The organism is Bordetella trematum (genome assembly GCF_900078335.1).
Classification (GTDB): domain Bacteria; phylum Pseudomonadota; class Gammaproteobacteria; order Burkholderiales; family Burkholderiaceae_B; genus Bordetella; species Bordetella trematum.
Genome location: NZ_FKBR01000023.1, coordinates 56,320 through 111,807 on the forward strand (window position 1 = coordinate 56,320; position 55,488 = coordinate 111,807).

At 66.8% G+C, this 55,488-nt stretch carries 51 protein-coding genes, 1 tRNA gene and 1 pseudogene (2 of these 53 cut by a window edge); 30 read left to right on the forward strand and 23 right to left on the reverse strand.

Annotation, left to right across the window (positions count from 1 at the left end; genetic code table 11):
• A protein-coding gene (locus A7V84_RS11850; protein ID WP_025517286.1) for an arginine/lysine/ornithine decarboxylase crosses the window boundary here: on the reverse strand, positions 1 to 249 show its beginning. It extends 2,013 nt beyond the left edge of the window; the window shows 249 of its 2,262 coding nt (coding positions 1-249); its start codon is at positions 247 to 249; its stop codon lies off the left edge, out of view.
• A 200-nt stretch (positions 250 to 449) separates the two neighbouring features.
• Positions 450 to 1,745, reverse strand: coding sequence for a MocR-like B6 salvage transcription factor PtsJ (ptsJ, locus tag A7V84_RS11855; RefSeq protein WP_033534035.1), 1,296 nt, complete (start codon positions 1,743 to 1,745; stop codon positions 450 to 452).
• 220 nt (positions 1,746 to 1,965) lie between these two features.
• Here ptsJ and A7V84_RS11860 point away from each other — a divergent pair.
• The 5 genes from A7V84_RS11860 (at position 1,966) to A7V84_RS11880 (ending at position 6,274) form a co-directional block, all read left to right on the forward strand.
• Positions 1,966 to 2,039 (forward strand) — tRNA-Cys (locus A7V84_RS11860).
• Positions 2,040 to 2,286: 247 nt separating this feature from the next.
• Entirely contained in the window at positions 2,287 to 3,561 is a 1,275-nt protein-coding gene (gene glyA, locus A7V84_RS11865) for a serine hydroxymethyltransferase (RefSeq protein ID WP_025517283.1), read from the forward strand.
• A gap of 182 nt (positions 3,562 to 3,743) precedes the next feature.
• A complete protein-coding gene (locus tag A7V84_RS11870; RefSeq protein ID WP_033534036.1) occupies positions 3,744 to 4,589 on the forward strand; it encodes a class I SAM-dependent methyltransferase in 846 nt (281 codons plus the stop codon).
• A gap of 30 nt (positions 4,590 to 4,619) precedes the next feature.
• Positions 4,620 to 5,438, forward strand: coding sequence for an AraC family transcriptional regulator (locus A7V84_RS11875; protein ID WP_063492139.1), 819 nt, complete (start codon positions 4,620 to 4,622; stop codon positions 5,436 to 5,438).
• Between the two features lie 230 nt (positions 5,439 to 5,668).
• Positions 5,669 to 6,274, forward strand: a complete 606-nt coding sequence (locus A7V84_RS11880) for a LysE family translocator (RefSeq protein ID WP_063492140.1) — start codon at positions 5,669 to 5,671, stop codon at positions 6,272 to 6,274.
• A gap of 3 nt (positions 6,275 to 6,277) precedes the next feature.
• Here the strand turns inward: A7V84_RS11880 and A7V84_RS11885 are convergent, their stop codons facing one another.
• The 4 genes from A7V84_RS11885 to A7V84_RS11900 all read right to left on the reverse strand — a co-directional run bounded on the left by A7V84_RS11885 (position 6,278) and on the right by A7V84_RS11900 (position 9,192).
• Entirely contained in the window at positions 6,278 to 7,054 is a 777-nt protein-coding gene (locus A7V84_RS11885) for a DNA alkylation repair protein (RefSeq protein ID WP_063492141.1), read from the reverse strand.
• The gene (locus tag A7V84_RS11890; RefSeq protein WP_025517275.1) at positions 7,051 to 7,536 is read right to left on the reverse strand and encodes a MarR family winged helix-turn-helix transcriptional regulator; all 486 of its coding nucleotides are present in this window, start codon (positions 7,534 to 7,536) and stop codon (positions 7,051 to 7,053) included. The genes A7V84_RS11885 and A7V84_RS11890 overlap by 4 nt, the downstream gene beginning before the upstream one ends.
• Before the next feature lie 94 nt (positions 7,537 to 7,630).
• Positions 7,631 to 8,398, reverse strand: a complete 768-nt coding sequence (locus A7V84_RS11895) for a tyrosine-protein phosphatase (RefSeq protein WP_025517273.1) — start codon at positions 8,396 to 8,398, stop codon at positions 7,631 to 7,633.
• A gap of 149 nt (positions 8,399 to 8,547) precedes the next feature.
• Positions 8,548 to 9,192: a TetR/AcrR family transcriptional regulator C-terminal domain-containing protein gene (locus tag A7V84_RS11900; RefSeq protein ID WP_063492142.1), complete on the reverse strand. Its 645-nt coding sequence runs from the start codon at positions 9,190 to 9,192 to the stop codon at positions 8,548 to 8,550.
• Between the two features lie 79 nt (positions 9,193 to 9,271).
• On the opposite strand from A7V84_RS11900, the gene A7V84_RS11905 reads away from it, so the two are divergent.
• Genes A7V84_RS11905 through A7V84_RS11915 form a run of 3 tightly spaced genes read left to right on the forward strand, consistent with a single transcriptional unit; the run spans position 9,272 to position 13,345 of the window.
• Positions 9,272 to 10,723, forward strand: a complete 1,452-nt coding sequence (locus A7V84_RS11905; protein WP_063492143.1) for an efflux transporter outer membrane subunit — start codon at positions 9,272 to 9,274, stop codon at positions 10,721 to 10,723.
• Positions 10,713 to 11,822, forward strand: coding sequence for an HlyD family secretion protein (locus tag A7V84_RS11910; protein ID WP_082833016.1), 1,110 nt, complete (start codon positions 10,713 to 10,715; stop codon positions 11,820 to 11,822). Before A7V84_RS11905 ends, A7V84_RS11910 begins: the two co-directional genes overlap by 11 nt.
• On the forward strand, positions 11,819 to 13,345 hold the full coding sequence (locus A7V84_RS11915) for an MFS transporter (protein ID WP_063492144.1): 1,527 nt from the start codon (positions 11,819 to 11,821) through the stop codon (positions 13,343 to 13,345). The genes A7V84_RS11910 and A7V84_RS11915 overlap by 4 nt, the downstream gene beginning before the upstream one ends.
• Positions 13,346 to 13,361: 16 nt before the next feature.
• On the opposite strand, the gene A7V84_RS11920 is transcribed toward A7V84_RS11915, so the two are convergent.
• From A7V84_RS11920 to A7V84_RS11935, 4 genes and pseudogenes are all read right to left on the reverse strand, one after another.
• Positions 13,362 to 14,480: a TRAP transporter substrate-binding protein gene (locus A7V84_RS11920; RefSeq protein ID WP_025517265.1), complete on the reverse strand. Its 1,119-nt coding sequence runs from the start codon at positions 14,478 to 14,480 to the stop codon at positions 13,362 to 13,364.
• Between the two features lie 35 nt (positions 14,481 to 14,515).
• Positions 14,516 to 15,874, reverse strand: a pseudogene (locus A7V84_RS11925) (TRAP transporter large permease).
• Positions 15,871 to 16,389, reverse strand: a complete 519-nt coding sequence (locus A7V84_RS11930; RefSeq protein ID WP_025517261.1) for a TRAP transporter small permease subunit — start codon at positions 16,387 to 16,389, stop codon at positions 15,871 to 15,873. Before A7V84_RS11930 ends, A7V84_RS11925 begins: the two are co-directional and overlap by 4 nt.
• Before the next feature lie 58 nt (positions 16,390 to 16,447).
• A complete protein-coding gene (locus A7V84_RS11935; protein WP_025517259.1) occupies positions 16,448 to 16,933 on the reverse strand; it encodes a cupin domain-containing protein in 486 nt (161 codons plus the stop codon).
• Positions 16,934 to 17,096: 163 nt separating this feature from the next.
• On the opposite strand from A7V84_RS11935, the gene A7V84_RS11940 reads away from it, so the two are divergent.
• Positions 17,097 to 17,750 (forward strand): GntR family transcriptional regulator, encoded by a 654-nt coding sequence (locus A7V84_RS11940; RefSeq protein WP_231940015.1) that lies wholly within the window; start codon positions 17,097 to 17,099, stop codon positions 17,748 to 17,750.
• A 13-nt stretch (positions 17,751 to 17,763) separates the two neighbouring features.
• Positions 17,764 to 18,666 (forward strand): LysR family transcriptional regulator, encoded by a 903-nt coding sequence (locus A7V84_RS11945; protein WP_033534042.1) that lies wholly within the window; start codon positions 17,764 to 17,766, stop codon positions 18,664 to 18,666.
• On the opposite strand, the gene A7V84_RS11950 is transcribed toward A7V84_RS11945, so the two are convergent.
• The 3 genes from A7V84_RS11950 to pdxR form a co-directional block, all read right to left on the reverse strand.
• Positions 18,663 to 19,622, reverse strand: coding sequence for a Bug family tripartite tricarboxylate transporter substrate binding protein (locus A7V84_RS11950; RefSeq protein WP_033534043.1), 960 nt, complete (start codon positions 19,620 to 19,622; stop codon positions 18,663 to 18,665). The two genes, A7V84_RS11945 and A7V84_RS11950, sit on opposite strands and share 4 nt — an antisense overlap.
• Positions 19,619 to 20,500, reverse strand: coding sequence for a dihydrodipicolinate synthase family protein (locus tag A7V84_RS11955; RefSeq protein ID WP_025517253.1), 882 nt, complete (start codon positions 20,498 to 20,500; stop codon positions 19,619 to 19,621). The genes A7V84_RS11950 and A7V84_RS11955 overlap by 4 nt, the downstream gene beginning before the upstream one ends.
• 100 nt (positions 20,501 to 20,600) lie before the next feature.
• A complete protein-coding gene (gene pdxR / locus A7V84_RS11960) occupies positions 20,601 to 22,073 on the reverse strand; it encodes a MocR-like pyridoxine biosynthesis transcription factor PdxR (protein ID WP_063492145.1) in 1,473 nt (490 codons plus the stop codon).
• Between the two features lie 112 nt (positions 22,074 to 22,185).
• Here pdxR and A7V84_RS11965 point away from each other — a divergent pair, with 112 nt between their 5' ends.
• The gene (locus tag A7V84_RS11965) at positions 22,186 to 23,451 is read left to right on the forward strand and encodes a benzoate/H(+) symporter BenE family transporter (protein WP_025517251.1); all 1,266 of its coding nucleotides are present in this window, start codon (positions 22,186 to 22,188) and stop codon (positions 23,449 to 23,451) included.
• A gap of 21 nt (positions 23,452 to 23,472) precedes the next feature.
• Here the strand turns inward: A7V84_RS11965 and A7V84_RS11970 are convergent, their stop codons facing one another.
• Positions 23,473 to 23,997: a GNAT family N-acetyltransferase gene (locus tag A7V84_RS11970; RefSeq protein WP_025517249.1), complete on the reverse strand. Its 525-nt coding sequence runs from the start codon at positions 23,995 to 23,997 to the stop codon at positions 23,473 to 23,475.
• Positions 23,998 to 24,361: 364 nt separating this feature from the next.
• Here A7V84_RS11970 and A7V84_RS11975 point away from each other — a divergent pair, with 364 nt between their 5' ends.
• The 7 genes from A7V84_RS11975 (at position 24,362) to A7V84_RS12005 (ending at position 31,684) form a co-directional block, all read left to right on the forward strand.
• Positions 24,362 to 25,552, forward strand: coding sequence for a CaiB/BaiF CoA transferase family protein (locus A7V84_RS11975; RefSeq protein WP_063492146.1), 1,191 nt, complete (start codon positions 24,362 to 24,364; stop codon positions 25,550 to 25,552).
• Between the two features lie 23 nt (positions 25,553 to 25,575).
• Entirely contained in the window at positions 25,576 to 26,775 is a 1,200-nt protein-coding gene (acdA, locus tag A7V84_RS11980; protein WP_063492147.1) for a 3-sulfinopropanoyl-CoA desulfinase, read from the forward strand.
• A 150-nt stretch (positions 26,776 to 26,925) separates the two neighbouring features.
• Complete coding sequence (locus A7V84_RS11985; RefSeq protein ID WP_063492148.1) at positions 26,926 to 27,507, forward strand: cysteine dioxygenase family protein; 582 nt, start codon at positions 26,926 to 26,928, stop codon at positions 27,505 to 27,507.
• Between the two features lie 99 nt (positions 27,508 to 27,606).
• Positions 27,607 to 28,419, forward strand: coding sequence for a CoA transferase subunit A (locus tag A7V84_RS11990; protein ID WP_231886733.1), 813 nt, complete (start codon positions 27,607 to 27,609; stop codon positions 28,417 to 28,419).
• Positions 28,416 to 29,174 (forward strand): CoA-transferase, encoded by a 759-nt coding sequence (locus A7V84_RS11995; protein WP_025517242.1) that lies wholly within the window; start codon positions 28,416 to 28,418, stop codon positions 29,172 to 29,174. Before A7V84_RS11990 ends, A7V84_RS11995 begins: the two co-directional genes overlap by 4 nt.
• A complete protein-coding gene (locus tag A7V84_RS12000) occupies positions 29,164 to 30,354 on the forward strand; it encodes a CaiB/BaiF CoA transferase family protein (RefSeq protein WP_025517241.1) in 1,191 nt (396 codons plus the stop codon). The genes A7V84_RS11995 and A7V84_RS12000 overlap by 11 nt, the downstream gene beginning before the upstream one ends.
• A 352-nt stretch (positions 30,355 to 30,706) precedes the next feature.
• Complete coding sequence (locus A7V84_RS12005) at positions 30,707 to 31,684, forward strand: Bug family tripartite tricarboxylate transporter substrate binding protein (protein WP_025517239.1); 978 nt, start codon at positions 30,707 to 30,709, stop codon at positions 31,682 to 31,684.
• A gap of 97 nt (positions 31,685 to 31,781) precedes the next feature.
• Here A7V84_RS12005 and A7V84_RS12010 read toward each other — a convergent pair whose 3' ends face one another.
• Entirely contained in the window at positions 31,782 to 32,687 is a 906-nt protein-coding gene (locus tag A7V84_RS12010; RefSeq protein WP_051348300.1) for a LysR family transcriptional regulator, read from the reverse strand.
• 113 nt (positions 32,688 to 32,800) lie between these two features.
• Here A7V84_RS12010 and A7V84_RS12015 point away from each other — a divergent pair, with 113 nt between their 5' ends.
• Positions 32,801 to 33,211 (forward strand): fosfomycin resistance glutathione transferase, encoded by a 411-nt coding sequence (locus A7V84_RS12015; protein ID WP_063492149.1) that lies wholly within the window; start codon positions 32,801 to 32,803, stop codon positions 33,209 to 33,211.
• Positions 33,212 to 33,290: 79 nt separating this feature from the next.
• Here the strand turns inward: A7V84_RS12015 and thiD are convergent, their stop codons facing one another.
• Positions 33,291 to 34,088, reverse strand: coding sequence for a bifunctional hydroxymethylpyrimidine kinase/phosphomethylpyrimidine kinase (gene thiD, locus A7V84_RS12020; protein ID WP_033534048.1), 798 nt, complete (start codon positions 34,086 to 34,088; stop codon positions 33,291 to 33,293).
• Positions 34,089 to 34,468: 380 nt separating this feature from the next.
• On the opposite strand from thiD, the gene A7V84_RS12025 reads away from it, so the two are divergent.
• Entirely contained in the window at positions 34,469 to 35,113 is a 645-nt protein-coding gene (locus A7V84_RS12025) for a GrpB family protein (protein WP_063492150.1), read from the forward strand.
• Positions 35,114 to 35,248: 135 nt separating this feature from the next.
• Here the strand turns inward: A7V84_RS12025 and A7V84_RS12030 are convergent, their stop codons facing one another.
• Positions 35,249 to 35,875, reverse strand: a complete 627-nt coding sequence (locus A7V84_RS12030; RefSeq protein WP_033534049.1) for a TetR/AcrR family transcriptional regulator — start codon at positions 35,873 to 35,875, stop codon at positions 35,249 to 35,251.
• 76 nt (positions 35,876 to 35,951) lie between these two features.
• Entirely contained in the window at positions 35,952 to 36,893 is a 942-nt protein-coding gene (locus A7V84_RS12035; RefSeq protein ID WP_063492151.1) for a LysR family transcriptional regulator, read from the reverse strand.
• 101 nt (positions 36,894 to 36,994) lie between these two features.
• Between A7V84_RS12035 and A7V84_RS12040 the strand changes: the two genes are divergently transcribed.
• On the forward strand, positions 36,995 to 38,194 hold the full coding sequence (locus A7V84_RS12040) for an MFS transporter (RefSeq protein ID WP_063492152.1): 1,200 nt from the start codon (positions 36,995 to 36,997) through the stop codon (positions 38,192 to 38,194).
• Here the strand turns inward: A7V84_RS12040 and A7V84_RS12045 are convergent.
• From A7V84_RS12045 to A7V84_RS12065, 5 genes are all read right to left on the reverse strand, one after another.
• Positions 38,179 to 38,634, reverse strand: coding sequence for a GNAT family N-acetyltransferase (locus A7V84_RS12045; protein ID WP_063492153.1), 456 nt, complete (start codon positions 38,632 to 38,634; stop codon positions 38,179 to 38,181). The two genes, A7V84_RS12040 and A7V84_RS12045, sit on opposite strands and share 16 nt — an antisense overlap.
• A 66-nt stretch (positions 38,635 to 38,700) precedes the next feature.
• Positions 38,701 to 39,648, reverse strand: coding sequence for an alpha/beta fold hydrolase (locus A7V84_RS12050; protein ID WP_082833072.1), 948 nt, complete (start codon positions 39,646 to 39,648; stop codon positions 38,701 to 38,703).
• 94 nt (positions 39,649 to 39,742) lie between these two features.
• A complete protein-coding gene (locus tag A7V84_RS12055; protein ID WP_025517223.1) occupies positions 39,743 to 40,513 on the reverse strand; it encodes an APH(3')-II family aminoglycoside O-phosphotransferase in 771 nt (256 codons plus the stop codon).
• 60 nt (positions 40,514 to 40,573) lie between these two features.
• Positions 40,574 to 41,275, reverse strand: a complete 702-nt coding sequence (locus tag A7V84_RS12060) for a DUF421 domain-containing protein (protein WP_063492154.1) — start codon at positions 41,273 to 41,275, stop codon at positions 40,574 to 40,576.
• 230 nt (positions 41,276 to 41,505) lie between these two features.
• Positions 41,506 to 42,417 (reverse strand): LysR family transcriptional regulator, encoded by a 912-nt coding sequence (locus tag A7V84_RS12065; protein WP_063492155.1) that lies wholly within the window; start codon positions 42,415 to 42,417, stop codon positions 41,506 to 41,508.
• Positions 42,418 to 42,532: 115 nt separating this feature from the next.
• Here A7V84_RS12065 and A7V84_RS12070 point away from each other — a divergent pair, with 115 nt between their 5' ends.
• The 9 genes from A7V84_RS12070 to A7V84_RS21155 all read left to right on the forward strand — a co-directional run.
• Positions 42,533 to 43,306: a class I SAM-dependent methyltransferase gene (locus tag A7V84_RS12070; RefSeq protein WP_197479195.1), complete on the forward strand. Its 774-nt coding sequence runs from the start codon at positions 42,533 to 42,535 to the stop codon at positions 43,304 to 43,306.
• A 189-nt stretch (positions 43,307 to 43,495) separates the two neighbouring features.
• Complete coding sequence (locus A7V84_RS21150; RefSeq protein ID WP_156507182.1) at positions 43,496 to 43,660, forward strand: hypothetical protein; 165 nt, start codon at positions 43,496 to 43,498, stop codon at positions 43,658 to 43,660.
• A 67-nt stretch (positions 43,661 to 43,727) separates the two neighbouring features.
• Complete coding sequence (locus A7V84_RS12075) at positions 43,728 to 44,963, forward strand: MFS transporter (RefSeq protein WP_063492157.1); 1,236 nt, start codon at positions 43,728 to 43,730, stop codon at positions 44,961 to 44,963.
• A 339-nt stretch (positions 44,964 to 45,302) separates the two neighbouring features.
• A complete protein-coding gene (locus tag A7V84_RS12080; protein ID WP_025517216.1) occupies positions 45,303 to 45,980 on the forward strand; it encodes a LuxR C-terminal-related transcriptional regulator in 678 nt (225 codons plus the stop codon).
• Positions 45,977 to 47,812 (forward strand): sensor histidine kinase, encoded by a 1,836-nt coding sequence (locus A7V84_RS12085; RefSeq protein ID WP_063940001.1) that lies wholly within the window; start codon positions 45,977 to 45,979, stop codon positions 47,810 to 47,812. Before A7V84_RS12080 ends, A7V84_RS12085 begins: the two co-directional genes overlap by 4 nt.
• Positions 47,813 to 47,987: 175 nt before the next feature.
• The gene (locus A7V84_RS12090) at positions 47,988 to 48,749 is read left to right on the forward strand and encodes a SapC family protein (protein WP_025517214.1); all 762 of its coding nucleotides are present in this window, start codon (positions 47,988 to 47,990) and stop codon (positions 48,747 to 48,749) included.
• A gap of 11 nt (positions 48,750 to 48,760) precedes the next feature.
• Positions 48,761 to 49,609 carry a hypothetical protein gene (locus tag A7V84_RS12095; protein ID WP_025517213.1) on the forward strand — a complete coding sequence of 283 codons (849 nt, stop codon included), beginning with the start codon at positions 48,761 to 48,763 and terminating at the stop codon, positions 49,607 to 49,609.
• A complete protein-coding gene (locus A7V84_RS12100) occupies positions 49,602 to 51,212 on the forward strand; it encodes a TolC family outer membrane protein (protein ID WP_063492158.1) in 1,611 nt (536 codons plus the stop codon). Before A7V84_RS12095 ends, A7V84_RS12100 begins: the two co-directional genes overlap by 8 nt.
• Positions 51,213 to 51,311: 99 nt before the next feature.
• The coding region annotated (locus A7V84_RS21155; RefSeq protein ID WP_204246497.1) for a DUF4347 domain-containing protein crosses the window boundary (this coding region is incomplete at its 3' end): on the forward strand, positions 51,312 to 55,488 show 4,177 of its 27,342 nt. The annotated region continues 23,165 nt past the right edge of the window.

A 55,488-nucleotide genomic window follows, 5' to 3' on the forward strand; every position in this document is an offset into this window, starting at 1 on the left:
GCGTATGTTCTGCAGGGCAGGGGCGCTGTCGCCGTCGGCGGTGAATTCCTCGTCGTCGATCGACAGGATGAAGGTGCTGGCCCGGCTTTGCTGTTGGGCGAACTGGCTCAGGTCGTGGTAGCTGGTGGCGCCCAGGACGTCAAAGCCTTCAGCCCGGATCGCTTCAGCGAGAGCTCGGATGCCCAGGCCGGAAGTGTTCTCGGAGCGGAAATCCTCATCGATGATGACGATAGGAAAATGAAATTTCATGCCAGTAGAAAAATCCAGGGAAAGTCAGGCGGGCAGCGGCGCTGCGGCGGCGGGACAGGGCGCTGGCTGGAAAGACGTGCCGATATGCGCTGAAATTTGTCCTCGATCATTATTGTATATGTCATAGGACAAAATTCCATGACAAAAAAACGCCGCCGGCGCAGAGGGTGCGGGGGCGGCGCGAGGAGATGATGCCTGCGTCAGGCCAGGCTGCGCCTCAGATCCAGCGCCAGCCGCTCGCACTGGGCCGGTTCGATGGTCGAGAGAGTCAGGCGCAGCCCGCGCACGGGCTCCTGGACCGAAAAGGCTTCGCCATGGCGCACCAGCCAACCGTGGCGCGCCAACGACAGGGCAACGGCCTGGTCATCGCCGGCTAACGGTACCCACAGGTTCAGGCCGTCGCCGTCGGCGACGCAGGCAATGCCTTGCGCCAGCAATGCGGCTTCGAGCGTCTGGCGGCGCCGGGCGTAGTCCGCCCGGCCCTGGGCGAGCAAGGCCTGGCTTTGCGGCTGGGTGAGCGATATTTCGACGACATCCTGCAGCAGATGGCTCACCCAGCTGGTGCCGCTGGCCAGGCGCAACCTGAGCTGCCGCGAGGTGGCCGGGTCGCTCGCGATGGCGGCGACGCGGATGTCCGGCCCCAGGGCCTTGGTGAGCGAGCGCACCAGCGCCCAGCGTTGCGCGGCGCGCGGCAGCACCGAGTAATAGGGCTTGCTGGAAAGCAGGGAAAAGTGGTCGTCGACGATGACCAGCACATTGGGGTGACGGGCCAGCAGGCGCATCAGTGCGCGGGCGCGCTTCTCGCTCAGGCAGGTGCCGGTCGGGTTGTGCGCGCGCGGCGTGATGATGACAGCCTGGACACCCTTGGCCAGTACGGCCTCCAGCCCTTCGGCGGACATGCCGTGCTCGTCGACCGGCACGCCCACCGGTTGCAGGCCCAGCGTGCGCAAGGTGTTGATGCTGCTCAGGAAGCAGGGGTTCTCGACGGCGATCCGGTCGCCGGCCACCAGGTAGGCGCTGAGCAGGCGTTCGATGGCGTCGACCGCGCCGTGGGCCAGGTCGATCTCGAAACCGGCCGGGCAGTCGGGGGCGAACCAGCCCTGCAGGTAGGTGTGCAGCCCGGGATTGAGCGTGGGCTCGCCGTAAAGGCGCGGGACATAGGGTCGCACCCGCAGCGCCGCATTGGGGTCGGGCAGCCAGGCGGGATTGGGATTGCCGCTGGCCAGGTCGGTCAGCGGGGAGTCGGGCAGGGCGCCTTCCTGTTCGCCGGGTTGGCATTGATCGCGGATCAACGTGCCCAGGCGGCCCTGGGTGACGGCGATGCCTGCCGTCACCAGGCGACGGTAGGCCGCCGCGACGGTATTGCGGTTGACCCCGAGCTCGACGGCCAGATCACGTACCGGAGGCAGCGAGGCGCCGGCAGGCAATTGTTGAGACTGCGCCAGGCCGCGCACGCAGTCGAAGATCTCCGCTGCGGTCTTGCCATGAATTTTCATATTGTCCTAGGCCAGTGGGTGAAATCGGATGAGCCAGTTGGGCCGCGAGCGCCCCAGACCCTTACAGCCCGGATTCTGCCACAGGCGGTTTTCGGGTGGGCAGTGTGGTTGACGCTGTTCCAGCACGGTTATTGCAGCACAAAGACCACATAGGGGTTGTTTTTTATTTAATATGCCAATAGAATTATTGTCATAGGTCAAACACAGATGTGACCTACATGGCGCGGTGGCAGAGTGGCTATGCGTCGGATTGCAAATCCGTTCAGGTTGGTTCGATTCCAGCCCGCGCCTCCATGAAGATTGTGCTGTTTGCCCTGGGCGAGTGTTGGCAGCCGAACCGGATTCGGCCCGCGCCGGGGGGCAATGGCTGTGGCAAGGCCATGGCATGCCTGCCTGTGCGGGGCTGCCGGCCCTGAGGTCGGTCTTCGCCGCGGCGGAGTTGTCGGCGTTGGGCCAACCCCGGCGGGCCTGGGGCCGCGCCGGGTATCGATGTTGCGGTTGCATGCCGCCCCGCTTTCTCTCACTGCAGGAAATCTCTCCCATGTATGACGCCACTGTTTCCCTCGCGGATGCCGATCCGCAATTGGCTGCGGCGTTGCGCGCAGAAGCGCAACGTCAGGAAGATCACGTCGAGCTGATCGCCTCCGAAAACTACGCCAGCCCCCAGGTCATGGCGGTGCAGGACTCGGTCTTTACCAATAAGTATGCCGAGGGCTATCCAGGCCGGCGTTATTACAGTGGTTGCGAGCACGTGGACGTTGCCGAGCAACTGGCCATCGAACGCGCACGCGAGCTTTTTGATTGCGACTACGCCAATGTCCAGCCGCATGCCGGCGCCCAGGCCAATATGGCCGTCTTTCTGGCGCTTACGGAACCGGGCGATACGGTCATGGGGATGAACCTGGCGCAGGGCGGGCACCTGACCCATGGCAACCCGGCCAACTTTTCGGGACGCCTGTATCGCATCATTCCGTATGGCCTGGACCCGGCCAGCGGCCATATCGACTATGACGAGATGGAGCGCATCGCGTTGCAGGCACGTCCGAAACTGCTGATCGGCGGTTTCTCGGCCTACTCGCGTTACAAGGACTGGGCCCGCATGCGTCAGATCGCCGACAAGGCAGGCGCGCTGTTCTGGGTCGACATGGCACACGTGGCCGGCCTGGTGGCCGCCGGCGAGTATCCCGACCCCCTGCCGCACGCGCACGTGGTGACCACGACCACGCACAAGACCTTGCGCGGGCCGCGCGGCGGGCTGATCCTGGCCAAGGGTCAGGACGAGGCGTTCTACAAGAAACTCGATTCTGCCGTGTTCCCGGGCGTGCAGGGCGGGCCTTTGATGCACCAGATCGCAGCCAAGGCGATTGCCTTTCGCGAAGCGCTGCAGCCGGAGTTCAAGACCTACCAGAGGCAGGTCGTGACCAATGCGCGCGCAATGGCCGCCGTGATCCAGCAACGCGGCTATCGCATTGTTTCCGGCGGCACCGACAACCACCTGATGTTGATTGACCTGTCTGCGCAACCGTATACGGGCAAGGAGGCGGACGCGGCCCTGGCGGATGCCTACATCACGGCCAACAAGAACAGCGTGCCGAACGATCCGCGTTCGCCTTTCGTGACTTCGGGGCTGCGCATCGGCACGCCGGCCGTCACCACGCGGGGTTTTGGCGTGTCCGAATGCGAGCAGCTGGCGGGCTGGTTGTGCGATGTGCTGGACGCCCTGGGCAGCGCCGATGCGCAGCGCCAGGGCGCCGTGCGCGATCAGGTGCGCGAGCAGGTGGTGGCCCTTTGCCGCCGGCATCCGGTATACGGCTAAAACGGCCTGGCGCCGGTCCGGCGCCAGGGCAGGCGCCGGACCGGCGTTTCGTGACCGGGCGTCCGCCCTGTGCCTGTTGCGCCGCTGAAGCGTCGAGTGTGGATTTGTCCTGTGGCAGAATCAGCATTGGCCTCTGACGTCAGTAGGTGTCGGTCGGGGCCTTTTGCTCGGGAGTGCTGCACATGCGTGAAGATCTGCACCAGGCCAATCGCCGGTCATGGAACGCCGCTACGGTGGCGCACAACAGTCACAAAGGCGATCAGGCTGCTTTTTTCCTCGCGGGCGGCAGCACCCTGTTTCCGGAGGAGCGTCAGTTGTTGGGTGATGTCGCGGGCCGGGACCTGTTGCATCTGCAGTGCAACGCCGGCCAGGACAGTTTGAGCCTGGCGCAGTTGGGCGCACGGGTCACCGGCGTGGACATTTCCGACGAAGCCATCGCGTTTGCGCAGCAGCTCTCGCGCGACAGCGGCGTGGCCGCGAGGTTTGAACGTGCCGACCTGTACGCCTGGTTCGAGCGCGCTCAGGCGCAGGGCCGGCAGTTCGATCTGGTGTTCGCTTCGTATGGCACGATTTGTTGGCTGTCCGACCTGGACGGATGGGCGCGCGGCATTGCGCAGGTGCTGCGGCCGGGCGGGCGCTTCGTATTCGTCGAGTATCACCCGGCGGGCCTGATTTTCGACCAGCAATGGCAGCCCCGCTACGATTATTTCAACCGCGAGCCGCTGGCTGAAGGCGGCGTCGGGGACTACGTGGCCGAGACCCACGGCGATCTCGCGCTCGATGGTTATGAAACGGGCGTGAGGGATTTCGTGAACCCGCATCCTTCCTATGAGTTCACCTGGGGCCTGGGGCAGGTGGTCGGCGCGTTGCTTGCCGCCGGCCTGACGCTGGAACATCTGGAGGAATATCCCTATGCCAATGGCTGGCGTGCCTTCGACCGCATGCAGGTACTGGAGGGCCGGCGTTTCGCGCCGCCCGAAGACATGCCTGGCGTGCCGCTCATGTATGCCCTGGCAGCACGCAGCTAGCGCGCCCCGTCCGGGCGCGCCGCTCTGAGCATGGCCTCCACGGACCTGCGGCTCCATGCCTGTGCCTTGCCCGGGGTGGAGGCGGCCAGCGCGGATACCGCCTTTGCCTTCGCCCGCCATACCCATGACCAGTTCGGCGTGGGGGTGATCGATCGTGGCGCCCAGCGTTCAGCCAGCGGCCGGGGGCGGGTCGAGGCCGGTCCCGGTTGCGTGATCACGGTCAACCCGGGCGAAGTGCATGACGGCGCCCCCCTGGATGGGGCGCCTCGTGCCTGGCGCATGCTGTATATCGATCCGGCGGTGGTGGCAGGGCTGGCCGCTGAACTGGCCCCGCAACAGCCGGGCAATGCCCTGGAGTTTCCCGAACCGGTGCTGCACGATGCGCGTGCGGCAAGCGGTTTCGATAGCGCCTTCAGGGCCTTGACCTCCGCGGGCGCGTCGGAAGGATTGGCGCAGGAGCAAGGGCTTTGGCTGCTGCTGGGCAGCCTTCTGGGCGGGTCTGAGCCCCTGTCCGGGGCGATTCCTGCGGCCTTGCGCCATGCCCGCCAGTGCCTGGACGATTGCCCGCAGGCTCCGCTTACCCTGACCGAGTTGGCCGAGCTGGCCGGTCTGAGCCGGTATCACTTTCTGCGCGTCTTCAGTCGCGCCACGGGCCTGACGCCCCATGCCTATCTATTGCAGCGCCGGATCCAGCGGGCGCGCCGTCTGATCCGCGAGGGCCGCAGTTTGAGCCAGGCGGCGCAGGACAGCGGCTTCTCCGATCAAAGTCATATGACCCGTGTCTTCGTGCGCAGCTTCGGTGTGACACCGGGCGCCTATGCCCGTGCCATGGGGCGTCGCGAACGCTAGGGCCATTTCTGCCGGGGAATGGTGCAGGTTGCCCGTTGCGCGTTGCCCGTTGCACTGCGCCGGTTGCACTGTGCCCGTTGCACTGCGCCCGTTGCACGCCGCCAGTTGCACTGCGCCAGCAATTTCTTTCAAGACTGGGTGGGGGGGGGAGCCGACACTGGTGCTTTTCCGATGGAAAACGGGGGAGCGATGCGCGGGCTGGGGAAGGTGGCGGTGGGCGGGGTGGCGCGATGACCGGGGCGTTCTGGGTGGCCAGTCTGGTGGTGGTGGTTTCGCCGGGTGCGGGGTCTTTGCTGACGTTGGCCGCCGGCCTGGGGCAGGGGCGGCGTGCAGCGGTGGTGTGCGCTTTCGGCTGCACCTTGGGAACCCTGCCGCATGCCCTGGCGGCGACCACGGGGGCGGCGGCTGTGCTGGCGGCGAGTCCGCGCGCATACGAAGGACTGTTGCTGGCCGGCGCGGCCTATTTCTTCTATCTGGCCTGGGCCATCCTGCGTCAGCGCGGGATGCTCGACCTCACGGGCCGGGTGCAGCCCGGATGGCAGGTCTTGTTGCAGGCGATCGGCCTGAATCTGTTGAATCCCAAGTTGTCTTTGTTCTTCCTGGCTTTTCTGCCCCAGTTCGTGCGCCCCGACGGGCCGGGATGGCTGGCACAGATGCTGCAGCTGTCGCTGGCCTTCATGGGGCTGACCTTCGTGGTCTTCGTGGGCTACGGCCTGACCGCGGCGCATTTGCGCGACCGGGTGCTGGGCCGCCCGGCCGTGCAGCAGGGCCTGCGCTATGGTTTTTCCCTGGCGTTCGCGGGGCTGGGCTTGATGATGCTGCGCCAGCTGGGATAAGGGCTAGGCCAGATTGCGCAGGGCGCGCTGACAGATGCGTCGGGTGGCTTCGTTGCCGGGGGCCTGTTGCTGCCAGCGTGCGCACAGGGCGCGCACCCAGTCGCCCTGATCCTTGCCGGCATCGTTGAGCCAGTTGGCGACCGAATCCTGTACATAAACAGCCGGGTCGGCGCGCAAGGCCTGCAGGATCGGCAGGGCGAGCGCCGGGTCCCGCTTGAGGGCGGCAAGGTGGGCGCACCAGACCCCGCGCGGGCGCAGCGCTTCACAGGCGAAGCGCCGTTGCCGCTCGGATGGCGAAGCGGTCCAGGGCGTGAGCTGGGCGATGGCCTCGTCGAGCTGGCCGGCCAACGCCGGGCGCAGCGCCATCCAGGCCCATTCCCGCACGCCGAAGTGTTCGTCATCGGCCAGCGGGGCGATGGCATGCAGGCGCGCTTGCAGGGAAAGGTCAGGCGCCGCGCCGATCATGAAGCAGGCCCAGCCGCGTACGGTGTCGGCCGCATGGTCGCGGCAGCGCGCCAGGCCGGCCGGGCCGCAGGCGTTCCACAGTAACTGGCCGATAGTGGCCATGCGCTTGAGAATGCCCTGCCGGCAGGCCGCATCGGCCAGCGCCAGCGTCCCGGCTGGCAGCTCGGGGAACACCCGACGCAGCAGTCGGGCCTGGTCCACGGCCAGGCATTCGGTCAGGGTGAGGCCGGAAATCTCTCCCAGCGACAGGCGTTCAAGCACGTCGGGAGGAATGTCGGCGGCGCGTGAAGCGCCCTTGCGGCTGGAGGGTGTCATGGCGATGGCAGGCCCTGGCGGGCTTTGGTCAGAAGTCGGGTGAGTTGCCGGCGTTCGGCGGCGTCCAGGTGCTTGAACAGGCCGGCCATCCAGGCGTTGTGCTCCGCGAACACCTGACGCGCCAGCTGGCGTCCGGCGCGCGTGAGCACGACACGCCGGGCGCGCCGGTCGCGAGGGTCGGCCTGGCGTTCGATCAGGGCGTCGGCCTGCAGGCCGTCGAGCAGGCCGGTAACGGTGGCGCGACTGACGCCGGCCTGGCTGGCCAGCGCATGGGGCGCGAGGCCATCGGGCGCGGCCTCCAGCAGGAACAGCAGGATGTAGCGCCCTTCCGACAGGCCATGGACGGCCAGCCGCGCGGCGCAATCGCGGTCGATGGCGGCCGCCAATGAGAGGGTCTGCAGGCACAGGCGCATGTCGTCCAGGCCGTCTTGTTCCTGCCGCTCGGCCTGTTGCAGCAAGGCGCGATATTTCTGTTCCACTATTTAATATGCCGGCAGATGATATGGTGGCTAATTATATGTCGGAAAAGCGGCCGCCCCGATGGGCGGCCCGTCGCACCGTGGGCCGACGCTGGCGTCAGGATTCCAGGTAGTGACCGCGCAGCGCGTCCAGATCGACGCCCATGACGTCGCGCAGATAGGGTTCCATGCCGCCGCAGGCTGCCTCGATGGCCAGACCGGCTGTCTCCAGATAGGCGGGGGAGACTTCCAGCAGCGGCATCATCACTTCGGTGGGGATGCCGTTGGCGAAAGACTTGGGCAGCACATCCTGGAACAGCCGGCTGTTCAGGCGATTGGACGTGAGGTAGTCGCTCAGGATGTCGGGCCAGGATACGCCCAGCGCGCTCAGCAGCAGCATGGCGGCGAAACCGGTCCGGTCCTTGCCGGCCGTGCAATGGAACAGCAGGGTCTGGCCGGTCGCGGCCTGCTTGAGAAAGGCCGCGAAGGGTTCCTGATAGCGGGTCGGAAAGCTGCGATAGACATCGGTCATCATGGCGGTGCTGAAGTCCGGCGTGGCGTGCCGCAACTTCGGCAGCAGGGTATCGACCTGAATGTTGCCGTCGAGCACCGGCATCGGTATCCAGTTGAAATGGCGCGCGAAGGTGCCGTCGTCCTGGCTTTTTTCCGGGGCGCTGCGGAAGTCGATCACCGCATCCAGGCCGAGTTCCTCCAGGCGCTGGATGTCGGCGCTGCTGGCGCGCGCGGGGTTGCCGCTGCGAAAGAGTTTGCCGCTGCGCACACGCTTGCCTTGTGCGCCGATCAGGCCACCGAGATCCCGGGCGTTGTAGACGCCGTCCAGCTGCAGCACCGATTGAACGGCGGGGGCGGGGCTTGCCTTGCGCATGAGGTCTTGCTCCTGTCTGTGCCACGAGGGCGTGGTGAACGCGCCCCGGCATCAGGCGCCAGGGCGGCGATGGGCGGCCTGGCATGGACAAGGCCGTCTTCCTGTGAACAAGCGCCTTGAATATAGAGCATTTCCGCGCAAGCGCCGGATCAGGCGGGCCCGGCCGCGATCCGCTGCTGCAATCCTGCGATGAAAAGGTCCAGCCCGATGTCGAAACGGCTGTCGAAATCCTGGGAGAACAGCGTCTCGCGCGCTTGCCAGTTGTGCGGGTAAGCGCCCTGCGCGGTGGTCAGGAAGTGGCGTTGCCGGGCAGCGAGGTCCTGGTTGCTGCCGGGCCCCAACGCCTGCTCTTCCATGACCAGCCCCAGCACGTAGTAGGTCAGGCTGAAGCTGGCGGTGGCGGCCAGCGAAGGGCTGGCGCCAGCCTGGATGCAGGCACCGATCAGGGCCTCGCTGGTGCGCATGACGTTGTCGGTGACCACATAGGTGCCGGCGAACACGCGTGCGCCATCGCGGTGACGCTTGAGCGCCTGGCGCAACTCGGCGGCGATACTGCGCAGGCGCTGCGCCCAGCTTTGTCCGCCCGGCGGCTGGCGGGCGACCTGGTCCAGCAGGGCGTCGGCCATACCGTCGATCAGCGCCTGTTTGTTCTCGAAGTGCCAATAGAGCGACGGCGCCTGGATTTGCAACGCCAGGGCGAGCTTGCGCATGGTCAGGCCTTCGAGACCTTCCTGGTCCAGCAAGGTCAGTGCGGTCTGAATGACTCGTTCGCGCTGGATTTTCGGAGCGTTCACAAAGAGACATCCTGTTCAGGTTGAAATCTAACGTCGTTAGGTTATCATTCTGTCAGACTAACAGTGTTAGGTTGATGGAATGAAAAAACCATGGATCCTTGCCACGACACTGGGATGCTGCCTGGTGCTGGCGGGATGCGCCGATATGCAAGGCCTGGATCAGATGCCGCGCGCACGGACTCACTCGCCGCAAGACTATGGCGCCACCCCGGTGCAGTGGCCGGGCCTGTTTCACCCGGGCGCGCGATACGAGGATCCGGCGCTCGACGCCTTGCTCTCCGAGGCTTTGGAAGGCAACCCGGACTTGTCGCAGGCGCGTGACAGATTGATGCAGGCGCAGGCCTATGCCGAAGAGGCGGGCGCGGCGAGACTGCCGACGTTGAATCTGGAAGGCAGCGCCCAGGCGCGTCGTTATGCGGCCGAGTACGATGCGGGCCCGCCGCTGGCCGGCGCCCACGGCATGGCCGCAGTCCTGGGCGTGCAGGCCGGCTACACCTTCGATTTCTGGGGTGGGCAGCGCGCGGCCATGCGCGCGGCGTTGGGCGAGGCGGCGGCGGCCGAAGGTGAGTGGCGTGCAGCGCGGTTGCTGCTGGTCTGCCGGCTGCAGCGTGGCTGGTTCGAGCTGGCCGGCCTGCTGGTTGCGCAGACGCAGACCCGCGAAGGTCTGGAATTGCGGCGTCAAACCCTGGAGCTGGTACGCATGCGTCGCGCCGCCGGCCTGGACACGGATGTCCAGGTAGCGCAGGCGCGCGCCGATGTCAGCGCTTCGCTGCGCGAAGGAGCGGCGCTGGCGCAGCAGATCGGTTTGCAGCGTCATGCCCTGGCCGCCCTGGCAGGCTTGCCGCTACATCGCCTGGCGCATGCCGCGCCGGCCCTGCCGCAGCCGTTGGCGCTTGCGCTGCCGCCTGCCTTGCCTGCCGAACTGATCGCGCAGCGCCCGGAAGTCGTGGCGGCGCGTTGGCGGGTCGAGGCGGCCGGCCAGCGCATGCAGGCGGCCAAGGCCGCTTTCTATCCGAATATCGACCTGCGCTTGTTTGCCGGCCTGGCGAGGCAGAGCGCCACGTTCGGGCTGCGGGACTGGCTGCATGCCGGCAGCCGGCAATATGGAATCGAGCCCGCCATCAGCCTGCCATTGTTTGATGGCGGCCGTCTGCGCGCCCGCTGGAAGGGGCGGGCCGCGCAATTCGATGAGGCCGTGCATGGCTACAACCAGGCTCTGCTGGTCGCTGTGCGCGACGTCGCCGACCAGGTGCTTTCTCTGCAGGCGCTGGCGACGCAGCGTGCCGAGCAAGGGCGCAGTCTGCAAGCCCGTCAGCGCGCCTTTGCGTTGGCTCGCGCGCAATACCAGGCCGGATTGGCCGATTACCTGACCGTGCTGACAGCCCAGGACGCCTTGTTACGCGACCGCCGCCTGGCTCTGGATCTGCAAATCCAGACGGTGACGCGACGGGTCGAGCTGGAGCGCGCCCTAGGCGGCAGCCTGATCGCAGCGGCCCCTGAAAACAGGAAGGAGAACAAGCATGACGACTGACGCCATCCTCGCCTCGCGCCGTGGGCTGATGTTGCGACTGGCCCCGTGGCTGGCCTGCCTGGCGGTGCTCGGGCTGGTTGTGCTGGCCACCACGCAATGGCGCCATTGGGTGAGCGCCCGCGCCATCCAGACGACGGAGAACGCCTTCGTCGAGGCGGATACCGCCGTGCTCAGCGCACGCATCGGCGGCCACATTCAGGCCTTGCCGGTCGATGACTATCAAGCGGTGCGGGCCGGCGAAGTGATCGCGCGCATCGACCCGGCCGACGCGCGCTGGCGCGAGAAGGCGGCGCGGGCAGCCTTGTCCAAAGCCCAGGCGCATCTGGACAATCTGGACAATGAGATCGCCGAGCAGCGCGCCAACGTGGCCCTGGCCGAGGCGAACCTGCGTGCAGCCGAGGTTCGGATAGGCCAGCATCGGCGCAACCCGGCCCGGCAGGCGGCCCTGGTCGAACAAGGGGCCCTGTCGCGTCAGCACTACGAGAGTGCGCAGGCCGACCTGGATCATGCCGTCAGCATGCGCGATGCGGCTCGTGCCCAGGCTGCGCTGGCAGCCCGCCGCATCGATGTGCTGGAGGGCGGACGCGCCGGGCGTGCCGCCGAGCGCGAGGCCGCGGCTGCCGAGCTCGATGGCGCACGTCGTGACCTGGCGTACACCCGCATCACAGCGCCGTTTGACGGGGTGCTGGGAAAGCGCCATGTGCAGCGGGGCAGCCTGGTGGCGAGCGGCAGCCAGATCGTTTCCATCGTGCCGCAACACGCCGCCTATGTGATCGCCAACTACAAGGAGACGCAACTCGCGCGGGTGCAGGCGGGCTTGCCCGCGAGGGTGCGTGTCGACGGCCTGCCTGGCGTACGGCTGCGCGGACGGGTCGAGGAGATCGCACCCATGAGCGGAGCGAAATCGGCGCTGCTGCCTGCCGAGAATGCCTCCGGCAATTTCACCAAGGTGGTGCAGCGGATTCCGGTCCGTATCGCCTTCGAGCCGGGGCAGCCGGCCTTGCAGCGGCTGCGGCCGGGCATGTCGGTGCAAGTCGAGATCGACACTCGTGCCGTTCCCGTTGACGATGAGGCGGTTCGACCTGAGGCGCGGCCATGAGCGTTCGCCTGCCTGCCTGGTTGCGCAACGCGGAGCAGCCGCGTCCCCTGTTGACCGTGGGCGCGATCTTCCTGGGCGCGCTGTTGACGACCTTGCAAGGACGGCTGTTCTCGGCCGCGCTGCCGGATCTGCGCGGCCATTTCGGCCTGGACGTATTGCAGGCGGCTGGATTGGGGACGGCCTTGAACGCCGCCCAGCTTCTGACCATGCCGGTCGTGCCATGGCTTGCCACGGTGGCAGGGCCGGCGCGCGTTCTACTCTGGCCCAGCCTGGCGCTGGGCGGCCTGGGCTGGCTGATACCGCTGGCCCAGCATCATTATCCGGCCTTGCTGGTTATGCATGCGATGGCCGGCCTGTGCCTGGGCGTGTATCTGCCGCTGACGATTTCGCTGGCATTGCGCAGCCTGAGGCCGCAGTGGTGGCTGCTGATCATGGCCGCCTATAGTCTGCGCGTGTCTGCGGGCATGGATGCCGGGCTGGGAGCATCGGCGCTGCTGGTCGAGGAGTTCGATTGGCGGGCGATCTATTGGACGGCGGGCGTGGCCGGGCCGTTGCTCGCCTGGCTGACCTGGAAGGCCCTGCCATGGGGAGAGGTGGACCGACAGCGCCTGGATCAGGCGGATTGGGCAGGCATGGCAATGTTCTGCCTCGGGTTGGTGCTCCTCTTTGTGGGGGTGGAGGGGGCGGAGCGGCTTGGATGGCAGGACTCGGGGCTGGTGGTCGCTTGCCTGGCGGGGGGCGGGGCGTTGTTCGTGCTGGCCATCTGGCGCGCGGCCGGCCAGCAGGCGCGCTTCGGGACTCTCGTGCCTTTGGGCAGCCGCAATATTGGTTTGTGTCTGGCGATTGCCTGCCTGTTTGGCATCCTGATGACGCCCACGGCTTTTCTGGTGCCCAACTTTTTGGCGCAGATGGGCGCGCTCAAGCCCATGCAGACCAGCACCGCGACACTGACGGCATTTGCCGCCTATGTCGCCGCCACGCCGTTGGCGATCTACCTGGGACGCAGGCTGGAGCCGCGCCTGATGATGGTGGCGGGCCTGAGCCTGATCGCCCTGTCGGCATGGTGGGGCACGCAATTGAGCCATGATTGGCGCGCTGACCAGTTTACCGGCCTGCTGATGCTGCAATCATTGGGCGAGAGCATCATGCTGCTGGGCCTGATCGCGGCATTCGTGACGAATCTGAATCCGGCCCACGGCGTGGCACTGGGCGCTTACGTCCCGATTGCGAGAGTACTCACGCCAGTGCTGGCCGGCACGGTAATGGCCACCTGGCTGCGCATGAGCGGCGACGCGGGCTACGCCGCGCTGGCGGCCCATGTGATGGCCGGCGAGCCAGTCGCCGGCGCCCGGGGCGCCGCCGATCCGGGCGCGTTGGCGCGCATGCTTTTGCGCGAGTCCCAGGTGTTGGCGCATATCGACGGGTTTCATCTGGTGTTCTGGACCAGCGTCCTGGCTCTGGTGCTGGCTGCCTGCCTGAAGTCTTCGCCACCCAATCCGATCGCCCCGCCGCGGCTGCCCTGACGCGACGGGGCGGCACTCAGGTCTGGGCGCGCCCGGCCAGCCGCGCGCGCTGTTGCAGATAGCGCAGGTCCGCGTAGTCGCTGTAGGGAGCGCAGTGGGCCAGGAAGGCCTGCAGGCTCTGGCGCACTTCGCGCGCCAGCGGGTCGCTGTCATAGGCCCCTTCGAGTATCTGGCCGGTTACCGCGTAGAAGCGGTCCAGCACTGCATCGGGCAGTACGCCCGGCTGCACGCCATGGTCTTTGCGCAGGGTCTCGAAGGCCTGTCCGTTGCGGGCCACCAGTTCGTTGAGCATGACCGTGTTGGCATAGTAGCTGCCCACGCGCACCAGCTCCTGATAGCGGGGCGGCAGCTCGTTCCAGGTGTCCAGGTTGATGAACAGGTCGAACTGGCCCTCGGGTTCGTGCCAGCCGGGGAAGTAGTAGTTTTTCGCGGCGCGCTGGATGCCCATGGTAGTGTCGATGTACGGGCCGGTGAGTTCGCAGGCGTCGACCGCGCCGGATTGCATGGCCTGCAGCAGTTCGCCCACGGGCATGGTCACTACCGCCACGCCGCATTCGCGCAGCACCTGGCCGGCCAGCCCGGTGACGCGGAACTTCAGGCCCTTGAGGTCGTCGAGCGAATGGATCGGGTTGCGGAACCATCCCATGGGCTGCACGCCGCAGTTGCCCAACGGGAAGAACTTGGCGCCGAAGCGTTCGTAGACCTTGTCCAGGACTTCCTGGCCGCCGCCGTATTGCAGCCAGGCGTTCTTTTCCTGGGCGGTCGTGCCGAACGGCATGCTCATCGCCAGGTTCATGGCGATGGATTTTCCGGCCCAGTAGCTGGGATAGCCATGGCCGCAATCCAGCGTGCCGTCGAGCACGGCGTCGAAGGTCTGCAGGGGCGGCACGACTTCGCCCGCGCCGAACAGCTCCAGCTCGAAGTCGCCGCCGCTGGCCTTGGACAGGAACTCTGCCAGCGCCACGACGGGGGTGGTGTAGCCGGGGGCGTTGCGCGCCCACGCCATGCCCAGGCGCCAGCGGACCTTGCCGCGCGCGACGGCCGGGGCGCTGCCGGTGGCGAGAATGGCGCCCAGGCCGGTGGCTGCGCCAGCCTGCAGCAGGCGGCGGCGTGTGGAAAGCAGTGAGGTTGTCATGAGAGTCTCCAGAGGTGGCAGGTAAGGTGCGCGACTCAATACAGCACGGCCGGCAGCCAGGTGGCGAGAGCGGGGGCAAGCATGATGGCGGCGATGGCCAGGGCTTGCAGGAAGATGTAGGGCAGCACGCCGCGGTAGGCGGTGGCCGAGTCGATGTCCTTGAAGACGCCCTGCAGATAGAACACGGCGAAACCGAAGGGCGGGGTGAGGTAGCTGGTCTGCAGGGTGACGGCCAGCAGCACGCCGAACAGCAGCGGATCCACGCCCAGCGCGATCAGCGGCGGGCCGAAGATCGGGATGACGATGAAGATGATCTCGAACGAGTCGAGGAAAAAACCCAGCACGAAAGCGATCGCCAGCACCAGGATGAGCGCGCCGTATTGGCTGCCGGGCACGCTGGCGAGGATTTCGTGGGCGAGGTGTTCGCCACCCATCCCCTTGAAGACCAGCGAGAAAATGGCCGCGCCGATCATGATGGTGTAGACCATTGCCACCAGATGGCCGGTGGCCAGGCAGGATTCCTTCAGCGTGCGCCACGACAGGCTGCGGGAAATCAGCGCCAGCAGGGTGGCGCCGGCCGCGCCGACGGCGGCGGACTCGGTGGGCGTGGCGATGCCGCCCAGGATGGAGCCAAGTACGGCCACGATCAGCGACAGAGGCGCGAGCGCATCGCGCAGCACGTCCTTGAAGCTGACGCCCTGTTGCTCGCCGCTGGCGGCTGGCAGGGGCGGGCAGGTGGCGGGCTGGAAGATGGCCTTGTAAAGCACATAGAGAAAGAACAGCCCCACCACCAGCAGGCTGGGCAGCACCGCCCCGGCGAACAGGTCGCTGACCGTGACGGGGCCCCCCGGGCGCGACGCCGGGGTGACGCCGCGCATCATGTCGCCGATCAGGATGAGCACGGTGGACGGCGGGATGAGCTGCGAAAGCGCGCCCGAGGCGCACACCGTGCCGGCCATGTAGGCGGGCTGATAGCCGGCCTACATGGCCGGTATGCTGATCAGCGCCAGCGTGGCGACCGTTGCGGCCACCATGCCGGTGGCCGCCGACAGCAGCGTCCCGACGGCCACCACGGTGAAGGCCAGTCCGCCGCTCAGCGTGCCGAACAGGCGCGAGGTGGTCTCCAGCAGGCGCTCGGCCGTCTTGGATTTCTCCAGCATGAAGCCCATGAAGACGAACAGCGGGATCGCCACCAGCATTTCATTGCTCATGATCCCGTACAGACGGCCCATCACGCCGCCCATGGTGCGCCATTCGAAGACCTCGAGCGCGCTGCCCAGGAGGGCAAAGCCGATGCCCACGCCGGAGAGAGTGAAGGCCACCGGAAAGCCCGCCATCATCGTCGCCATGACGGCGGCGAACATGAGCAGGCATAGCAATTCATTCAGATTCATCGACAGACTCCCGGGGGCGGGGCGGCGCGCAGCGTACGCCACGAGGCCAGCAGCAAGGACAGGCCCTGCAGGAACAGCAGGGCGCAGAACACATAGATCAGGCTTTTGTGCAGATAGGCGAAAGGCAGGCCGCCGGCGTTGGGCGAGACTTCGAGAAAGCGCCAGGAGCGCGCGATCGGCCGCCAGCTGGCCAGGACGATGACCGCCAGGGTTGGCCACAGCAGCAGCAACACGCCCAGCAGGTTGACCCAGGCCTGGCTGCGCGCCTGCATGCGGCCGTAGAAGAGTTCGACGCGGACGTGACGCTCATGCAGCAGCGCGCTGCCCGACAGGCCGATGAAATAGACGCTGGTCAGCCAGACATAGCTGTCCTGCAGCCAGATCAGCCCGATGCCGAAGGCGTAGCGCAGGATGACGGTAGCCAGGGTGATGGCCAGCAAGGGCAACATGGCCAGGCTGATGCCACGGCCAACGTTGCGATTGAGCGCATCGAGCAACGCGATGATGCGGTTCATGGTTCTCTCCGCAAGGAAAGGGGGCGCCCGGCGCGGGCGCCGCGGCTGCCGCGCAGGATCAGACGGCGGTGGTTTCTTCGTCCAGCGGACGGCGTGTCTGCATGTTGAACCGGCCGTCGTAGATGGGCGGCTGGCGGGTCTCGGGGCCCATGTACTGCACGTAGAGGATTTCGCCTTCTTCCAGCGTCACCATCTCGTCTTCGTAGTGAGGGGCAGGGTGAAAGACCATGGTCCCGGCGCCGTAGACCTGATCGCGGATCTGGAATCGGCCGCTCAGGATGTACCAGATCTGGGCGAAGTAATGGTTGTGCAGCGGGTGGCCCGATCCCTTGTCGTAATGGACGATGCCCGCGTTGGGGACGGTGGGATGCTCGGCCGAGGGGTGGAACATCATTTTCGATAGCTGGCCGTCGTAGCGCAGGTTCTCCCAGGCCAGGTCGTCGCGGTGGCAGACCGCCATCGGGCGGTGCGCATCGGTCAGGGGGCCGCCGCGCCCGCCGGGATGCAGGATGGGACGGCCGGTAATGGTGTCGATGTCAGTCATGAAGTGCTCCTAAGGATACCGTTAAGCATAAATGGGATCCCATTTATGTCAGACGGGATGCTATAGTCGCCGCATGAGGGTGGGCACTCGGAATTACCCTATGATCGAACGTTTTCCGCGCGCCGCCCTTGCCATGCCGACCCCCGCAGAGACAGCCACTTCGATGAGATCGTCGACCGAAATTGCCGAGGAGATCCTGCGGCGTATCCAGACCGGCCGCTATCGGCCGGGCGATCCCCTGAGCCAGTACGAGCTGGCGGCCGAGTTCGGCACCAGCCGCACCCCCATCCGCGAGGCCCTGCGCTTTCTGGAGGCCCGGCGCGCGATTGCGCTCACACCCAGCGGGCGCGCCATCGTGGCTGTGCCGTCGGCCAAGGCGGTGCGCGAGGCCTTCCAGATCCGCGCCGAGCTAGAAGGGCTGGCTGCGGCCCTGGCGGTGGACTGGCTGCGGGATGAAGAACTGCAACGCCTGTCGGCCTGCCAGGAGGAGTACGCCCGCACGCTGCGTTCGCGCGTGCAGGGCGAGCGGGGTTCGCAATGGCTGGATCACAACCGCAGCTTTCATCAGATCATCGCGCAGGCCAGCGGCAATGAGCGCCTGCAGGAACTGATCACCGAAATGCAGGGCGGCAGCGTGGCCAGCGCCCTGAGCTTCGCCTCGCGCATGCCCCCGCGTTTGATGGAAGAGAACATTCGCGAACATGAAGCCATCCTGGCCGCGCTGCGCGAGCGCGATGGCCCGGCCGCGCGCCAGGCCATGGTCGAGCACGTGCATCGCACCATGGATCTGGTGCTCGACTGGATGGCCAGCAGCTGAGCCGGGGCCGCGCATGGATTTCCGCCAATTACGCCAGTTCGTGGTGCTGGCCGCCGAACTCAACTACCGCAAGGCGGCCGAACGCCTGCACATGACGCAGCCTCCCCTGAGCCTGGCGATCAAGCGCCTTGAGGAGGAGCTGGGCGCGCGTCTGTTCGAGCGGGACCGGCAGGGCGTGCGCCTGACCGTGGCCGGCGGGGTGTTTCTCCGCGAGGCGCAGCGCCTGCTCGATGGCGCGCAGGCGGCCGCGCAGGCCACGCGCGATGCCGATCAGGGCCGGGTGGGCAGCTTGCGGGTCTGTGCCGTGCCCAGCGCGGCGCTGGACCTGCTGCCGCGCCTGTTGCCGTATTTCGCGAAGCGCTTTCCGTCGGTGCGTCTGCGTTTGAGCAGCGGCAGTTCGGTGAGCATCCTGGCTGAATTGCAACGCGGCGAGCTGGACGTGGCCCTGCTGGTGCCGCCGGCAGCGGGCGTGCCGGGAATCGAATGGATGCCATTGCCGCGCCAGCGTCTGTTGCTGGCGGTGCCCTGCGGCCATGCGCTGGCCCGGCGTCAGGCGCTGCGGCTGGCCGACATCGGCGCCGAAACCCTGGTGGCCCTGGCGCATTCGGACAGCCCGGGCTTTGCCGGCGAGATCATGGCGCTGTGCCAGCGCGAGGGTTTCACGCCGCGCGCGCTGCAGGAGTCGTCCCACGCGCTGATTACCTTGCCGCTGATCGCCGCCGGCCTGGGGGTGGCCATCGTGCCCCAGGCCCTGGCGCGCATCGCAGTGGAGAATGTCGTGTTCGTTGCACTGCAGGATGCGGCAGGCCAGCCCCTGACCTACGCGCTGGCCCTGGCCATGCCCGCCGCCGGCCTGAATCCGGCGGCGCGCTGGTTCACGCAGTGCGCCTACGAGTGCCTGCCTGCGCAGCCTTAGCGCGCATCGGCCGGCTTGAGCAGCGCACGCCACTTGGCCTGTTCTTCGCGCACCCGCTGCTCGAACACCCGGCGCCCCGGGTCGACCGGCTCACTGCCCTGGGCGTAGACCTTCTGCTGCGCCAGCGGCCCGGCCGCCACGGCCGCGATGGCGGCATTCAGGCGTTCCAGAACCGGTTCGGGCGTGCCGGCCGGCGCGGCGATGCCCGACAGCGACCCTCCCTCGATAGGCCGGCCCAGGGCTTCCTGCGCCGTGGGAACCTGCGGTTGCTGCGCCAGGCGCCGCGACGAGGTCACGGCCAGCGGGCGGATCTGGTTGGCGGCGATGAAGCCGCCGGCCGTCACGGCCGAAACGGCGGTCGCGTCGGTCTGCCGGCTCATCATGGCCGTGAGCGATTCCGGCCCGCTCTTGTAGGGCACGTGCAGCAGTCTGGCGCCGCTGGCCTGCTCCAGCAGGCGCATGACCTGATAGTTGTCCGAACCCTCTCCGGCAGTCGAGAAACTCAGGCTTTCCGGCCTGGCCTTGGCCGCTTCGACCAGTTCGGTCAGGGTCTGGTGGGGGCTGTCCGGACCCACGGCGAGGATGGTCGGGGTATTGGCCAGCATGGCCACATAATCGAAGTCCTTGTCCGGGTCGTAGGGCAGCTGGGCGTAGATCAGCGGATTGACGGCGTACATGCCATTGGTGATCACCAGCAGGGTATAGCCGTCCGGGCGGGACTTGGCCACGCTGCTGGCCGCGATGGCGCCGCCCGCGCCGGCGCGGTTTTCCACCACGACGGGCTGGCCGAGTTCCTTGCTCAGGCCTTCGGCGAAGACCCGCGCGGTCGTATCGGTGACGCCGCCGGCGCCGAACGGCACGACCAGACGGATGGGTTGAGCGGGGTAGCCGGAGGCAGCGGCCGGGCCGCCGGCCAGCGAGATGGCCAGCGCGGCAACGAGGGCGAGAGGTTTCATGGGGTCATCTCCAGGGTTTTTAGCAGGGTGTGCAGAATCTGGCGGCGGCCGGCCTCCAGGGGCGCGAGCGGGGCGCGCAGATGGCCGGGGTCGCGGCCCAGCAGGGCCATGGCCGCGCTGATGGTGCGTGGCAGGCCGTGGGCCAGCAGATAGTCCAGCAGCGGGGTCTGGCGCTCGAACTGCGCTGCGGCGCCCTCGAGATCGCCGGTGCGCAGGCGCCGGTAGAAGTCCAGAATGGCGGGAGCGCAGACATTGGGCGCGGCGGTGGCCCAGCCGGCCGCGCCATCGCGCAGGCCTTGCAAGGCCATGCTGCTCACCCCGGCGAACACCTTCACCTCCGGGCCGCAGGCCTGGCACAGGCGGGCGATCTTGCCCGGTTCGGGGCTGGCCTCCTTGATGAGGCGGATATTCGGCAGGCCGGTGAGCCGCTGCAGCAGGGCGACCGACATGTCCAGGCCGGTGACGAAGGGGTTGTTGTAGACCATGATGGGCAGGCTGACGGCCTCGCTCACCTGCTGGTAGTAGGCGAAGGTTTCTGCCTCGGTCAGCTTCCAGTAGGTGCTGGGCAGCACCTGGATGGCGTTGACGCCGGCGGCCTCGGCCAGGCGCGCATGGCGCAGGGTCTGGGCCGTGCTCATGCTGGAGACGCCGGCCAGCACCGGCACGCGCCCGGCGCTGGCGGCCACGGTGGTCTTGAGCACGGCGACGCGTTCGTCGTCGTTCAGATAGGGCAGGCAGCCCACGCTGCCCAGCGGCGCCAGGCCGTGCACGCCGGCCTGCACCAGGTATTCGATGTGCTGCGCCAGCAGCGGGTGGTCGATCTCTCCCCGCGCATCGCAGGGGCTCAGCAGGTAGCCGATGATGCCGTTCAATTGCATGGCCGAAAGCCTCCGGATGGAATGAACGGCAGTCTACGGAGCCCGCCGCGCGGGCGTCCAATTTCAAATAGCTGGGTGCCTGATATGTTTGACGCGCGTCTCAGGCCTCGCGCCATACGCCAGACAGGAGCTTGACCGCGGCCTGCAGTTCGCGCGGCGCATAGGCGGCAAAGCCCATCAGCACGCCCGGCGCAGCCGGGGTCAGCTGATGCAGTGGCGTCAGGCCGGTGAGTTCGATCTGCCGGCGCGCCGCAAGGGCGATGAGCGCGGGTTCGGACAGCCCGTCGGCCAGCAGACAGGGCAGCTGCATGCCGCCGGCCGGCACCTGCGGCGTGAGCATATCGCCCAGATGGCGACGCAGCAGCCGCGCCAGCACGTCGCGCCTGTCGGCATACACGGCCCGCATGGCGCGCACATGGGCGCCGAAATGGCCGGCCTCCATGAAGCGCGCCAGCGTCAGCTGGGGCAGTGGGGCGCTATGGCCATCGAGCAGGGTGCGTGCCACCGTCATGGGCGCCACCAGCGCCGGGGGCAGCACCATGTAGCCGATGCGCAGTCCCGGAAAGAGCGATTTGGTGAAGGTCCCGATATAGATCGTGCGACCGTGCCGGTCCAGACCCTGGACGCAGGCCATGGGCTTGCCGGCGTAATGGAACTCGCTGTCGTAGTCGTCCTCGATGATCCAGGCCTGTTGGCGCTGGGCCCATTCGATCACGGCCAGGCGCCGGTCCAGCGCCAGGGTCACTCCGGTGGGGAACTGGTGCGATGGCGTAAGGAAAACGGCCTTGGGCGCCGGCGCCAGCGCCTGCAGCAGCGCGACCTGCATGCCCTGTGCATCGAGCGCGATGGGTGCGGTGCGCAGGCCGGCCGCCTCGAAGGCCTTGCGCGCGCCGGGATAAACGGGGTCTTCGATCGCGATGGTGTCTCCCGGATCCAGCAGCAGCTGGGCGCACAAGGCCATGGCCTGCTGCGAACTGGTCAGCACCAGCACCTGTTCGGGGCTGGCCTGGGCGCCGCGCTCCAGGTTGACGTAGTCCGCGATGGCACGGCGCAGCGGCAGCATGCCTTGCGGCGGGCTGTGCGCCAGGGCCTGATGGCCGTGATCGCGCAGCACCTGGCGTTGCAGACGCTCCCAGGTGGCCAACGGAAAACTGCGGGTCTCCGGTACGCCGGGCGCAAAAGGGCGCGGAGCGGGGAAGTCCCGCACGCCGCCGCTGTCGTAAAGCGCCTGGCCGCGCCGGCTCAGGGGCGCCGATACACCGGCCCAGGCGCGGGCGGCGCGCCGTCCCGGCGCGCGCCGGGCGCGCTCTGAGACGAAGCTGCCGCTACCGACGCGTCGTTCGATGAAGCCCTCGGCATGCAGCTGGCCGTAGGCCGCCTCCACCGTATCGCGCGAGACGCCCAGCGAGGCGGCCAGAGCGCGGGAGGCCGGCAGGGGCTTGCCCACGCCCAGGGTGCCGTCCAGGATCAGCTGGCGCACGGCGCGCTGGATGCGCGCGTGCAGCGCCAGCGCGCCATGCGCGGGATCGGCGAGCCAGGCTTTAACGGTTTCCAGCTGGGCGTGCTTGAACAATTGGTCGGTATTGAGTCAGGAAAATGGTAGGGAGATACCGGCCATTTTAGCGCTATAAAAATAGCCATCAACGGCTTTCGCAACCCTGCTCTTCCCGGAGTTTCAATCCATCATGGCTTCTTCCTCGCCGTCCTCCCCATCTCCCGCGCGCGGTCTGTCGCTGCGCGATCTCGTGCACCCTGTGGTGGCCGGCCTGATTTCGGTCATCGTCAACTATGGCGGCACCTTCATCCTGGTGTTCCAGGCGGCCAAGGTGGCCGGCCTGAGCCCGGAACTCACTGCATCCTGGGTGTGGTCGATTTCGATCGGCGTGGGCGTGACCGGGCTGATCCTGAGCTGGGCCACGCGCGAACCCATCATCACCGCCTGGTCCACGCCAGCGGCCGCCTTCCTGGTGACGGCCCTGGCCACCACGTCCTATCCCGAGGCCATCGGCGCCTACCTCATCTCGGCCGCCGCCTTCGTGGCGCTGGGCTTGTCGGGCTGGTTCGAGCGCGTCATCCGCCTGATTCCACCGGGCGTGGCGGCGGGTCTGCTGGCCGGGATCCTGCTGCAGTTCGGCGTGAAAGCCTTCGGCGGCATGAGCATCGACCCCGGCCTGGCCGGCTTGCTGATCGTGGCCTATGTGCTGCTCAAGCGCCTGACCGCTCGTTATGCGGTGGTCGGTATCCTGGCGCTGGGCCTGGCCTATTTGCTGATCCAGGACCGGGTGGACCTCTCGGGGCTGTCGCTGACGCTGGCCGCGCCAGTCTTCACCATGCCGGCCTTCTCGCTCAATGCGCTGCTGAGCGTGGCGTTGCCGCTGTTTCTGATTACCCTGACCGGCCAGTACATGCCGGGCATGCTGGTGCTGCGCAATGACGGCTTCAAGACGAGCGCCAACCCCATCGTGACCCTGACCGGCCTGGGCTCGCTGGTGATGGCCCCGTTCGGCTCGCATGCCTTCAATGTGGCGGCGATCACTGCGGCGATCTGCACCGGCCGCGAGGCGCACGAGGATCCGTCGCGGCGCTGGATCGCCGGCGTGGCGGCTGGCCTGTTCTACATCCTGATCGGGGTGTTCGGCGTGACGCTGGCAGCCGTGTTCATGGCCCTGCCGGCCACGTTCATCACCACCCTGGCCGGTCTGGCCCTGCTGGGCACCATCGGCGGCAGCCTGGCCAGCGCCATGGCCGACCCCAAAAGCCGCGAGGCTTCGCTGATCACCTTTCTGGCGGCGGCCGCCAACATTACGCTGTTCGGTATCGGTGGCGCGTTCTGGGGACTGGTGATCGGCCTGCTCGCCTATGGCGCGCTCAATGGGCGCTGGCCGGGCGCTGGCGCTCGCCAGCCGGCTGGCGCGCCGGCGTCGGCGCCTGCGGGCGCGCCGCGCGCCTGAGGGAGGGCGGCCGGCGCCGGCTCAGGCCGGGTTCAAAGAGGCCGCCGGCAGGCGGTACAGCACGGCGGCGTACTTGCGCCGCCTGAGCGGCCCCTGCAACTGGCCGCCCAGCGCTTCCACCAGACGCCGGCTGGGCCGGTTGTCGACCGCCACCGGATAAAGGAAGGCGGGCGCGCCGAAAGTGTCGGCGGCCCAGGCGGCGACGGCGGCGACTGCTTCCCGCCCATAGCCATGTCCGTGGTGGTCTTCGCGTATCCAGATGCCCAGTTCGGGCGTGGGGTCGGCGCAGCGGTGCAAGCCCGCCAGACCCAGGAAATGGCCGTCGCTGCGTTGCCGCAATACGAAGGTGAAATCGGCCCCGCTGGCGATCAGCGGGAGCCATTCGCGCCAGACCTCGGCGAACGCCGCTTCGGAGGCGGCCGGCTCAAAATCCATGTAGCGGGTCAGCCCGGGCGTAATGCAGGCAAAGGCTTCGCCGGCATCGCTCGCGGCAAACGGGCGCAGCATCAGGCGTTCGCTTTCGATCAGAGTATTGGTCCAGCTCATGGCTATCCAAGGAGATAGGTCATTGTTGATTCTGACATGGCCCGCCCCGGTCTGGCGGCCTGGCTCGGATCGCTTATGTCACAGATCGTATTTGCATATCAAATATTCTTGATTCAGGCGCGGCGCGCCAGGACTTAAGCTGGCGGCCTGCCGGGTGCAAAGGCGCTGGCCGAGAATGTCCGGACGGCGTCATGCTGCAGAGCAGCAATGGCGAGTGTTGAAATTAAATTCAATTGATGTTTATGGGCATGAATTTTAAATTCCACTCATCAACACCAATTAGCGCCTTGCGCTCGAGGAAGATGAAAGCTGATCTGCACCAATCCCTGCGCCTGCCGACCGGGCCGTTTTGCGCGGAGGGCGTATGAACGCGCTCTCGCCCATGGCCCTGGCCGGCGTCAAGGTGCTGGACCTGTCGCGCATCCTGGCCGGCCCCAGCGCGGCGCAGTTGCTCGGCGATCTGGGCGCTGACGTGGTCAAGGTGGAGAAGCCCGGCGAGGGCGACGACACCCGCAAATGGGGCCCGCCGTACATCCGTGACCAGGAAGGCCAGCGCACCGACGAGAGCGCCTACTACCTGAGCGCCAACCGCAACAAGCGTTCGATCGCCATCGACATCGCCAGCGAGCAAGGGCAGGCCCTGGTGCATCGCCTGATCGCCCAGGCGGACGTGCTGATCGAGAACTACAAGAAAGGCGGCCTGGCCAAGTATGGCCTGAGCTATGAACAGATCCGCGAACGTTATCCGCGCCTGGTGTATTGCTCGGTGACCGGCTTCGGCCAGACCGGCCCTTACGCCAGCCGCCCGGGTTACGACTTCCTGATCCAGGGCATGGGCGGCATCATGAGCCTGACCGGCGAGCCGCAGGGCCAGCCGATGAAGGTCGGCGTGGGCATTGCCGACGTGATGACCGGCATGTATGCCGCCGTGGGCATCCTGGCGGCGCTGCGTCACCGCGACGCCACCGGTCAGGGTCAGCAGATCGACATTTCGTTGCTCGATACCCAGATTGCCTGGCTGGTCAATGCCGGCACCAATTATCTGGCCGAGCGCAAGGTGCCGACGCGCCTGGGCAATGGCCACCCCAACATCGTGCCTTATCAGGTCTTTTCGACGGCGGATTCGCCCATGATCCTGGCGGTGGGCAACGACGGTCAGTTCCAGCGCTTCTGCGAAGTGGCCGGCCTGACCGAGCTGGCCGCCGATTCGCGCTACGCCACCAACGTCAAGCGCATCGAGAATCGCGTCGCGCTGTGCGCGCTGATCGACGAGCGCCTGCAGACCCGCCCGCGGCGCGACTGGCTGGCGGCGCTTGAGGCAGCCGGCGTGCCTTGCGGCCCGGTCAACGACCTGCAGGACGTGTTCGAAGACCCGCACGTGCAGGCCCGCGGCGCCGAGCTGCGCATGCCCTGCGCCTGGGCCGAAGGCGGCGAAGTGGGGCTGCTGGCCAATCCGCTCAAGATGTCGGTGACGCCGCCGACCTACCGCCATGCGCCGCCGCGCATCAATGAACATGAGCAAGACGTGCTCGCCGACTGGCTGGGCCAGTCCTGATCCCTATTCTCCCGGAGACAACCATGACGCATTTGACGAAAGAACAGCTGGCCCTGCAGGCCCGCGCCCGTGAACTGGCCCAGAGCGAGTTCGCCCCGACCGCCGCCGAAACCGACCGCACCGAAGCCTACCCGTGGGACAACATCGCCAAGCTGCGCGATGCGGGTTTCATGGGCATGACGCTGCCCAAGAGCTCCGGCGGCCAGGGCCTGAGCTATCTGGACACGGTCATCGTGATCGAAGAAATGGCCAAGGCCTGCGCGACCATGGGTCGCATCACGGTTGAGGCCAACATGGGCGCCATCGGCGCCATCGCCCGCTACGGCTCGGCCGAACAGCTGGCCCTGGCCGCCGATCTGGTGCTCAATGGCGACAAGCCGGCCATCTGCATTTCCGAACCCAACGCCGGCAGCGCCGCCAGCGAGATGACCACCCGTGCCGTCAAGCAGGGCGATCACTACATCCTGAACGGCGAGAAGTACTGGATCACCGGCGGTGGCGTCTCGCGTCTGCACCTGATCTTCGCGCGTGTCATCGAGGACGGCGTTGACCAGGGCATCGGCGCCTTCATCGCCGTGCGTGAAGATGCCGGCACCGAAGGCCTGGTGGTGGGTCGCCGTCTGTACGCCATGGGCGTGCGCGGTATCCCGGAAACTCATCTGGAATTCCACGACCTGAAGGTTCACAAGTCGATGATGGTGGTGCCCCCGGGCGGCCTCAAGCGTGGCTTTGCCGGCCTGATGAACGCCTATAACGCCCAGCGCGTGGGCGCCGGCACCGTGGCGCTGGGCATTGCTCAGGGCGCCTTCGAGGAAGGCCTGGCCTACCTGAAGGACCGCAAGCAGTTCGGCCGTCCCATCGCCGAATTCCAGGGCCTGCAGTGGATGCTGGCCGACATGTCCACGCAGCTTGAGGCGGCTCGCCTCCTGCTGCACTACGCGGCCTCCAGCGGCACGGAGTTCCCGGACATCGACAAGGCGGCGCGCGCCAAGATCTTCGCGGCGGAGACCGCCAACAAGGTCACCAACGATGCGCTGCAGTTCTACGGATCGTCGGGCTATGGCCGCCACAACCCCATGGAGCGTCACGTGCGCGATGCGCGCATGTTCACCATTGCCGGCGGCACCGCGCAGATCCTGCGCACGCAGGTGGCGGGCTCGCTGCTGGGCATGAAGCTGCCGCAGACGCGTGATGGTTTCACCAAGCTGGCCGAGAAGGCCTGAGCGGGCCGCAGGTCAGGCCTACAATCGGTGGATATTCGCATGATTGAATTTAACTTCAATTGATTGTGAATATCCGCGAAACCAACAATGCAGACGTGACAGGATCCGCGCCGCCTCGCGGCGCGGGATCGCCAGAGATAGGAGACAAGCATGAAGAACAGCCCGGCCTGTTTTGATAAGTTCGTGAAGGCGTTCACCGATGTCGTGGACCGCAGCGGCGGCGATGAGGCGCAGGTGCTGGCCGAAGGCCGCAAGCTGCTTGCCGAACTGGTCAGCAAGGATGACTGGCTGCCCGAGCAATATGCGCAGCCGCATCCGCAGTACTACCAGCAATACCTGCTGCATGCCGATCCGCAGGATCGCTTCTCGGTGGTGAGCTTCGTGTGGGGCCCGGGCCAGAAGACCCCGATCCACAACCACACGGTCTGGGCGCTGATCGGCATGCTGCGCGGCAGCGAACGCGCCGAGAACTTCGCCCTGGGCGAGGACGGCGCCGAAATGCGCGCGCTGGGCGTGGATGTGCTGGAGCCGGGCGTGGTCGAAAGCCTGTCGCCGAGCACCGGCGACATCCACCGCGTCTCCAACCTGTACGACGACAAGGTCTCGATCAGCATCCACGTGTATGGGGGCAACATCGGGCGCATCTCGCGGCACGTCTTTGACGCCTCGACCAGCACGCTCAAGCCCTTCATCTCGGGTTACTCCAACGAAGGCGAGCTGTCGGCGGCATGATGGCGCTGCGCGCCGGGGCGGCCTGGGCCGGCCCTGGCGCGGCAAGCGCTGCCGGCCGGCCCCAGGCCTGGCCGGGACGATAGCAAAAAAGGAATCGATATGTTGCAACACATGGCGCCCCTGAGCGTGGACGACATCGCTGCCCAGATTCAGGACGGCTGCCGCCTGGCGATGCCGGTGGATTATGCGGGCGTGCCCATGGCCATCGTGGCGCCGCTGCTGCGCCGCGCGCCCAAGCGTCTGGCCCTGGTGGGCGTGCCGACGGCAGGCCTGTCGTTTGACATCCTGATCGGCGCCGGCCTGGTCGAGAGCGTGGAAACCAGCGCGGTCAGCCTGGGCGAAGCCGGCGGCGCGCCGTGCTTCATGCGCGCGATCACGGGTGGCCGCATCAAAATGATGGACGCCACCTGCCCGGCCATCCATGCCGGCCTGATGGCCGCCCAGAAGGGCTCGCCCTTCACCACCCTGCGCGGGCTGATCGGCACCGACGTGCTGCGCAACCGCCCGGATTGGCGCGTGCTGCAGAACCCGTTCAGCGACACCCCGGATCCGGTGGTGGCGATTCCGGCCCTGCATCCGGACGTGGCGGTGTTCCACGCCCCGGTTGCCGATCGCGAGGGCAACGTCTGGATCGGCCGGCGCCGGGAACTGGCTGCCATGGCCTACGCCAGCCGCAAGACCTTCGTGACGGTCGAGCGCATCGTCGAGCACCGCCTGCTGGATGACGAAGAGACGGCCGCCGGCGTGCTGCCGGCGCTGTACGTCGAGGGCGTGGCGGTGGCGGAGAAGGGCGCCTGGCCCTACGGCTTGTGGGGCGAATACGCGCCCGACACGGCCGAGCTGCTGCGCTACGCCCAGATGGCGCGTACCGAAGAGGGCTTCCAGCAGTGGATTTCGGAGGTGTACAAATGAGCGCGGTGACACTGCGTGAACGCTTGATCGTCACGATCGCCTCGCTGCTCGATGGCGTGCGCCACGTGGCGGTGGGGGCCTCCTCGCCCATTCCGGCGGCGGCGGCCATGCTGCTGCGTGCCCAGAAAGAAGCCGCCGGCGAGCCCGCCGTGCGCCTGTCGATCCTGGGCTCGGTCAAGCACAACTTTTTTACCAACGGTTCGGCCGAGTTGTTCGACTGTGCCGGCCAGGGGCGTATCGACGCCTTCTTCCTGGGCGGCGGCCAGATCGACGGCCAGGGCAACATCAACCTGGTGGGCGTGGGCGACTATCCGGCTTCCAAGGTACGTTGGCCTGGCTCCTTCGGTTCGGCCTATCTGTATTTCGCCGTGCCGCGCGTGATCCTGTTCCGCGAGGAGCACTCGCCGCGCGTGTTCGTCGAGAAAGTGGATTTCATCAGCGCGCCGGGCACCAGCGAGCCGGGCGTCTACCGCAAGGGCGGGCCCTACGCGCTGCTCACGGGCATGGCCTTGTTCATGTTCAATCCCGAGCGCGCGCGCTTTCGCCTGGTCAAGGTGCATCCAGGGCATACTCTGGAAGAGGTCAAGGCGGCCACGGGCTTCGAATTCGATATCGACGAAGGCCTGATCGAGACGCCCGACCCGGACGCGGCCACGCTGGCCTTGCTGCGCGGACGCGTACTCGATGAGCTGCGGGAAACCTATCCCGACTTCGCTTCCCAACTTATGAAGGAGATTGCAGTCCATGCCGACTGAAAAAGCATCCACCGGATCACTGGCCGGTATCCGCGTCATTGACGCCAGCCGTGTCCTGGGCGGGCCTTTCTGCGGCCAGATCCTGGCTGACCACGGCGCGGACGTGATCAAGATCGAACCGCCGATGGGCGACGAGACGCGCGGCTGGGGCCCCCCGTTCGCGGGCGACGCCGCCAGCTACTTCATCGGCGTCAACCGCAATAAGCGCGACGTGTCGATCGACATGACGCAGCAGGCGGGCCAGGAGCTGTTGCTGCGCATGCTCGAAGGCGCCGACGTGTTCCTCGAAAACTTCAAGATCGGCACGCTGGAGAAGTGGGGGCTGAGCAGCGAGATGCTGCGCGAAAAATTCCCGCGCCTGATCCACTGCCGCGTGTCGGGCTTTGGCGCCGACGGTCCCTATGGCAGCCAGCCGGGCTATGACGCCGCCGTGCAGGCCATGACCGGCCTGATGAGCGTCAACGGCGAAGAGGGCGGCAAGCCGTTGCGCATGGGCGTGCCCATCATCGACCTGGTGACCGGCATGAACGCCGTGATCGGCATCCTGCTGGCGCTGCAGGAACGCGCCAAGAGCGGCAAGGGCCAGTTCGTCGAAGCGACCCTGTATGACTCGGGCGTGTCGATGCTGCATCCGCAACTGCCCAACTTCTATCTCAACGGCAAGGTGCCGCAGCGCTCGGGCAACCGTCACCCCAATATCTGCCCCTACGATGCGTTCGAAACCCGCACCGTGCCGCTGTTCCTGGCGGTGGGCAACAACCGTCAGTTCGTGACGATGTGCAAGGTGCTGGGCCGTCCGGAAATGGGCGAGGATCCGCGTTTCGCGACCAACGCCCTGCGCAATCAGCATCGCGATGAGTTGCGCGACGAGCTGGTGGCGCTGCTGGGCGAGCGCGACGGTGTGCAGGTCTCCAAGGAACTGGTGGCCGCGGGTGTGCCTTGCGGTCCGGTGCGGACCATCGACCAGGTGGTCGAGGACCCGCATACCCATCACCGCGGCATGGTGGTCGACATCGACGACTATCGCGGCACCGGTGCGCCGGTGAAGCTGTCGCGCACGCCGGCCTCGTATCGCAGCCGTCCGCCGTCGTTCGCCCAGCATACCGACGAGGTGTTGGCCGAGCTGGGCATCAATCCCGAGGATTACGCGGCCGTTCTGCCGCGCAAGCCGGTGGTGTAAGAAGGCTGCCCGCCGCTGCGCGCCCGGCTGCGCGCCGCCCCTGACCGCAAGGACGAATGAGCAGGGGAGGCGAACGGCCCGGGTGGCGGGCGGACAGCCCAGGGCAGCACAACCCTGCCGGGAAGGCGCGGTGCACCCCGCGGCATTTCCGGCAGGCGCAGCCCGCGCTTTGTCCGGGGCGTTTCCCGCCCCTTGCTTGACCGCCGGCGCCGCTTCCGCCGGCCCGCTTGACCAGGAGAGTACAAGCCCCGCAATTGTTTACGTTTCACGCCTTCGCTGCAGTACCCGCTTCTTGCATTTGAATAATTAAAAGACCGCTAACGGCACACATCAATAATTATTGGAGACATCCATGAAGCGCAGTATCTTGTCGACCCTGTTGGCCACCTCTTTCCTGCTGCCGCTGAGCGGCACCGCCCTGGCCGATACCTACCCGGAAAAGGGCAAGCCGGTCACGCTGATCGTGCCTTTCGCGCCTGGCGGCGCTTCCGATATCCTGGTGCGCCTGATCGGCCAGCGCCTGGGCGAAGTCTGGGGCGTGCCGGCTGTCGTGCAGAACAAGCCCGGCGGCGATCAGGTGATCGCCATGCAGTCTCTGGCCCGTTCCGAAAAAGACGGCTACACCATCGGCCTGACCACCAGCAGCTTTGGCCTGAACAAGGTCGTGCGTGACGATTTCCCGCTCGATCCGGTCAAGGACTTCACGCCCATCGGCATCATCGGGCAATCCAGCTACGTGCTGGCGGTGGGCGAAGACTCGCCCATCAAGTCATTCAAGGAACTCGAAAAGGCGACCCAGACCGGCGGCAAGCCGTATAGCTATGCCTCGTGCTGTTTCGGGACCTACTTCGCGGCCGAAATGGTCAAGTCGGCCACCGACCTCAAGGGCCTGCACATCCCGTACAAGGGCAGCTCGCCGGCGCTCAACGCCATGATGACCAAGGAGGTCGATTACATCGTCGATACCACCACGGCCACCAAGCCGCTGATCGCCGCCGGCAAGCTGCGGCCGCTGCTGGTCACCGGACGCACGCGTTCGGCCACCCTGCCGGATGTGCCCAACCTGACCGAGGCCGGCGTGCCGGGCGATTTCGAAGTGGGCGTATGGTATGGCCTGACCTTCCCGGCCGGTACTCCCGAGCATATCGTCAAGAAGGCCAATGCCACGCTCAACGAGATTCTGGCCATGCCGGACGTGAAGGCGCGCATCGAGGGGCTGGACATCGAGGTCACGCCGACCACGCCGGCTGAAATGCATACCAAGATCTCCAGCGACGTGGACAAGTACGTGGCCGCAGCCAAGGCGGCCAAGCTGGAGTTCGGCAAGTAAGCAATAAGAAGCCTGGCGCGAGCCAGGGGGGGAATGGGCGGCGTGGCACGCCGCCTGCAGCACTGCATGCCCGGCCCATGGCCGGGCATGCGCCTTTTCAGGCCTGTGTCCCGCGCACGGCCTTGAGGCTGGCCTGATAGCGCCGCGTTTCCTGCCAGAAGGCGCGCGCCACCGGGGACAGACGGCTTTCATTCAGGCACACCAGACCGATGTGGCGCGAGGTGCCCGGGCTGAGCGGGCGAAACACCACGCCTTCGTAGCGGTCAGGCAGCGCGAGCTTGGCCAGGATGGACACGCCCTTGCCCGCTGCGACCAGCTCCAGGATGGACATGAGTTGCAGCACTTCGAAGGTTACGCGCGGGCGCAGATCGTGGCGTGCGAACAGCTGCGTCACCAGGGTTTGCGAGCCTGCGCGCGTCAGGACGAAGGGGTCATGGGTCATGTCGGCCAGCGGCACGGCAGGCAGCGCGGCCAGCGGGTGGCCGACAGGCAGCACGGCCACCAGTTCATCCACGGCCAGGGTCTGGGTATCGAAATCGGCCTTGGGCAGGGTCACCGCGGCCAGTTCCAGCCGGCGCTCGATCAGGTCGCGCGTGGTCTGCTCATCGGGCTTTTCCGTGACCAGGACCTCCACGCCAGGATAGCGGGCCTTGAAGCGCTCCAGCAGTGGCGGCAGCACGCGGATGGTGGCGCTGGCGCCGAAGGAGCCCAGCCGCAGCAGGCCGGTTTTCAGTTCGGCGCCTGCCAGGGCGGTGGCCTGCACCAGTTGCAGCGAGGCGAACACGTCGCGCACATGAGGCAATACCTGTTCGCCGGTATACGTGAGCACCACGCCCGAAGCGTTGCGATCGATCAGTTCGGTGCCCAGGGCGGTTTCCAGCGCGCGTAGCGCATGGCTGGTGGCCGAGGGCGACATGCCGAGCTTGGCCCCGGCACCGGCGATGCCTTCGGAAGACACCAGCGTCAGCAGCAGTTCGAGTTGTCTTAAAGTGGGGGCGCTCATGCGGTGACCTGCGGACTTGAACTGAATTTCAAGTGGCATTGTAGACCTTGCCGGCCTGCTTGGCGCGGCGTAAAGCTAAGCGGTTATGCTGGGGGCATCCGAGGCGAGATTCCATGATCACCGGCATCAATCACACGACCCTGGCGGTTCGCGACCTGCAGCGGGCCTTTGCTTTTTATTCGGAAACCCTGGGCCTGCGGCCGTTGGCCAGATGGGAGGGCGGCGCCTACCTGCTGGCCGGCGAGGCCTGGCTGTGTCTCTCGGTGGATGCGCAGGCGCGCAAGGCGCCGCATCCCGATTACACCCATCTGGCGTTCTCGGTATCGCAGCAGGCCTTCGCCACCCTGAGCGCGGCCCTGCACGCGGCCGGGGCGCGGATCTGGAAAGACAACCGCAGCGAAGGTGATTCGCTCTATTTCCTGGATCCGGACGGCCACAAACTGGAGCTGCACGTGGGCGATCTGGCGAGCCGCTTGCGCGCCTTGCGCGAGCGCCCCTATGCGGGCCTGCAATGGTTCGACTGAAGCGTCCGGGCGGCGCGAAGCCGGGCGGACATGAGGCTCGCCTGTCGCGGTCGACAGGCGTCAGGCCGGTGCGGCGAACTCAGCGCCAGAGCGCATGGAAGTGATGTACCGGGCCGTGGCCCTGGCCGACTTGCAGCTGGCCGGCAGCTGCCAGGGCGGCGGTCAGGTAGTCCTTGGCCTGGGCCACGGCCTCGGGCAGGGGCAGGCGGGTCAGCAGCGCGGTGACCGCCGCCGACAAGGTGCAGCCCGTGCCGTGGTTGCTGCGCGTGGCGATGCGCGGCGCCTGGAGAATGGTGGCGCTGCCGGCGCGATAGAGCAGGTCGGGGCTGTCCTCGCTTTCCAGGTGGCCGCCCTTGAGCAGCACCCATTGCGAGCCCAGTTCGCCCAGCGCGCGCAGCAATGCCTGCATGGCGTCCAGCGTGCGCGGCTCGGCAGTCTGCAGCAGGTCGCCGGCTTCCGGCAGGTTGGGCGTGATCAGGGTGGCCAGCGGCACCAGGCGGTCGCGCAGCACGGCCACGGCGTCAGGCAGCAGGAGGCGGTCGCCGCTCTTGGCCACCATCACGGGGTCCAGCACGATCGGGCAGCGCGCACGCTGTTCCAGGCGTTCGGCGATGGCGTTGCCGATGGCGGCATTGGCGACCATGCCGATCTTTACGGCGTCGACCCGCACGTCATCGAAGACGGCGTCGATCTGGTCGGCCACGAAGGCCGGATCCAGCGGCACGAAGCTGCGCACGCCCTGGGTGTTCTGCGCCACCACGGCCGTGATGGCGCTCATTCCGTAGACGCCCAGCGCCGAAAAAGTCTTCAGGTCGGCCTGAATGCCTGCCCCGCCGCTGGGGTCGGTGCCGGCAATCGTCAGTACGTTGGCAATCATCGAGGATCTCGCTAGGAAAGAAGGCCGCTCCAATGGGGCGATGCATGGCTGGCGGGCATCTTAGCAAGGAATGGCGGGGCTGGCGTGCGCCTCGTCAGGTCGGGTTCCGGCCCGCGTCTGCGCCGGATTCCGCGGCATTGTTCCGCGCCCCGCCAGGCATCGCGGTTGCCGCGGCGCCTGGTGCGACCGCCATGTCCGGATCGCACGGCTGCAGGCCCGGCGTTGGGGCAGCTGTTTGCTTCAGAGCGTCCTTCACCCGCGGCAGCGTAGAATTCGCGAGGATTCTGGCCCGAGGGCAGTGCGGTACTTCAGGGGCGTACGGTTGCCGGAACACCCGCCTTCAGGCGGCCATGCCTGCCAGAGCCCAAGGAGATCAAACTATGTCAGATTCCTATTCCCCGCTGCCGCAAGCCGACTGGCTAGCCATCCAGACATTCGAGCCCGGCGATCCCGGGGAGGATCCGTGGGTCAACGGCCCGGCGCCGCGGGAGGCGATCGAGGTCAGTGACTACGATCCGGTGTGGCCGCAACGCTACCAGGCCTTGCGCGAGCGCATCGCGCAGGCGCTCGGGGCGCGCGCCCTGGCGGTGGAGCACGTCGGGTCGACCGCCGTGCCGCAGTTGCCGGCCAAACCGGTGATCGATATCGATCTCATCGTGGCCGATCCCGAGGATGAGGCGGCTTACGTGCCGGCCTTGCAAGCGTTGGGTTACGAACTGACCATCCGTGAGCGCAGCTGGTATGGGCATCGCATGCTCCGCTTGACGACTCCGCGGGTCAATCTGCATGTCTTTGGACCGGCCTGCCCGGAGCACGCGCGCCATTGCTTGTTCCGTGACTGGTTGCGCGAGCACGACGAGGATCGCCGGCGTTATTCGCAGGCCAAGTTCGCCGCGCGGCAGAACGAAGATCAGATCACCGCCTATAACGAGAAAAAGCAGGCCGTCGTGAGAGAAATCTATGCGCGGCTGTTTGCCGCCGGCCCTCCGACCCAATCGTCGGGGCGTGCCCCGGCAGGACGATGACGGTGGTGGCGGTGAGGTGCATCCGGCCGAGCAACGCGTTTTTTAGGGTCTGGGGCTAAGGCCCGGTGCAGGGACTGCCCGGTTCTTGTGGCGTGATCGGGCGCCAGCCTTGGCCGTGGCGTGTCTGAGGCGTACTCAGATGCTGGTTGCCGGGCTGAGCATGTTCAGACAGGCATCGGCCACTGCGTCGGCAAAGCGGCGGGCATCGATCTGTGGATCGCAGATGAGTTCGTCGGTGGCGCCGTGCACGCCGGAATAGATCAGCAAGGCCGCCACGCGCGCATCGGCGGGCTGCCAGACGCCGGCGGCCATACCGCCGGCGATAATGGCCTGCAGCTGAGCAAGAATGGCGTTGCGATCGGCGTTGAGCCGGTTGTGATGGTGATGATTGGCGTAGACGATATCGTGCGTCGCGTGGGTCTCCAGGTAGGTAGCGACGTTGGCATGTACCCAGGCCCGCAGGCGGGCCGACCAGTCCTGCGGCGCACAGGCGTTCACGGCGTCTTCGAGGCGCTGCAAGAATTGCCCGGTATAGCGGCGCGCTAGAGCATCCAGGATGTCGGTCTTGGAAGCGAAGTAATGATAGAAGGTACCTTTGGCGACCTGGCAGCGGGCCACGATGTCGTTGATGGTCGTGGCTTCGACGCCATGGGCCAGGAACAGCGCCTCGGCGGCGTTCATGAGTTCGTCCAGGCGCACTTCGGCGGGCTTGGTGCGCGGGCCTTTGGCGGTGGGAGACGTTGCGGGTGGCGGAGACTTCATGGCTGGCAGGCGTCGGGGGCGAGATAAGCCTTTAGTGTAGAGCGATGCGGCCTGCCGGGCGACAGCCGGGCGACTTTCAGGCATGCGCCAGGGGAGGATGCAGCCGTTCGGGGCGCAGGTGGGCCACGGCGGCGCTCAGATGGGACAACAGTTCGCGGACATTGCGCGGCAGATAGCGGCGCTGCGGGTAGGCGGCGTAGAGTTGCAGCGGCGCGGGCTGACGGTCCAGCGTGAGGGCCAGCAGCTGCCCGTCGCGCAGGTAGGGTTCGCAGGCCGCGCGCGCCAGGATGGCGTATCCCACGCCCTTGAGGGCCGCCGCCATCGCCAGAGCGCCACTGTCCAGGCGGATGCGTGCCTGGACGGGATAAGCGCGGCTGCGTCCGGCCGCATCCAGAAAGCGCCAGGGCGCGCCTTCCAGGATGTTGGCGGTGGTGATGCAGGGCAGGCCGGCCAGCGCCTGGACGGTGGCGGGTCGGCCGCAGCGCGCGATCAGCTCGGGGGTGCCGACCACCACACTTGGCAGCTCGGCCAGCGGGCGGGCCACCCAATCGCTGTCGGGCAGGTCCCCGCGCCCGACAATGACGGCGAGGTCCGGCGTGTAATGCCGTTCCTGCAGGCCGGCGAAGGTGCTGATGCAGCGGATCTCCAGGTCCGGGTGTCGCAGGGCGAATTCCGCGAGCGCCGCGCCCAGCAGATAAGGGCCGACCTCGCTGGCCAGGGTGATCATGAGACGGCCTTGCAGGAAAGGCTGCTCGGCGCGCAGCGCATCGACGAAATCGTCCAGCCCTTCCAGGGAAGCGCCGAAGCGTTGCAGCAGGGCCTGGCCGGCTTCGGTCGGACGCAGCCCATCGGGCTGGCGCGTCAGCAGGCGCAGCCCCAGGGCGCGCTCCAACGCGCCGACCTGGCGGCTGACATTGGATGTCGGCATGCCGAGTTGCCGGCCGGCTGCGGCGAAACTGCCGCAGCGCGCCACCGATACCAGCACCCGGACGTCGTTGAGATTTAGGCGTGGATTCATGATGAATACTCAAATTGAGTGGTTTATCTTATCAATTTGAGCCCTTGCGTGAGACGTTAGCCCGACTAGACTGGCTGGCTTTCATGTCAAGGGGATCCCTTATGTCGCCATCTTCCTGCGCTGCGCAGCGCCGGGTCAGCCGCATTGCCTGGGTCGTGGCCGCCGTCCAGTTCACCAACGCGCTGGAGTACATGGCCGTCAGCCCCTTGTTTGCCTGGGTGGCGCCCGATCTGGGGGTGCCGCTGGCCTGGGCAGGCTATGCCGCAGGCGTCTATACCCTTTGCGCGATCGTATCGGGCTTGCTGGCTTATCTCTGGGCCGACCGTCACGATCCGAAGCGTGTGCTGTTGCTGGCGCTGGCGGCCTTGACGCTGTCCACCTTCGCCTTGAGCCAGGTCGGGCAGTTCGCGACATTGCTGGCGTGGCGTGCGGTGGCGGGCCTGATGGGCGGGCTGGCGATGGGCAGCGCGAGCGGGGTGTTGCTGATGCATGCCGACCCCGGGCAGCGGCCGGCCTTGCTGGCGCGGGTGATCGCGGCATTTTCGCTGGTCAGCATTGCCGGCACTCCCGTGGTGCTGTGGATTGCGCAGCAGGCAGGGTGGCGCTGGGCATTCGGCGCCATTGCTCTGGCCTGCGCGCTATGTCTGGCGGCGGTGTGGGGTTTGCTGCCTGCGAGTCCGGCGCGGCCGGCCGTAGAACCACTGGGGCGGCGTTTACAGGGTTTGCGGGCGGGCGGCCTGGCCAGCGCAGCGCTCAATGGCCTGTCGCAGTTGCCGGCGCTGCTGCTGATCCCCCTGCTGGCCCCCTTACTGCTTGGCTTGCTGCCAGCCGGTGCTTCGTTGTCCTGGCCGTTTCTGGTGGGCGGGGTGGCAGGCCTGGCGTCGGCACGCCTGGCAGGGCGTTGGCTGTTGCGCGGCCAGCCGGTACGCCTATGGCGGGCCGGGCTGACCCTGTTCACGCTCAACCTGGCGCTGACAGCGGCCGGTGTGATGCCGGGGGCGGGCTTCATGGCCTGCTTCATGGCGTCGACCTATGCCACGCTGGTGGCGGCATCCAGCGTCAGTGCGGCCTGGCCGCAGGCTTCACAGCGGGCCAGCTTCAGCGCCTTGCAAAGCGCCCTGATGCATCTGGTGTCGAGCCTGGCCTTTCTGGCGAGCCCGCAAGCACTGTATCTGCCCGTGCCCGCGGCAGCAGGCTACGGCGGGGCGCTATTGGCCAGCGGGCTGGCGGCGCTGGCTTTGGTGTGGCTGGCGCCGCGGTTGTTGCGGGCGGCGAGGCCAGGGGATCAGTCCAGGCAGTAGGCCAGGATATCGTCGCCGAACTCATCGCGCTGGCCGGTTTCTTCCCAGCCCAGGTGGCGGAAGAAACCATGCGAGCGCACCTTGGGGTCGCTGTTGCAGGCCAGGAACAAGCGCTTGAATCCGCGCCAGCGCATGTCTTCGATCATGCGTTCCAGCAAGGCGCGGCCCAGGCCCTGGCCTTCATAAGCAGGCAGCAAGGCCAGCACCAGGATTTCCCCGCTGTCGCGGTCGGCAAAGCAGTAGCCGGCCATCCGCCCGTCGACGTGGGCGACGTAACCGGGGCAGCTGCCGTTTTCGATTCCGGCGCGCCAGCTTTGCACGGTGATGCCCAGTGCCTCCAGGTCTTGAGGCGAATAGGCGTTCTCGCGGGTCAGCCCACGAATACGCAGGCATTCGCGGGCATCTTCCGGCACGGCCGGACGCAACAGGGTTTGCTTCATGGGCGACTCCGCCGGCAGGCCGGCGTGCAAAATAAAAGGGCAGCCCGGCGGGCGGCTTCGGAAAAATCAGCGGGCGGCATCCAGTTGCGGGTCCAGCCATTGCGCAATGTCGCTCGCCACGCGGGCCATTGCCGGCGTTCCGTCTGCCTCGCGCAAGGCGTGGTCCAGTTCCGGATAGCTGCGCCAGGTAAGACGAGGATTGGCCGCAGCGGCGATCATGGCCTGGGCCGCCTCGGCGGATACCGACGTATCGCGTCCGGACTGGATCACCAGCGTCGGTATGGCGATGGCGCGCATCACGGCGGCCTGGTCCAGGCTCAGCATCTGCTGCCACCAGTCGGGGCCGTGATCGGTCATGGCGGTGTCCTGGCCAGCCCGGGCGTGGGCAATGAAGCCCCGCATGCCGGCGAGCAAGGCCGCGCGATCGGCGGGCGGCAGGCTTGCGGCCTCGATTGTCGCGCTGTGCATCATGTCGTCCTCGAACCAGCGTCCTCCCCCGTTGAAGGTGGCGGCGGCATCCAGGCGCTGGCCGCGAGCGGCCAGCAGGTGCACGATGACGGCGCCTTCACTGCCACCCACGGCGATGATGTTGTCATAGGCGGCTTCGCTGCTCAGCCTGTCCAGCACGGCGCTCAGGTCGGCCACGCGTTGCGCAGGGTTGTCATGCTTGAGGTAATCGGCGGGGCAGTCGGTCCGGGGGGATTCGCTGCGGTAGGGCAGCCTGGCATCCAGGCCGTACTTCTCGACCGCCAGCACTTCGGCCTGGGGACGTGCCCGGGGCAGGGCCTGCCACAGGGCGGGGTGGCGGGCCACGCTATTGCAGTCCGATCCTTGCGCGATCACAAGCAGTTCGCGTACGCCCGGTTGCGCCTGAAGGGGGGCTTGCAGATAGTAGATGATGGGGCTGCCGTCGGCGCGGGCCAGTTGGTGGGCGGCAGGTTGCGCCTGCGCGGCGTGGCTGGCGAGCAGCAGACAGAGCAGGAGCGCGGCGCGGCGGGCGGAATGCAAGGACATGAACAAATGCGGGGGAAGGAACAGGCAGGCGGGTCTGCCGCCATGCCGTCACTGTAGCGCGAATCCGCTGCTTCGACGGGGCAGGCGACGGAGCTCAGAAAAACTCGTCCAGCAGGCAATAAAAGGCCAGGCGGGCCGGATCCGGTTCGATCCCGTAACAGGTGAAGAAGGGCGTCAGCCATTCGGGCCCGAGGTTGCGTTCGATGCTGCGCGCCGTGAGTGCGAGGTCCTGGTGACGATCGGCCACGCCGAGCCGGGCGCAGTCGATGAAGCCGCTGAAGCGGCCTTCGGCCACCATGAAATTGGGCAGGCAGGCATCGCCGTGCGTGACCACGAGGTCCTCCCGGGGCGGCTGGCTGGCAACGAGCGCGCGCAACAACGCCTCGACGGCCTGGCCCTGGCGCGCTGGGTCGAAGTTATCGACATCGACCAGACCGGCCCGGGCGCGTCGGCTCGCCTCGGCCACGCGCAGTGCCAGCCGGTGGTCGAACGGGCAGGCGGCAGGTGGCGTCTGGTGCAGCCTCTGCAGTGCGTGCGCCAGCAGCGCCACGGTGCGCTGCGGTGAAAGGTCAGGGGTGCTGGCCAGGTCCCGGCCGGGGACGGCGCTCATCAGCAGCCAGTGCCGACCGTCAGCCTGCAGGGTTTGCAGCACCTCGGGACAGGGCAGGCCCTGGGCACGCATCCAGCGCAGCCGCGCGACTTCTGCCGGCAGCTCCGCCAGCGGGTGCGCCGCTTCGGCCTTGAGAAAACGGCAGGCGCCGTCCGCGTCGGTCAGACGCCAGACGGTCGCATCCGACTCCCCGATCGTCTGGCGGTCGATCCGGGCATGGGCGAGCGTGTCGCGCAGGGCGCAGGGAAAGGGCATGATCCAAAGAGGCAGGGCGGAAAGGCGGATTATGACAGCGTTGGCGCGCCAGTCTGCGCCTCAGGCTGCGGCGGCCTGTTCGCGCGTACTGCCGTCGCACAGCACGATGGTCAGCTTGTCGTTCCACCATTGCACCAGGAAAACCTGGGCGACGTCGTCCACGCCGGCCTGGCGCAGTTGCGCCATCAGCCAGTCGTCGGAGCGCTGCAGGCTTTCGAGCAGGTCGGAGAAGATCATGCCATTCATCAGCAGGATGGCGGCCGGCCGGGGCGCGGCGTCTTTCTTCTCGACCACGGTCAACTGCCCGCCCGGTTCGATCTGCAGAAAGTCCAGGTTCGAGAACGAAAAATGGCCCATGCTGCGCAACAGGCTGGCCACCACGCCCAGATCCACTTTGTTGCGCTTGTTGTTGATGGTGTCGATGCAGAATTTGCCGTCCGCGATCAAGGTGATGGGGCATCCCACGGCAAAGGCGCGAAAGAAATTGGTGCGCGCCACCAGGTAGTTGAAAAGGTCGATCAGGGCGATGCCGATCAGCAGGCAGACGATGTAGGTCGCAAAGGAAATGTCGCCGTTGTAGATGATGCCGCCCACCACCCCGCCCAGAATGAAGTTGCCGACCAGATCGATGGCGTTCATTTGCGAGAGTTTGGTGCGCCCGGTCCAGTTCATGTTGCTCACGATGATGAACAGGCCAACCGTCAGCTTGAGTGCCAGAAACAGATAGTGGGTCAGCGAGTCGAATGCGTCGAACCAGTTCATGGGATTCCTTTGCCAGACGCGCCGTCAAGGCGCAGGGGAGGTCCTGCCCGGACCTTGCGGGGATGCTACCCAGAAAATCGGTGTCTCGCCCAGCCGGCAGCCGGACTGGGGTGCGCGCAGGCCCGGCAGGCCGGGCCATTGCGACAGCCGCGCGGGGCCTTCAGGTGCGTCGTTCAGGCCGCTGCCGCAAACGCGCAGGATCTGCCGGCCGGCAAAAAAATCCGGGGCGATCATGGCGATGCTGTTTCGTGAGGGCCCATCTCGCGGATCAGCTCGAGAAAGTGTTGTAGAGGCGGGCGGCCAGGTTCGCTGCGCGCCACCAGGTTCAGGGGGATGGTAAAGCCGCCGCCGGCATCCAGGCGGCGATACACCACGCTTTCGCGGTGCAGGCTGTGCAATGTGCGAGGCACCAGCGCCACGCCCCGGCCGGCGGCCACCAGCGTCAGGGCCGAGAGCAGGCGCGGCACTTGCACGGCGGTGCGGGGGGTGAAGCCGGCCCGCAGGGCGGCGGCCTGCAGGGCATCGTCCACGCCGGGGCCATCGGCGCGGCGGTAGCGCACGAACCCTTCATCGCGCAGCGCCGCCAGCGGCAGGGGCGGGCGGCGCCGCGCCAGCGGGTGGCCGGCGGGCAGGGCGGCCACCATGGGTTCACGGCATAGTTCCAGGGACTGCAGCGTGGGAAAACGGGCTGCCGGCGCACGGACGAACACCGCATCCAGCTCGCCATCGGCGACGGCCTGCAGGAGGTCGCGGGTGGCGTTTTCGCGGGTCTCCAGCGCGACCTGAGGGTAGCGCTCGTGGAAAGCGCGCAGGACGCGCGGCACGGCAGGATGCAAGGCGGCCGAACTGGTGTAGCCGATGGACAGTTGGCCGGTTTCGCCACGCGCGGCTCGTTGCGCGCGCAGGGCGGCCTGCTCGGCCTGCGCCAGGATGCGCCGGGCATCTTCCAGAAAAGCCTGGCCCGCCGCGTTCAAGCGGATGCGGCGAGGGGCGCGGTCAAACAGCGCCACGCCCAGCTCGCGCTCCAGGTCGCGGATCTGGGCGCTCAGGGGCGGCTGCTGCATCCCCAGCCGCTGAGCGGCCCGCGTGATGTGTTCCTCTTCGGCGACGACCACGAAATAGCGGAGATGGCGCAGTTCCATATAGGTACTTTTTATATTTCTAGGAGGTGTTTTCAATATATTTTACATATGCTGATTGCAGCCCTACCATGCCCGGACCGGGTTTGAGAAACCCATTGAGAGACGCATCATGGGCATGGATTTTCATTCGGACGCCAATAAGTACTCCTACGCCAGCCGCCAGGCGGACGGCGACTGGGGGCAGGCGATACGGCGCATCGTCGACCCGGCCGGCAAGCGGGTGGTCGACGTCGGTTGCGGTGGCGGCATCTATGCCCGGGCCTGGGCCGGGCTGGGCGCCGCGCAGGTCACCGGCGTGGATTTTTCAGCCGAGATGGTGGCAGCCGCGCGTGAGCGCACCGGGCAGGCCGCCGGCGTGCGCTTTGCGCAGGGCACGGCCCAGCGCACCGGGCTGCCGGACGGTTGTGCCGACGTGGTGTTCCAGCGGGCCCTGGTGCACCACCTGCCCGAGTTGTCGCCGGCATTCACCGAGGCCCGCCGGTTGCTCAGGCCTGGCGGTGTGCTGATCGTGCAGGATCGCACTCTCGAAGATGCCTGCCTGCCAGGCAGCCCCGGACATGTGCGCGGCTATTTCTTTGAGGTCTTTCCGGCCTTGCGGGCCTTCGAGGCGGGCCGGCGACCGGATGACGCCGCGGTGCGCGCGGCCATGCAGGCGTGCGGATTCGAGGCGGCGGACAGCTTTCAGCTATGGGAGCTGCGTCGCCGTTACGCGGATTTCGCTGCCTTGGCCGAGGATTTGCGCGGACGTACCGGCCGCTCCATCCTGCACGAACTGGACGACGTCCAGCTTCAGACGCTGATCGATGGCATCGGCCGTGCCCTGGGCAACGCAAGCCCGATTCAGGAGCGCGATCGCTGGACGCTTTGGCATGCACGCCGCCCTGGATGAGGGCGAGGGCTGCGCTCAGGACGCAAGGGCCAGGCGCAGCCTGACTGCACGCCAGCCGGGCAGGCCTTTCCGCGACCCCCCGCGCCTCGCACGGCTGTGGCGTGCCAGCCCCCCGGTCGTGAGTGGCGCGCTCGCGGGGCTGACGATGACATTGCCGTTGGCCGTCTGGAGCGGGGGTGGGCGCCGGACGTGGCGCTTTCTGGTGCGGCGCAGGCCTTGCTGGAGTTCGGCATCGGCCTGGCTTGGCCGCATCTGCTGAGGCGGGTATTCAGCGCTGCAGCGCCAGCCGGGCAGGCGCTGGCTGGCCCCCGCATCACCACGATTCAGCGCTACGCCACCGCGCCGCCGGTATAGGCATAATGGCCGGGCGACGCGTGCGCTCGCCGTCCGGCCATCGTTTCTGCCTTCTCCTGTTGTCATCATGTCTCTGACCTCCGGCACTGCCGACTCTCGATTCCCTTCCGATTCCCCCGGGGCCGACTCACGGCTTTTTTCCGGCCCCACCGGCCGCGCGCTGCTCGCCCTGGGCATGGGCGGTTTTGCCATCGGCACCGGTGAGTTCGTCATCATGGGCCTGCTGCCCGATGCGGCCGCCGATCTCGGCACGTCGATTCCGCAGGCCGGCTACCTGATCAGCATCTATGCGCTGGGTGTCGTGATCGGCGCGCCGGTGCTGGCGGTTTTGGGCGCGCGCCTGGCGCGGCGCAACTTCCTGATCGGCCTGATGCTGGTGTTCGCGCTGGGCAATTTCGTCAGCGCGGCCGCGCCCGGCTTTGCTTCGATGGCCTGGGCGCGCTTTCTCACCGGTTTTCCTCACGGCACCTACTTCGGCGTGGCCGCCCTGGTGGCAGCCGGGATGGTGCCCCTGTACCGGCGCACCCTGGCGGTGGCCATGGTGTTGCTGGGCCTGACCATCGCCACCCTGATCGGCGTGCCGCTGGCTGCGGCGTTGGGGCAATGGCTGGGCTGGCGCTCGGCGTTCGCCCTGGTCGGGGTGATCGGCCTGCTGACTGCGTTGCTGTGCTGGCGCTGGGTGCCGCATACGCCGGGCGACCGGGGCGCAAGTCCCCTGCGGGAGCTGGGCGCGCTGCGCCGCAAGCAGGTCATTCTCACCCTGGCCATCGGGGCGATCGGTTCGGGCGGGATTTTCTCTGTGTTCAGCTATATCAAGCCCACCATGATGGAACTTGCCCACCTGCCCGAGGCCTGGGTGCCGGCGGTGCTGGCGATGTTCGGCGTGGGCATGGTCAGCGGCAACCTGCTGGGCTCGCGCCTGGCCGACCGCAATATGGAGATGACCATCCGCTACGTGCTGGTGTGGGCTGCGGTCATGCTGGGGGCGTTCTACTTCACCTCGCACAGCGCCTGGCTGGGCTCCGTCAATGTGCTGCTCATCGGGACGGTGGTGGCCTTGGGTGCAACGCTGCAGACCCGCTTGATGGACGTGGCCGGGGACGCTCAGACGCTGGCGGCTGCCTTGAACCACTCGGCATTCAATATTGCCAACGCGCTGGGTGCGTGGCTGGGCGGCGTGGCGATCGACGCGGGCTTGGGCTGGTCATCGACCGGCTGGGTGGGCGCGCTGCTGGCGCTGGCCGGGCTGGCGGTGCACTACTGGGCCCTGGCCGACATGCGACGCCACCCGACGGCACGCTGAGTCTCGTACTTGTTCGAATGATCCGGCCCGGCAGGCGGCCTTGCAGGCAAGCCCGGGCTTGCCCGCCGGGAATATTGCTCTTATAAGAACGTCATAAACATCCGGTATGTTTCAAAAAAAGAATGTCGCTTCCGGATCTCTCCAGAAAAAACTGGTGCCTTGGGAGGGGCAAGATACGCGCAGAGCCAGGCGGGGCAAGGCCTGCGCAGGGCTGGTGCTATGCTTGCGCCCCATTCCAGAGTGGCTGGTTAATACCGATTCGATTAATTTTGCGCATTTTTCCCTCACATCTCGATGCATCGGGATAATCGCAATGTTGGTCTGCCGTGGTGCTGCTGCATGCTTGCTGAAAATAATGTTTTACCCGTGGGCGCTCCGTTGTTGCTGGTCGAGGATGAACCGCTGCTGAGAGAGCGCCTGCAGCGTATTTTGTTGCAACTGGAGTATCCGCCCTCGGCCATCAGCCATGCGGGGACGCTGGCCGAGGCGCGCGCGGCGATTGCCCGTCAGCGCCCGGCCGTGGCTCTGGTGGACCTGGGCCTGCCCGATGGCAGCGGTCTGGAGTTGATCCGCGAGCTGTTCCAGGCCGATCCGGCCATGCTGATCCTGGTGGTGTCGGCCTGGCGTTCGGAAGAGGCGATCCTGGAAGCGTTGCGAGCGGGTGCAAGCGGCTACGTCCTCAAGGAGCGTGACGATATGGAAGTCGGCATTGCGATCCGCAACCTGCTCAACGGAGGGGCCCCCATCGATCCGTTCATGGCGCGCCGCCTGATGCAGGAGTTTCTGGGCCGCGTCGACCCGCCGGCAGTGCTGCCATCCACCGGGCCGCTCAGTCCGCGCGAGATGCAGGTGTTGCGCATGGTGGCCAGCGGCCTGGGCAATCGCGAGATCGCCGAGCAGCTGCATCTGTCGCGCCACACGGTCGAACAGCACATCAAGAATATCTATCGCAAGCTGACGGTGACCTCGCGCACCAAGGCAGTGCATGCCGCGCGCGCGGCCGGTTGGCTCGATTGAGAACCCTGTTCGCCCTCTGGCTGCTGCTGTGCTGCCTGCCGGCGGCGGTCGCGCAAACGGATTGCCAGGTACGTATCCTGGATATCCAGGCTGCGCGCGCCCAGCCCGATGGCACACGCGAAACCCCGCTGGACTGGCAGACCGTGACGCTGCCGCACGCCTGGCGCAGCCTGTGGCCGGCGCACCGGGGCAGCGTCTGGTACCGGATGGACTGGTCGTCGTCCTGTGGCGGCGCCATGGCCGTGGGGCTGACGCTGGAGTCGGTCGTCATGGCTGGCGAGGTCTACAGCAATGACGATCTGATCTGGCGCGACGCCAGTCTGGTCGAACCGCTGTCGCGCAGCTGGAACATGCCCCGACATTGGGTGTTGCCGGCTTCATCGCTGCGTGAGGGCGTCAATACGCTCTGGTTCCGGGTCAGCGGCTCGGCCGAGCTGAGCGCCGGCCTGGGAAGCGTGCATCTGGGGCCGGTGCCGGCCATGCAGGCGCTGAGTGAAGACCTGTGGTGGCGCAACCGCAGCCTTTACGCCCTGAATCTGGTGGTGTCGCTGGCGATGGGGGGGCTGTTCTTCTGTATCTGGGTAGTGCGTCGCAGCCAGCATGATTATGGCTGGTACGCGGCCATGGCGCTCTTCTGGTCGCTGTTCATCGCCAATGTCTTGCTGACTTCGCCCTGGCCGCTGGGCAGCAGCGAGGCCATGGCGCGCGCCAATCTGATGGCGCTGGTGCTGTATGTGGCCTGCTTCTGCATGTTCGTCTGGCGGTTTGGCGAGCAGCGCCTGCCGCGGCTGCAGCGCGCACTATGGTGGGTGAGCGCTGCGCTGCTGGCCATGCTGGCATTTACGCCCGATACCTATCTGCGCCATGCGCTGCTGATCGGGGTGATCGTGCCGGCGCTGATCTTTTTTGCCAATTGTCTGCAGTTTCCCTTTCATGCCTGGCGCACCCGCCAGACCGATCATCTGGTGATGGCAGGCGGGCTGTTGCTGTTCCTGCTTGCGGGGCTGCACGATTTCCTGCTGATGTTCAAGCTTATCCCGGGAAGCGTCTCCTACACGGCGTTCACCAGCGTGGTGGCCATGCTGTCGATGTCGGCGGTGCTGGGCATGCGGATTGCGCGCAACATGTCGCGGGTCGAGCGCTTCAACCAGGAGCTGGCCGAGCGGGTGCAGCAGGCGCGCGCCGAGCTGCGCACCTCGCTCGCCCTGGAGCACTCGCTCGAGCTGGCCAACACCCGGCTGCAGGATCGCCTGCAGATGGCGCATGACCTGCATGACGGTCCGGGTGGCTCGCTGATGCGCATGATGGCGTTGGTGGAGCAGGCCGGCGAGCCCTTGCAGAACCGCCAGGTGCTGTCCATTCTCAAGCAGGTGCGCGATGACCTGCGCCAGACCATAGACAGCGGCTGCAGCGAAGGCGTGCAGGTGCCTGCGACCCCGGGCGAATGGATTGCGCCGCTGCGCCATCGCTTCACGTCCTTGTTCGACGAGCTGGACATCGGCGTGCGCTGGGAGGTGCCCGAAGCGTGGTCGGCGCTGCCGGATGCCGCCCAATGCCAGGCCCTTACGCGCCTGCTGGAAGAGTCGCTCACCAATGTCATCAAGCACAGCCGCGCCCGTCACGTCGTGGTGGCCCTGCAGCAGTTGGCCGGGGGCCGCCTGGCGCTGCGTATCGAGGATGATGGCGTAGGGTTCGATGTGGAGGCCGTGCGTCGTTGCGGCATCAGCGTAGGCATGCGCAGCATGCAGGCGCGCATCGCCCGGGTGGGGGGCTCGCTAGAGGTCGCCTCGCGCAGCGGTCTGACGGTTCTGACCGCCACCTTGCCTCAGTAACCATAAATACCGGATTTGCGGCATAGACGGACCTTGTGACGATTCGTTCTAATTATTGCGAATTCTCCCAGTGATCTGGCATCGATTATTGCAGTGCAACGATGCCAGCCCGGGCAGCCGGAACGGTTGCGCCAGATTGGCGGGAAATATTGCGTAACAATTAGAGGGGTTAGCTATGTCCGCAACTGTTTTCTACGAGCGCGCTGTCGCCCTGGACCGTGCCGCGCATCAGGACACGCGCATCCAGATCCAGCCCGATCACTATGCTTTCGCGCGTGATACCAACGCGCTGCCGATCGCGGCCAGCGAGTTTGCCGATGCAGGGCGCCATTATCCGATCGTGTTCGTGGGCGACGAGCAGGGCGAATTCCACGTGGCCGTGCTGCTCGGCCTGGAAGATCGCGTCAACCTCTTCGTGACGCCGGAAGGAATGTGGAAAGAGGACACCTATGTGCCGGCGTTCGCTCGCCGTTACCCTTTTGTGCTGGGCACCACGTCGGATGCCGAGCGCCTGGCCGTCTGCATCGATGAGTCGTACCCGGGCGTCAATGCCGACGAGGGCGTGGCGCTTTTCGAGGACGGCAAGGAAAGCGAGTACCTGGGGCAGATGATGGAGTTCCTGCGCGTCTTCCAGGGCGAGATGGAAGTCACCAAGAAAATGGCGCAGCGCCTGAAGGAACTGGGCCTGCTGACCCCCAAGACCATCACCATCTCGCAGACCGAAGGCGACCGCTATCTGAGCGGCTTCTGGGTCATCGACGACCAGAAGTTCGCCGGCCTGGATGACCAGCGTGTGCTGGAGCTGCAACGCGCCGGCATCCTGCGCCTGGCCGAACTGCATCGCGCCTCGCTGGGCAACGTGCAGCGGCTGGCCGGCCTGATGGACCAGCAGCGCCGCGCCCAGGGCGGTGAGCAACCGCAGGAAGCGGTGGCCTGAGCCTGAAGGCCATGGTCACGGCGACATTGCAGCCGCACACCGAGGCGGCTGTTCCCCACATTCCTCTGCATACCCTGCAGGGGGATGCGCGTTTCTGGGCCGACCGTCTGCTGTCGGTGTTCCAGGGCAAGACGCTCGACGGGGTGGAGTGGTCGATGAAGTTCTCGGCCGCCGGTCTGGTGGGCAACCGCTACATGCTGGGGCTGTCGCGCGACAACTGGCGCCAGCTGGACTGGTCCACCCTGGCGCGCGCCCTGCAGGTGCCGTCCGGCTTGTGGGGGCGCATCCTGGCTGACATGGAGTATGCCCGCGCGGCCTATTTCGCTTACGAGCCGGATGAGCGCGGCCTCGGCAACTACCGGATCTATCTGGAGCTCATGTCCACCCCCGAAGCGCTGCAGCGCGAGGGGGTGTTGCCCTTGGGCTGCGGCTACAAATGGTGTCCTGCCCTTGACCTGGCGCCGATCATCACCGCCTATCGGATGCGTCATCTGCCCGATCGCGAGGCCTTCGACAGCTATCTGGCGCCCTACCTGGCGCGCCTGGCCCAGCCGGTCTTGCGCCAGACCGCGCACAAGCTCATCGACCTGGCCGTCGCGCAGGGACGCGCACAGGATTTCATGTTTCTTGAAGTGGACGAGGCCGCCAGCCGGCGTGACTCGTTCACCGTCACCTTCCGGGGCACCGACTTGCCGTTGCGTGCCGTCATTCCCGATCTCCTGCGGCTTGCGGGCAGCCTGGCGCTGGCCGAAAGCGAAGTGCTCGGCTATCTGGTGCCCGACGAGCCTCGCAGCCTCTATAGCCTGGCTGGCGGCACGGCGCGGGACGGCCACGAATTCCTGACTGTCTACTATGACTGAAACTGCTGAATTTCTCCGTCTGGCGCGTGGGCGCGGTGTGCTCAAAGGCAGTCTGGTCCTGCTGCTGGCTGGCCTGTGGGGCTGCGCGAGCAGCTCGGATCCCTTGGCCAGGATCACCGGTCCGCAAACCGAGGAGCAGGCCAGCGCGCTGCAGACGGCTGATGGCTCGCTGAAGTGGGATGAGGCGGGCAAGCCCGCGCCCAGCACGGCCATGGACGCCGTGCCGCCGCAGCCCGCGCCGCGCTTCGAGGAGGCCGACAGCCTGCCGGCGCCGTTGAGCTATCTGGCGCGCGACATGCCGGCGTACAACGGCGCGCCGTTGCCAGCCCAGACCGAAGCGTTGACGCTGGAGCAGGCTTATCTGATGGCTCTGCAGAACGACCCCCAGCTGCGTGGCGCCTACCAGGAGCTGCAGGCGGTGGGCTTTGGCGTGACGGCCGCGCGGGCGGGCTTGTTGCCGGCGGTCAATGCCGAGGCCAATCAGGCCCGGGTGCGCCAGAACGTGGTCGACAGCCGCAACGCCGTCTATCAGTCTGGACGCGCCAACTGGACAGAGAAGGGCTGGTCGGTCAGCCTGACCCAGCCGATCTTTGACCTGGGTGCGTATCACAAGTGGCGTCAGGCGCAGGATGCCGAGCGCAAGGAAGTCGCTGCCTACGCCTATTCGCAGCAGGATCTGATGCTGCGTACCGCCACGGCCTATCTGAGCATCCTGGCGGCATTGGACCAGATCGAACTCACCGAAGCCGAGCACCGCACCACCGCCAAGCAGATGGAGCTGGTGCAGGCGCGCTATCACAGCGGCCAGGAGACCCAGGTCGGGGTGAGCGAAGTGCAGGCCCGCCTGGACATCCAGCAGGCCAATACGCTGCTGGCGCGCAACGATTATCAGGACAAGCAGCAGGCGCTGCAGGAAATCATCGGCTATGGCAGCCCGGCCTTGCGTCCGGTGCGCAAGGATCTCCCCCTGGCCCTGCCCGAGCCCAACGATGTCGATCAGTGGCTGCGCACGGCGCTGGCCCAGAACTGGTCGATCCGCGCGGCCTCGGCAGGCGTGGCGGTGGCCGAGAAAGAGGTGTCGGTCCAGCGCGCCGGGCATTATCCCAGCGTGGCCCTGCGCGCCTCCACCGGCCGCAATGAGACCGGCGGCAGTCTGTTTGGCGGCGGCAGCACGGTGGGCGATACCCGCGTGACGCTCAGCCTGAACGTGCCTATTTTCCAGGGCGGCTACACCTATGGCATGAGCCAGGCGGCCGCCAGCCGGCTTGGCGCGGCGAGCGCCGATCTCAGCCTGGCGCGGCGCAAGGTGCAGCGCCAGGTGTTTTCCTCGTTCCAGAACATGGTCATCGGCATCGACCGCATCAAGGCGCTCGATGCCTCGGTGCAGTCGTTCGAAATGGCCCTGACCCTCAAGGAAGAAGGCTTTCGCGCCGGCATCAATGACATCGTGGGGGTGCTCGATGCCACGCGCAATCTGTACAACGCGAAACGCCAGCAGGCCGAGGCGGGCTACAACTTCATGCTCGATGGCCTGAAGCTGAAGCAGGCAGCCGGCACGCTGAACGCGGCGGACATCGCGGCGATCAGCCGTCAGATGTGGTAGCCGAAACGAAACTGAATGGACGCGGCTCCCGCCGGTGCGGGAGTCATTTCACATTTTGCGCCAGGCCTGGCCTGGCGACACTGGATATCGGGTAACGATATGAGCTTGAAGAAACTGGCACGCAAACTCTGGACTGGTCGCTCCTCGCGTGAGGTGCAGCAATCCCTGTTCCGCCGCCGCCCGCTCTTCGAGGCGCTGGAGCGCCGTTACCTGATGTCGGCCGAGCTGGTGGTGCCGCCGCCGCCGGCCGCCGAAGACCAGCCGCCGCAGATCGCCTCGGTGCAACCGGGGGCGCAGGGCAAGAAAGCGAGTGCGCCGGGGGCGCACCCCTATCTGGTCGAGCGCGCCGCGTTCCAGAAGGCCGGCGCGCTGGGCGAGGCGCTGACCCTGGACGAGTATGCCAAGGCCCAGCAGGCGCGCCAGGGCGATGCCAAGGCCTGGCTGCCGGGCGCACAGGGCGCGAACGCGGCCCTCAACGGCATTGAAGGCTACACCAGCCACGATGCGTCGACCCAGGTGCGTCAGATCATCTTCGTCGATCCCACGGTGGATAACGCCGAGGAGCTGGTGCAGGGGCTCTACAGTCTGGTCAGCGGCAAGACCGAGGGCCTGGGCGGACTGTTGTCGCCCCAGGGCGAAGGCCCGCAATTGCAGGTACTGCGCAACCACGATACCGAAATCATCGTGCTCGATGGGCGCTACGACGGTGTGCAGCAGATCACCGAGATCCTGGCGCAGCATCGCGATCTGGCGGCCGTGCAGATCATGAGCCACGGCCAGTCCGGTGAGCTCACGCTGGGTACGGCCACGCTGGGGCAACGCCAGCTCGAAAGCTACAAAGACCAGCTGCGCGCCTGGGGCGATGCGCTGTCCGATGACGGCGATCTCATGCTTTATGGCTGCAATGTGGCAGCCGGCAAGGGGGGCGTGGCCTTCGTGGACAGCCTGTCGGCCATCACGCGTGCCGACGTGGCCGCTGCAACCCACTCGGTGGGCAGCGCTGCGTTGGGCGGCGACTGGGTGCTGGACTATCGCAGTGGCGCCATCGAGGCCTCCACGGTGACCGTGGCGCGCTGGGACGGCCTGATGGCGTCGGTCTCCGGGCAGCGCGATGGCGGCAGTACGCTGACCGGCGTGGCAACCGGGGATACGTTGATCGGCTACGGCAGCGACAACACCTTCGTGTTCAACAACAACTCCACCGCCGCGGTCAGCACGATCGAGCTGCGCCAGGGCATGAAGCAGGAAAACGGCGTCTGGGTGCGCAACGCCGATGACGAGAACAGCAACAACACGCTGGATTTCTCGGCCGTCAAGGGCGATATCACGGCCATCATCCACGATGACAGCCATTATCAGATCTCCTACAAGACGCAGGACGGCCAGGGCAACTGGAGCGACCATATCGTCAATGTGGTGTTCAAGTCGGCCGACGGCAGTGAAATCCTGCAGATCGGCGGCAAGACCTTCAACCTGGTCGGCACCGCGCTCGACGGCAAGACCATCCTGGACTACAGCGGCTACGCGACGGGTGTCACGGTAGACCTGTCCGGCCCCTCCGAGGGCAGCAATGGCGAGGAAATCCCGCCGCCGCCGCCGACCGGATTCGGCTATGTGCGCAACATTGGCGGTGTGATCGGTTCGACGCGGGGCGGCAACAAGATTACGGTGGTCGGTGACACGATGGTCACCATCAACCACAAGCAGGACATCATCAAAGGCAGCGGCGGCGACAACACCTACATCGTCGCCGACGGCATCAAGGGCTTCACCCTCTCCCAGCAAAGCGGCCAGAGCGGCAACACGCTGGATCTCTCCCGATACAACGCCGACCTTACCGCCCAGGTGCATACCCAGGGCGGCGTCACCGTCTACCTGGGCGCCGGCGTGGGCAGCGATGGCAGCATCCGCGACCTGAGCGGCGCGACCGCGCTGGTGAACCAGCTCGATATCCAGGTGTTTATCGGCGCCGACGGCAAGACCACGCTGGACTACAGCGGCTATGAAGACAACGTCACCGTCAACCTGAACTATCAGGATGGCTCCACGGCCCTGTATGACGCCAGCGGCCTGGCCGGCGTGCTGAACGTCAACAACGTCATCGGCGGCCTGCGGGACAACGATATCGTCGGCAGTCAGGGCAGCAACATCATTACCGTGGCCAACAGCCAGGGCCACAATCGCATCAGCGGCGGCGGCGGCAACGATCTGGTGATCGGCACGCTGCGCAGCGGTGGCGCGACCGAGTACATCGGCGGCGTGACCGGCAACGCCCAACTCAGCGACCAACAAAGCCGTGTGGTGTTGACGGGCGTGCTCGATGGCGTCGCCCTGGAAGTCACGCTGGTCAACGTCGGCGCCGTGACGCTGCAGGATTACCGCAGCATCGACAGCCAGGCCGCCGTCGGCTCGCAGAACCATGCGAACACGACCGTCACGCTGGATGCCTCGAATTACTCCGGCGATCTCACCCTGATCGGCAGCGCGGGCGCGAACGTGCTCAAGGGCGGTTCGGGCACCAACGTGTTCCGCGGCTATCAAGGCGACAACGTGCTGATCGCCCATGCCGGCGCGCAACGCAACGTGCTGTTCGAGGACGGCAACTGGAATCTCACCCTCACGCCCACCGAACTGCAGGCCGTGCTGGCGCCGGGCGTTGTGCTGGCGCCGGGGCAGGCTACGCCCGTGCTGCACAATCAATTGCAGGGAACGTTTCATGAGGCGCGCCTGAACGGCGGCCTGGCCAGCACCCTGATCGACGCCTCGGCCTTTGTGGGTGACACGCTGCTTGTCAGCGGCCAGATGGCCGGCGGCACCATCAAGTCCGGCAACGGGGCCAATTCCCGTCACCAGATCGTGCTCATGGGCGGGCGCTACGACATCACGGGCGCAAGCGCGGCAGGCGCCACCACCCAGCTGGTGGTCAAGGCCGGCGGCCTGACGGGGCTGGACCCCGCCAGTCTCAAGCAGCAGCTGGCCCAGAGCGGCGGCGCGGCATGGGTGGCATTCCAGGCCACCGGCAACCGCCAGGGCTGGATCCAGCAGGCGGAAAACGCTGTCGCCAACGCCAGCTCGACCTATCGGGACATCACCAGCGTCAAGGTGATCAGCGGCGAGTATGGCAACCACATCGACACCTCAGCCTTCGAGGGACAGGCCGAGCTGGATGGCCGTGCCGGCCTGAGCAATCTTTTTATCATCAGCAATGCGCATGCCACCCAGGTGACGGGTTCGGCCGGCCAGAACACGATCCAGATCGCCACCGGCAACCAGGACCTGCTGCTCAATAACGGTGAGCTGATCCTGGGCAGCGGCTCATCGGCGATCCGCTCGACCTTCACCCATGTCAACGATTTCGACATCACGGTCCAGGGGACCGACCGCAAGGTCGATACCCGGCAGTTCACGGGCGTGACGAGGCAGACGTTCCTGGCGGATCTGACCGGCGGCTACGAAGAGACGGACGGCCCGGCGCTGACGGTTGAGCTCGGCGGCGGCCTGCGTATCGATATCGGCCTGCAGGGTGTGCGCACCCTGCAGGAGCTGCTGGATGCCATCGGCGCAGCCGTCGTGGTGAACGCCGATGGCAAGCCCGTGCGCATCGCCGTGGAGGGCCCCTACCGCGGGCACGTGCTCCCCGATGACAACAGCACGACGGCCTGGGACTATCTCTATGCCCTGCGCGCCGATCTGGACGCTCAGGGAAGATTGGAAATCGCCTACAGCCAGCAGGCGCTGGATGCCGGATTCTCCGGTGTGTTCACCCTGCGCGCGGGCGCTCAACTGCAGCTGGACGGCGAGGGAAATGCTTCCGAGTCCAATGTGCAGCTGTCCACCGCGGCGTGGGCGCTGGGACTGCTGGGCCAGGGGCAGGTGTCAGCCCAGTCCAGCGCCGCAGGCGTGCTGCACGGCGCAGCCCTGGCCATCGGCCACTACACGCACTTTACGCTGGCTAGCAGCAAGGCTTCGGTCTACAGCGGCGGCGGGAACAATCTTTTCAGCGTGAATTTCGTCAGTGGCGCCGGTGCGACGGGCGGCGGAAACAATCTCTATCTGCAGGCGGGCGCGGTCAACCGCGTGGCGGTGCAGACCCACTACGACACCACCATCAGCGGCAATCAGGTAGTGGCCGTCGACGGGGCGAGCAAGATCCTGTCCTTTGTCGGCGTATTGCCCACCGAACTGAGCGTGGCGGCCACCAATACCAGCGGCACGGTCATTCTGGATGCCAGCGGTTGGGATCATGCGATTTCGCTCATCAGCGAAGGCGCGGCCA

What these genes read in the sequence shown, in the direction of transcription:
- ptsJ (WP_033534035.1), bottom strand. Translation starts at nt 1,745, where the DNA reads ATGAAAATTCATGGCAAGACCGCAGCGGAGATCTTCGACTGCGTGCGC.
- glyA (WP_025517283.1), top strand. Translation starts at nt 2,287, where the DNA reads ATGTATGACGCCACTGTTTCCCTCGCGGATGCCGATCCGCAATTGGCT.
- A7V84_RS11870 (WP_033534036.1), top strand. Translation starts at nt 3,744, where the DNA reads ATGCGTGAAGATCTGCACCAGGCCAATCGCCGGTCATGGAACGCCGCT.
- A7V84_RS11875 (WP_063492139.1), top strand. Translation starts at nt 4,620, where the DNA reads ATGGCCTCCACGGACCTGCGGCTCCATGCCTGTGCCTTGCCCGGGGTG.
- A7V84_RS11880 (WP_063492140.1), top strand. Translation starts at nt 5,669, where the DNA reads ATGACCGGGGCGTTCTGGGTGGCCAGTCTGGTGGTGGTGGTTTCGCCG.
- A7V84_RS11885 (WP_063492141.1), bottom strand. Translation starts at nt 7,054, where the DNA reads ATGACACCCTCCAGCCGCAAGGGCGCTTCACGCGCCGCCGACATTCCT.
- A7V84_RS11895 (WP_025517273.1), bottom strand. Translation starts at nt 8,398, where the DNA reads ATGCGCAAGGCAAGCCCCGCCCCCGCCGTTCAATCGGTGCTGCAGCTG.
- A7V84_RS11905 (WP_063492143.1), top strand. Translation starts at nt 9,272, where the DNA reads ATGAAAAAACCATGGATCCTTGCCACGACACTGGGATGCTGCCTGGTG.
- A7V84_RS11910 (WP_082833016.1), top strand. Translation starts at nt 10,713, where the DNA reads ATGACGACTGACGCCATCCTCGCCTCGCGCCGTGGGCTGATGTTGCGA.
- A7V84_RS11915 (WP_063492144.1), top strand. Translation starts at nt 11,819, where the DNA reads ATGAGCGTTCGCCTGCCTGCCTGGTTGCGCAACGCGGAGCAGCCGCGT.
- A7V84_RS11920 (WP_025517265.1), bottom strand. Translation starts at nt 14,480, where the DNA reads ATGACAACCTCACTGCTTTCCACACGCCGCCGCCTGCTGCAGGCTGGC.
- A7V84_RS11930 (WP_025517261.1), bottom strand. Translation starts at nt 16,389, where the DNA reads ATGAACCGCATCATCGCGTTGCTCGATGCGCTCAATCGCAACGTTGGC.
- A7V84_RS11935 (WP_025517259.1), bottom strand. Translation starts at nt 16,933, where the DNA reads ATGACTGACATCGACACCATTACCGGCCGTCCCATCCTGCATCCCGGC.
- A7V84_RS11940 (WP_231940015.1), top strand. Translation starts at nt 17,097, where the DNA reads ATGAGATCGTCGACCGAAATTGCCGAGGAGATCCTGCGGCGTATCCAG.
- A7V84_RS11945 (WP_033534042.1), top strand. Translation starts at nt 17,764, where the DNA reads ATGGATTTCCGCCAATTACGCCAGTTCGTGGTGCTGGCCGCCGAACTC.
- A7V84_RS11950 (WP_033534043.1), bottom strand. Translation starts at nt 19,622, where the DNA reads ATGAAACCTCTCGCCCTCGTTGCCGCGCTGGCCATCTCGCTGGCCGGC.
- A7V84_RS11955 (WP_025517253.1), bottom strand. Translation starts at nt 20,500, where the DNA reads ATGCAATTGAACGGCATCATCGGCTACCTGCTGAGCCCCTGCGATGCG.
- A7V84_RS11965 (WP_025517251.1), top strand. Translation starts at nt 22,186, where the DNA reads ATGGCTTCTTCCTCGCCGTCCTCCCCATCTCCCGCGCGCGGTCTGTCG.
- A7V84_RS11970 (WP_025517249.1), bottom strand. Translation starts at nt 23,997, where the DNA reads ATGAGCTGGACCAATACTCTGATCGAAAGCGAACGCCTGATGCTGCGC.
- A7V84_RS11975 (WP_063492146.1), top strand. Translation starts at nt 24,362, where the DNA reads ATGAACGCGCTCTCGCCCATGGCCCTGGCCGGCGTCAAGGTGCTGGAC.
- acdA (WP_063492147.1), top strand. Translation starts at nt 25,576, where the DNA reads ATGACGCATTTGACGAAAGAACAGCTGGCCCTGCAGGCCCGCGCCCGT.
- A7V84_RS11985 (WP_063492148.1), top strand. Translation starts at nt 26,926, where the DNA reads ATGAAGAACAGCCCGGCCTGTTTTGATAAGTTCGTGAAGGCGTTCACC.
- A7V84_RS11990 (WP_231886733.1), top strand. Translation starts at nt 27,607, where the DNA reads ATGTTGCAACACATGGCGCCCCTGAGCGTGGACGACATCGCTGCCCAG.
- A7V84_RS11995 (WP_025517242.1), top strand. Translation starts at nt 28,416, where the DNA reads ATGAGCGCGGTGACACTGCGTGAACGCTTGATCGTCACGATCGCCTCG.
- A7V84_RS12000 (WP_025517241.1), top strand. Translation starts at nt 29,164, where the DNA reads ATGCCGACTGAAAAAGCATCCACCGGATCACTGGCCGGTATCCGCGTC.
- A7V84_RS12005 (WP_025517239.1), top strand. Translation starts at nt 30,707, where the DNA reads ATGAAGCGCAGTATCTTGTCGACCCTGTTGGCCACCTCTTTCCTGCTG.
- A7V84_RS12010 (WP_051348300.1), bottom strand. Translation starts at nt 32,687, where the DNA reads ATGAGCGCCCCCACTTTAAGACAACTCGAACTGCTGCTGACGCTGGTG.
- A7V84_RS12015 (WP_063492149.1), top strand. Translation starts at nt 32,801, where the DNA reads ATGATCACCGGCATCAATCACACGACCCTGGCGGTTCGCGACCTGCAG.
- thiD (WP_033534048.1), bottom strand. Translation starts at nt 34,088, where the DNA reads ATGATTGCCAACGTACTGACGATTGCCGGCACCGACCCCAGCGGCGGG.
- A7V84_RS12025 (WP_063492150.1), top strand. Translation starts at nt 34,469, where the DNA reads ATGTCAGATTCCTATTCCCCGCTGCCGCAAGCCGACTGGCTAGCCATC.
- A7V84_RS12030 (WP_033534049.1), bottom strand. Translation starts at nt 35,875, where the DNA reads ATGAAGTCTCCGCCACCCGCAACGTCTCCCACCGCCAAAGGCCCGCGC.
- A7V84_RS12035 (WP_063492151.1), bottom strand. Translation starts at nt 36,893, where the DNA reads ATGAATCCACGCCTAAATCTCAACGACGTCCGGGTGCTGGTATCGGTG.
- A7V84_RS12040 (WP_063492152.1), top strand. Translation starts at nt 36,995, where the DNA reads ATGTCGCCATCTTCCTGCGCTGCGCAGCGCCGGGTCAGCCGCATTGCC.
- A7V84_RS12045 (WP_063492153.1), bottom strand. Translation starts at nt 38,634, where the DNA reads ATGAAGCAAACCCTGTTGCGTCCGGCCGTGCCGGAAGATGCCCGCGAA.
- A7V84_RS12050 (WP_082833072.1), bottom strand. Translation starts at nt 39,648, where the DNA reads ATGTCCTTGCATTCCGCCCGCCGCGCCGCGCTCCTGCTCTGTCTGCTG.
- A7V84_RS12055 (WP_025517223.1), bottom strand. Translation starts at nt 40,513, where the DNA reads ATGCCCTTTCCCTGCGCCCTGCGCGACACGCTCGCCCATGCCCGGATC.
- A7V84_RS12060 (WP_063492154.1), bottom strand. Translation starts at nt 41,275, where the DNA reads ATGAACTGGTTCGACGCATTCGACTCGCTGACCCACTATCTGTTTCTG.
- A7V84_RS12065 (WP_063492155.1), bottom strand. Translation starts at nt 42,417, where the DNA reads ATGGAACTGCGCCATCTCCGCTATTTCGTGGTCGTCGCCGAAGAGGAA.
- A7V84_RS12070 (WP_197479195.1), top strand. Translation starts at nt 42,533, where the DNA reads ATGGATTTTCATTCGGACGCCAATAAGTACTCCTACGCCAGCCGCCAG.
- A7V84_RS12075 (WP_063492157.1), top strand. Translation starts at nt 43,728, where the DNA reads ATGTCTCTGACCTCCGGCACTGCCGACTCTCGATTCCCTTCCGATTCC.
- A7V84_RS12080 (WP_025517216.1), top strand. Translation starts at nt 45,303, where the DNA reads ATGCTTGCTGAAAATAATGTTTTACCCGTGGGCGCTCCGTTGTTGCTG.
- A7V84_RS12090 (WP_025517214.1), top strand. Translation starts at nt 47,988, where the DNA reads ATGTCCGCAACTGTTTTCTACGAGCGCGCTGTCGCCCTGGACCGTGCC.
- A7V84_RS12095 (WP_025517213.1), top strand. Translation starts at nt 48,761, where the DNA reads ATGGTCACGGCGACATTGCAGCCGCACACCGAGGCGGCTGTTCCCCAC.
- A7V84_RS12100 (WP_063492158.1), top strand. Translation starts at nt 49,602, where the DNA reads ATGACTGAAACTGCTGAATTTCTCCGTCTGGCGCGTGGGCGCGGTGTG.